This is a genomic window from Mobiluncus mulieris (assembly GCF_014204735.1).
In the GTDB taxonomy this organism is placed as follows: domain Bacteria; phylum Actinomycetota; class Actinomycetes; order Actinomycetales; family Actinomycetaceae; genus Mobiluncus; species Mobiluncus mulieris.
The window spans coordinates 692,058-749,728 of record NZ_JACHMA010000001.1 but is presented as its reverse complement, the minus strand read 5'-3'; the positions used below and the strand labels follow the sequence as shown (position 1 = coordinate 749,728).

General features: G+C 52.6%; 45 protein-coding genes, 3 rRNA genes and 5 pseudogenes (1 of these 53 only partly in view). 21 read left to right on the top strand and 32 right to left on the bottom strand.

Annotated elements, in window-relative coordinates:
- From F4555_RS03400 to F4555_RS03390, 3 genes are all read left to right on the top strand, one after another.
- Nucleotides 1-733, top strand: the 3' portion of a protein-coding gene (locus tag F4555_RS03400) for a DEAD/DEAH box helicase (RefSeq protein WP_115326076.1). 4,385 nt of this gene lie to the left of the window's left edge; the window shows 733 of its 5,118 coding nt (coding positions 4,386-5,118); the start codon falls outside the window, past its left edge; it ends in the stop codon at nucleotides 731-733.
- 271 nt (nucleotides 734-1,004) lie between these two features.
- Nucleotides 1,005-1,289 (top strand): type II toxin-antitoxin system RelB/DinJ family antitoxin, encoded by a 285-nt coding sequence (locus F4555_RS03395; protein ID WP_004016940.1) that lies wholly within the window; start codon nucleotides 1,005-1,007, stop codon nucleotides 1,287-1,289.
- A 5-nt stretch (nucleotides 1,290-1,294) separates the two neighbouring features.
- The gene (locus tag F4555_RS03390) at nucleotides 1,295-1,567 is read left to right on the top strand and encodes a type II toxin-antitoxin system YafQ family toxin (protein WP_004016941.1); all 273 of its coding nucleotides are present in this window, start codon (nucleotides 1,295-1,297) and stop codon (nucleotides 1,565-1,567) included.
- Nucleotides 1,568-1,594: 27 nt separating this feature from the next.
- Here F4555_RS03390 and F4555_RS03385 read toward each other — a convergent pair whose 3' ends face one another.
- The gene (locus F4555_RS03385; protein WP_004016942.1) at nucleotides 1,595-1,978 is read right to left on the bottom strand and encodes a hypothetical protein; all 384 of its coding nucleotides are present in this window, start codon (nucleotides 1,976-1,978) and stop codon (nucleotides 1,595-1,597) included.
- A gap of 76 nt (nucleotides 1,979-2,054) precedes the next feature.
- Here F4555_RS03385 and F4555_RS03380 point away from each other — a divergent pair, with 76 nt between their 5' ends.
- Complete coding sequence (locus tag F4555_RS03380) at nucleotides 2,055-2,207, top strand: hypothetical protein (RefSeq protein WP_004016943.1); 153 nt, start codon at nucleotides 2,055-2,057, stop codon at nucleotides 2,205-2,207.
- Between the two features lie 149 nt (nucleotides 2,208-2,356).
- Here F4555_RS03380 and F4555_RS03375 read toward each other — a convergent pair whose 3' ends face one another.
- The 4 genes and pseudogenes from F4555_RS03375 to F4555_RS11090 all read right to left on the bottom strand — a co-directional run bounded on the left by F4555_RS03375 (nucleotide 2,357) and on the right by F4555_RS11090 (nucleotide 5,658).
- On the bottom strand, nucleotides 2,357-2,680 hold the full coding sequence (locus F4555_RS03375) for a ribbon-helix-helix domain-containing protein (protein WP_004016944.1): 324 nt from the start codon (nucleotides 2,678-2,680) through the stop codon (nucleotides 2,357-2,359).
- Nucleotides 2,602-3,132, bottom strand: a complete 531-nt coding sequence (locus F4555_RS11530; RefSeq protein ID WP_376698551.1) for a helix-turn-helix domain-containing transcriptional regulator — start codon at nucleotides 3,130-3,132, stop codon at nucleotides 2,602-2,604. The genes F4555_RS03375 and F4555_RS11530 overlap by 79 nt, the downstream gene beginning before the upstream one ends.
- A gap of 139 nt (nucleotides 3,133-3,271) precedes the next feature.
- Nucleotides 3,272-4,306: a virulence RhuM family protein gene (locus tag F4555_RS03370; RefSeq protein ID WP_004018018.1), complete on the bottom strand. Its 1,035-nt coding sequence runs from the start codon at nucleotides 4,304-4,306 to the stop codon at nucleotides 3,272-3,274.
- A 45-nt stretch (nucleotides 4,307-4,351) separates the two neighbouring features.
- A pseudogene (locus tag F4555_RS11090) lies at nucleotides 4,352-5,658 on the bottom strand (IS3 family transposase).
- A 447-nt stretch (nucleotides 5,659-6,105) separates the two neighbouring features.
- On the opposite strand from F4555_RS11090, the pseudogene F4555_RS11080 reads away from it, so the two are divergent.
- Nucleotides 6,106-7,533 (top strand): annotated as a pseudogene (locus F4555_RS11080) (ISL3 family transposase).
- Nucleotides 7,534-7,587: 54 nt separating this feature from the next.
- On the opposite strand, the gene F4555_RS03340 reads toward F4555_RS11080, so the two are convergent.
- Nucleotides 7,588-8,751, bottom strand: a complete 1,164-nt coding sequence (locus F4555_RS03340) for a hypothetical protein (protein WP_244854373.1) — start codon at nucleotides 8,749-8,751, stop codon at nucleotides 7,588-7,590.
- On the bottom strand, nucleotides 8,744-9,481 hold the full coding sequence (locus F4555_RS03335) for a hypothetical protein (protein WP_004012619.1): 738 nt from the start codon (nucleotides 9,479-9,481) through the stop codon (nucleotides 8,744-8,746). Before F4555_RS03335 ends, F4555_RS03340 begins: the two co-directional genes overlap by 8 nt.
- Nucleotides 9,482-9,851: 370 nt before the next feature.
- Here F4555_RS03335 and F4555_RS11635 point away from each other — a divergent pair.
- From F4555_RS11635 to F4555_RS03310, 4 genes and pseudogenes are all read left to right on the top strand, one after another.
- A pseudogene (locus F4555_RS11635) lies at nucleotides 9,852-10,031 on the top strand (transposase); the annotation flags it as partial.
- 6 nt (nucleotides 10,032-10,037) lie between these two features.
- Nucleotides 10,038-10,896, top strand: a pseudogene (locus F4555_RS11620) (IS3 family transposase); the annotation flags it as partial.
- A gap of 68 nt (nucleotides 10,897-10,964) precedes the next feature.
- Nucleotides 10,965-11,387: a transposase gene (locus F4555_RS03315; RefSeq protein WP_115326079.1), complete on the top strand. Its 423-nt coding sequence runs from the start codon at nucleotides 10,965-10,967 to the stop codon at nucleotides 11,385-11,387.
- A 110-nt stretch (nucleotides 11,388-11,497) separates the two neighbouring features.
- On the top strand, nucleotides 11,498-12,151 hold the full coding sequence (locus tag F4555_RS03310; RefSeq protein WP_160151217.1) for an IS3 family transposase: 654 nt from the start codon (nucleotides 11,498-11,500) through the stop codon (nucleotides 12,149-12,151).
- 22 nt (nucleotides 12,152-12,173) lie between these two features.
- Here the strand turns inward: F4555_RS03310 and F4555_RS11515 are convergent.
- Nucleotides 12,174-13,471 (bottom strand): annotated as a pseudogene (locus F4555_RS11515) (IS3 family transposase); the annotation flags it as partial.
- 246 nt (nucleotides 13,472-13,717) lie between these two features.
- Here F4555_RS11515 and F4555_RS03300 point away from each other — a divergent pair.
- The 4 genes from F4555_RS03300 to F4555_RS11070 are packed head-to-tail and all read left to right on the top strand — an operon-like array spanning nucleotide 13,718 to nucleotide 16,304.
- On the top strand, nucleotides 13,718-15,145 hold the full coding sequence (locus F4555_RS03300) for a purine-cytosine permease family protein (protein ID WP_115326082.1): 1,428 nt from the start codon (nucleotides 13,718-13,720) through the stop codon (nucleotides 15,143-15,145).
- Nucleotides 15,146-15,154: 9 nt separating this feature from the next.
- Nucleotides 15,155-15,994: a purine-nucleoside phosphorylase gene (locus tag F4555_RS03295; protein ID WP_004012622.1), complete on the top strand. Its 840-nt coding sequence runs from the start codon at nucleotides 15,155-15,157 to the stop codon at nucleotides 15,992-15,994.
- 11 nt (nucleotides 15,995-16,005) lie between these two features.
- Nucleotides 16,006-16,128 (top strand): hypothetical protein, encoded by a 123-nt coding sequence (locus tag F4555_RS03290; protein WP_004017517.1) that lies wholly within the window; start codon nucleotides 16,006-16,008, stop codon nucleotides 16,126-16,128.
- Between the two features lie 47 nt (nucleotides 16,129-16,175).
- On the top strand, nucleotides 16,176-16,304 hold the full coding sequence (locus tag F4555_RS11070; protein WP_004012624.1) for a hypothetical protein: 129 nt from the start codon (nucleotides 16,176-16,178) through the stop codon (nucleotides 16,302-16,304).
- A 272-nt stretch (nucleotides 16,305-16,576) separates the two neighbouring features.
- Here F4555_RS11070 and F4555_RS03285 read toward each other — a convergent pair whose 3' ends face one another.
- The 10 genes from F4555_RS03285 to F4555_RS03240 form a co-directional block, all read right to left on the bottom strand.
- Nucleotides 16,577-16,843, bottom strand: coding sequence for a hypothetical protein (locus F4555_RS03285; RefSeq protein ID WP_004014416.1), 267 nt, complete (start codon nucleotides 16,841-16,843; stop codon nucleotides 16,577-16,579).
- Nucleotides 16,840-17,076, bottom strand: a complete 237-nt coding sequence (locus F4555_RS03280) for a hypothetical protein (RefSeq protein WP_004012627.1) — start codon at nucleotides 17,074-17,076, stop codon at nucleotides 16,840-16,842. The genes F4555_RS03285 and F4555_RS03280 overlap by 4 nt, the downstream gene beginning before the upstream one ends.
- 162 nt (nucleotides 17,077-17,238) lie before the next feature.
- The gene (locus F4555_RS03275; protein ID WP_174222557.1) at nucleotides 17,239-17,487 is read right to left on the bottom strand and encodes a hypothetical protein; all 249 of its coding nucleotides are present in this window, start codon (nucleotides 17,485-17,487) and stop codon (nucleotides 17,239-17,241) included.
- Between the two features lie 40 nt (nucleotides 17,488-17,527).
- Nucleotides 17,528-18,229, bottom strand: coding sequence for an N-acetylmannosamine-6-phosphate 2-epimerase (locus tag F4555_RS03270; protein ID WP_004012629.1), 702 nt, complete (start codon nucleotides 18,227-18,229; stop codon nucleotides 17,528-17,530).
- An 88-nt stretch (nucleotides 18,230-18,317) separates the two neighbouring features.
- Nucleotides 18,318-19,265, bottom strand: coding sequence for an ROK family protein (locus F4555_RS03265; RefSeq protein WP_004014421.1), 948 nt, complete (start codon nucleotides 19,263-19,265; stop codon nucleotides 18,318-18,320).
- Nucleotides 19,266-19,383: 118 nt separating this feature from the next.
- Nucleotides 19,384-20,301: a dihydrodipicolinate synthase family protein gene (locus tag F4555_RS03260; protein ID WP_004012631.1), complete on the bottom strand. Its 918-nt coding sequence runs from the start codon at nucleotides 20,299-20,301 to the stop codon at nucleotides 19,384-19,386.
- A gap of 49 nt (nucleotides 20,302-20,350) precedes the next feature.
- Nucleotides 20,351-21,220: an ABC transporter ATP-binding protein gene (locus tag F4555_RS03255; RefSeq protein WP_115326083.1), complete on the bottom strand. Its 870-nt coding sequence runs from the start codon at nucleotides 21,218-21,220 to the stop codon at nucleotides 20,351-20,353.
- A 2-nt stretch (nucleotides 21,221-21,222) separates the two neighbouring features.
- Nucleotides 21,223-23,358 carry a dipeptide/oligopeptide/nickel ABC transporter permease/ATP-binding protein gene (locus tag F4555_RS03250; RefSeq protein WP_036383918.1) on the bottom strand — a complete coding sequence of 712 codons (2,136 nt, stop codon included), beginning with the start codon at nucleotides 23,356-23,358 and terminating at the stop codon, nucleotides 21,223-21,225.
- Between the two features lie 12 nt (nucleotides 23,359-23,370).
- Nucleotides 23,371-24,354 (bottom strand): ABC transporter permease, encoded by a 984-nt coding sequence (locus F4555_RS03245; RefSeq protein WP_004012634.1) that lies wholly within the window; start codon nucleotides 24,352-24,354, stop codon nucleotides 23,371-23,373.
- Nucleotides 24,355-24,501: 147 nt separating this feature from the next.
- On the bottom strand, nucleotides 24,502-26,106 hold the full coding sequence (locus F4555_RS03240; protein ID WP_004012635.1) for an ABC transporter substrate-binding protein: 1,605 nt from the start codon (nucleotides 26,104-26,106) through the stop codon (nucleotides 24,502-24,504).
- Nucleotides 26,107-26,336: 230 nt separating this feature from the next.
- Here F4555_RS03240 and F4555_RS03235 point away from each other — a divergent pair, with 230 nt between their 5' ends.
- Nucleotides 26,337-27,071: a FadR/GntR family transcriptional regulator gene (locus F4555_RS03235; protein ID WP_004012636.1), complete on the top strand. Its 735-nt coding sequence runs from the start codon at nucleotides 26,337-26,339 to the stop codon at nucleotides 27,069-27,071.
- Here F4555_RS03235 and F4555_RS03230 read toward each other — a convergent pair.
- From F4555_RS03230 to F4555_RS03195, 8 genes are all read right to left on the bottom strand, one after another.
- Complete coding sequence (locus F4555_RS03230; RefSeq protein ID WP_260399983.1) at nucleotides 27,058-28,731, bottom strand: family 20 glycosylhydrolase; 1,674 nt, start codon at nucleotides 28,729-28,731, stop codon at nucleotides 27,058-27,060. The genes F4555_RS03235 and F4555_RS03230 overlap by 14 nt on opposite strands.
- Nucleotides 28,676-29,641, bottom strand: coding sequence for a carbohydrate ABC transporter permease (locus F4555_RS03225; RefSeq protein ID WP_004014430.1), 966 nt, complete (start codon nucleotides 29,639-29,641; stop codon nucleotides 28,676-28,678). The genes F4555_RS03230 and F4555_RS03225 overlap by 56 nt, the downstream gene beginning before the upstream one ends.
- Entirely contained in the window at nucleotides 29,634-30,629 is a 996-nt protein-coding gene (locus F4555_RS03220; RefSeq protein ID WP_004012639.1) for a carbohydrate ABC transporter permease, read from the bottom strand. Before F4555_RS03220 ends, F4555_RS03225 begins: the two co-directional genes overlap by 8 nt.
- A 106-nt stretch (nucleotides 30,630-30,735) precedes the next feature.
- Entirely contained in the window at nucleotides 30,736-32,058 is a 1,323-nt protein-coding gene (locus tag F4555_RS03215; protein WP_004014431.1) for an ABC transporter substrate-binding protein, read from the bottom strand.
- A 91-nt stretch (nucleotides 32,059-32,149) separates the two neighbouring features.
- A complete protein-coding gene (gnpA, locus tag F4555_RS03210; RefSeq protein WP_004014433.1) occupies nucleotides 32,150-34,402 on the bottom strand; it encodes a 1,3-beta-galactosyl-N-acetylhexosamine phosphorylase in 2,253 nt (750 codons plus the stop codon).
- A 219-nt stretch (nucleotides 34,403-34,621) separates the two neighbouring features.
- Nucleotides 34,622-34,738, bottom strand: a 5S ribosomal RNA gene (rrf, locus tag F4555_RS03205).
- A 233-nt stretch (nucleotides 34,739-34,971) separates the two neighbouring features.
- Nucleotides 34,972-38,094, bottom strand: a 23S ribosomal RNA gene (locus tag F4555_RS03200).
- Between the two features lie 272 nt (nucleotides 38,095-38,366).
- Nucleotides 38,367-39,904: ribosomal RNA gene (locus F4555_RS03195) — 16S ribosomal RNA — on the bottom strand.
- The 16S, 23S and 5S rRNA genes sit together here, the layout of an rRNA operon.
- Nucleotides 39,905-40,387: 483 nt before the next feature.
- Between F4555_RS03195 and F4555_RS03190 the strand changes: the two genes are divergently transcribed.
- Nucleotides 40,388-41,950 (top strand): heparan-alpha-glucosaminide N-acetyltransferase domain-containing protein, encoded by a 1,563-nt coding sequence (locus tag F4555_RS03190; protein ID WP_115325420.1) that lies wholly within the window; start codon nucleotides 40,388-40,390, stop codon nucleotides 41,948-41,950.
- A 187-nt stretch (nucleotides 41,951-42,137) separates the two neighbouring features.
- Here F4555_RS03190 and F4555_RS03185 read toward each other — a convergent pair whose 3' ends face one another.
- Nucleotides 42,138-43,418, bottom strand: coding sequence for an AGE family epimerase/isomerase (locus F4555_RS03185; RefSeq protein ID WP_103758979.1), 1,281 nt, complete (start codon nucleotides 43,416-43,418; stop codon nucleotides 42,138-42,140).
- A gap of 286 nt (nucleotides 43,419-43,704) precedes the next feature.
- On the opposite strand from F4555_RS03185, the gene trpB reads away from it, so the two are divergent.
- Nucleotides 43,705-44,934 carry a tryptophan synthase subunit beta gene (trpB, locus tag F4555_RS03180; RefSeq protein WP_004012645.1) on the top strand — a complete coding sequence of 410 codons (1,230 nt, stop codon included), beginning with the start codon at nucleotides 43,705-43,707 and terminating at the stop codon, nucleotides 44,932-44,934.
- On the opposite strand, the gene F4555_RS03175 is transcribed toward trpB, so the two are convergent.
- From F4555_RS03175 to gatC, 4 genes are all read right to left on the bottom strand, one after another.
- A complete protein-coding gene (locus F4555_RS03175) occupies nucleotides 44,907-45,074 on the bottom strand; it encodes a hypothetical protein (protein WP_160151187.1) in 168 nt (55 codons plus the stop codon). The two genes, trpB and F4555_RS03175, sit on opposite strands and share 28 nt — an antisense overlap.
- A gap of 783 nt (nucleotides 45,075-45,857) precedes the next feature.
- Nucleotides 45,858-47,357: an Asp-tRNA(Asn)/Glu-tRNA(Gln) amidotransferase subunit GatB gene (gene gatB, locus F4555_RS03170; protein WP_115325422.1), complete on the bottom strand. Its 1,500-nt coding sequence runs from the start codon at nucleotides 47,355-47,357 to the stop codon at nucleotides 45,858-45,860.
- Nucleotides 47,354-48,895, bottom strand: coding sequence for an Asp-tRNA(Asn)/Glu-tRNA(Gln) amidotransferase subunit GatA (gene gatA / locus F4555_RS03165; protein WP_004014526.1), 1,542 nt, complete (start codon nucleotides 48,893-48,895; stop codon nucleotides 47,354-47,356). Before gatA ends, gatB begins: the two co-directional genes overlap by 4 nt.
- Before the next feature lie 4 nt (nucleotides 48,896-48,899).
- Nucleotides 48,900-49,196 carry an Asp-tRNA(Asn)/Glu-tRNA(Gln) amidotransferase subunit GatC gene (gatC, locus tag F4555_RS03160; protein ID WP_004014525.1) on the bottom strand — a complete coding sequence of 99 codons (297 nt, stop codon included), beginning with the start codon at nucleotides 49,194-49,196 and terminating at the stop codon, nucleotides 48,900-48,902.
- Nucleotides 49,197-49,433: 237 nt separating this feature from the next.
- Here gatC and F4555_RS03155 point away from each other — a divergent pair, with 237 nt between their 5' ends.
- Nucleotides 49,434-50,720: a phospholipase D-like domain-containing protein gene (locus F4555_RS03155; protein WP_115326085.1), complete on the top strand. Its 1,287-nt coding sequence runs from the start codon at nucleotides 49,434-49,436 to the stop codon at nucleotides 50,718-50,720.
- Nucleotides 50,721-50,800: 80 nt separating this feature from the next.
- Here the strand turns inward: F4555_RS03155 and F4555_RS03150 are convergent, their stop codons facing one another.
- Nucleotides 50,801-51,991, bottom strand: a complete 1,191-nt coding sequence (locus F4555_RS03150; protein WP_004016970.1) for an ROK family protein — start codon at nucleotides 51,989-51,991, stop codon at nucleotides 50,801-50,803.
- Nucleotides 51,992-52,058: 67 nt separating this feature from the next.
- Here F4555_RS03150 and xylA point away from each other — a divergent pair, with 67 nt between their 5' ends.
- From xylA to nhaC, 4 genes are all read left to right on the top strand, one after another.
- A complete protein-coding gene (gene xylA / locus F4555_RS03145; RefSeq protein ID WP_115325423.1) occupies nucleotides 52,059-53,237 on the top strand; it encodes a xylose isomerase in 1,179 nt (392 codons plus the stop codon).
- 128 nt (nucleotides 53,238-53,365) lie between these two features.
- Nucleotides 53,366-54,745 carry a xylulokinase gene (xylB, locus tag F4555_RS03140; protein ID WP_115325424.1) on the top strand — a complete coding sequence of 460 codons (1,380 nt, stop codon included), beginning with the start codon at nucleotides 53,366-53,368 and terminating at the stop codon, nucleotides 54,743-54,745.
- A 31-nt stretch (nucleotides 54,746-54,776) separates the two neighbouring features.
- Nucleotides 54,777-56,021 carry a MalY/PatB family protein gene (locus tag F4555_RS03135; RefSeq protein WP_231282732.1) on the top strand — a complete coding sequence of 415 codons (1,245 nt, stop codon included), beginning with the start codon at nucleotides 54,777-54,779 and terminating at the stop codon, nucleotides 56,019-56,021.
- 2 nt (nucleotides 56,022-56,023) lie between these two features.
- Nucleotides 56,024-57,541 carry a Na+/H+ antiporter NhaC gene (gene nhaC, locus F4555_RS03130; RefSeq protein WP_115325425.1) on the top strand — a complete coding sequence of 506 codons (1,518 nt, stop codon included), beginning with the start codon at nucleotides 56,024-56,026 and terminating at the stop codon, nucleotides 57,539-57,541.
- Nucleotides 57,542-57,671: the final 130 nt, after the last annotated feature.

The following is a 57,671-nucleotide window of genomic DNA, read 5'->3' as shown; positions in this document are numbered from 1 at the left end:
TGCGCCCGCCGAGTATGCTGGCGACCTGGATCTTAGTCGCCCGCTGGAACAGCAGATTCCCCTGGTGATTGACGGGTATTGCCGCCGCGAAAACATCACCGATGCGACCCTCAAGGCCTACCGCAAGCACTACCAAGATTTGGGGATTACCAAGGAGGATATTTTCTTTTATATCTACGCCCTGTTACATCATCCGGAATACCGCCAGCGTTTCCAGGCGGATTTAAAGAAAATGCTGCCACGTATCCCCCGCGTTCCCGGTTTTCATGATTTCGTTGGCATTGGTCGCCAGCTCGCTGACCTGCATATCCACTACGAGGCCGCCGAGCCTTATCCCGAGGTCAAGGAACAATGGAGCTTGGATGCCCCCACTGACCCCTGGCAGAAATACCACATCGTGAAACCCGATTGGGGCAAGCAACCCGGCAAACGCAGCAAGGACTTCACCACCTTGGTCTATAACGACTACTTGACTTTCACCGGAATACCGCGCGAGGCCGAGGACTATAAGGTAGGCGGGAGCTCGCCCCTGGGATGGGTTATCGACCGCTACCAAATCAAAACCAACAAGCCCAGCGGCATCACCAATGACCCCAATGACTACTGCCGCGAACTGAACGACCCGACCTATATCGCCCGCCTCATCCCCTCCCTGGTCACCGTCTCCATGCGCACCCAAACCCTCATCACCCAGCTCCCCAAACTCCAGCTAGACCAGGTCGCTATCGACTAGCCCTCATGTCACCGCCGCTTCCTGGTAAAACCCGAAACGAGCACCTTTCAGAATGCGGCGTTGCGTATCTATCGCTCACCCTTCATACCTGCGTAGCGCAGCCGTAATCCCGACTGGCACCTCATGAACCCGGGTGACAGAGGCAATGGCGACATTCGAGACAAAAGGTGAGTCGACAGCAAAGAACGTCGTACCCCCATTTTAAACACGGAAAATGTCGCGATTGTTTCACTTATGCGCTACAATAGCTTGGACGAGAAGGCGGTGTGTCGTGGCCAAAACAGCCAATATAAACCTGAGGGTCGATCCAGAACTCAAGGCTCAAGTCGAGGAACTATACAGCGGGTTCGGGATTTCAGTAACCGATGCCATCAACATGTTCCTCCATGTCTCACTGCTGCAAGGCGGACTGCCATTCGAACTACGCCAACCCCGGTACAACGCCGAAACCGAAGCCGCCATGGCCGAAGCCCGCGCCATCTCGGAAGGCAAGATTCCCGCCAAACGTTACCAGTCCGCCACCGAGATGATAGACGACATCCTGGCCGAGGACTAAACGCCATGCTCGAGCTGATTTACACCACCAAATTCAAGCGAGACCTGAAACTGATGCACAAGCGCGGTGCCGATGTTTCTCTTTTAGCAAGTGTGCTAGACCGGCTGCGTCGAGGAGAAACACTAGAAGAAAAGCACCGAGACCACGCGCTAACCGGGAACTACCTGGGGTTTCGAGAATGCCACATTCAGCCCGACTGGCTACTGATTTACCTGGTGAACAAAACCGAACTAATCCTGACCGCCTCGCGAACTGGCTCCCATTCCGACCTTTTCTAGCCCCGGCGATTTCCAACAGGAAAAGACTCACGGAAGTACGCCGCAAATCCCGACTGGCACCTCATGAACCCGGGTGACAGAGGCAATGGCGGCTGACCCATCCGAGCCAACACAACGGTTCAACCGGTGCAACCAGAACGCCAAAGCAGCGCCGACCACGCCCACCCCGGCCATGAACACGAAAATAATCGAAAACCCAACCCCGGGATTGGTTTTATACGCATCCAAAATCGCCCCGTTAATCGCCATCGCCCACAGAATCGACGCAAACCCCATAAACGAGTTCACCGACATCGCCGAACCCAATACCACGGCCGGCAGGTGCACCTCCCCCACCCCTACCTCCGCCGCCAGCTCCACCGACGCCCCGATAACCCGGCACCTAGGACTCCACATCCCGTCTATGTGCATTCAAATTAATAGGGAGGGCTACGAATTCTCCTCATTCCGTACTTACAGCCCAAGCAGCTGTGCCAAAGTTTAAAGTATGAAACACAAAACCAGCTTTTGGATAGGAATCATTCTGATAGTCTTGGGGCACATCGGGGCGCTTGCGACTCTTACCAACCCGGGGGAACGCACTATCGGGTCGGCTTTTGTGATTGTTGTATTTTTGGTGGCGGCGGGTTCCTCGCGGTAAAGAATATCGAACAGGAATAACGACGTTCTAATAGCTGGACTTAGGAGGATGTCAAGTGCAGCAGCGAAGCGGGCGGATTTCCGGATGGCACCTCATGCAGCCGGGCGAGAGGTGACGAGCGCAACCGCGCAATGGGATAAAATAATAATTTAGAGTGTGTTCGCTACCGCGCGGCGGATGTAATCGGAGCGGTTAGAGCCGGTTTTGTCAATAGCTTTGACCATCGATTCCGGGAATCTAACTGTCACGGAAACCAGCTTTTCACCAGCCATCACCGGGCGACCCACCCGAATCTTCTCCAGGTGACCCTCCCAAGTACCAGCTTCATACTGGGCGACCTCGCGCTCGATATCCTCATCAGTCAGGGTGCTTCCCCCGGCAAGTTTGTATTCCATCATTTCCTCCTTAATGCCCGCTCGATTTCCAGCCGAGTCTTTTTTGATGGCGGAATCATCGCGTGGTAAACCAGCCATCCATTTTCTGTCAACACCCCAACCATCTCCATTCCGCGCCCGCGCTGGTCAAATCCCGTACGGAGTTCCCGTTCCCCCGGTATCCGCACAGCGGCATATAGGAAGTGTTCCCAAGCCCATGTCACGTCCTGGGGCGTTAATTCTGGATGCCTTTGACAAACACGCGGATGCACGATGACTACGAAGCTATTGTAACGCAAACTGTAAGACAAAATCGTCATACAAGCCTTGCCACAAATCTTGGATGGCACCTCATACATCCGGGCGATAACGGCACAGGATAGTGCCACCCGGGAACAAAACTCTAGGAGGGTTGGACTGCCACAGCCATCTTCAGGCCGAGGTCTTTCACGATTTTTTATTATGGTCTCGAAAGACGGATTACCCTCCCGGGATAGTGACTTGTACAACGACTCACAGTTAAGGCCAGTTTCCCTAGCTAACCGGGTCATACCGTGGACGCGAGCGATATCACGCAGCATCAAAGGGTTTTGGCTGTTATCTGTGACTCAACAACCGTGTTAGCCACCCAATACTGTTGACACTTCGCCACCCGCTTAACCAATGCCCGCCTGCTCGACCGTAGATTCACTAAGCTTGGTCAGATTCTTCACTCAGCCGTCCTGCCTGGACAGCGAATCTGTCGAAATCCGATTCATAAGCCAGATCCTGCGTAACCCGGAACTTGGAGAACTCCTCCAGTGCACGCTTATCAGCAGTCTGCTTTGATATTTCGCCCGCGTTAGCCAGCAGCTCACGGCTGTCAAGGGCTAGCACTTGGTCAAGAAACTGCGCCCACTCTTCCATGGTCGTAGGGATGCGCCGTTTGGCTCGCGACTCAGCAAGATTCAAATACGCCTCAACCAGCCGACCCAAATCATCAAGCTCACTCTTGGTAAGGTAGTTTTTACCGACAGTCACGTCACCCGCAAGCACCTTCCCATCAGGAGAATTCTTCCACGAAGTCAAACCCATATGCGGCTTACCAGCATCCGCTCGCTCGGAGATGAGTTCAGCGGCGGTGTGCCCGTGGACGGCGTAATGCAGCTTGTTCTGGACAGTAGCAAAAAAAGCACGAGTGGTTGGCGCCTTCGCATCATAATCAACAGCCGTGGCATAGATGTCGGTTATCTTCTGATAGAAACGCCTCTCCGAGAGCCTAATCTCGCGGACTTCTTGCAGCAGCTGTTCAAAATAGTCTTCGCCCAGAATCTCGCCGGCCTCCATACGCTCGCGGTCTATCAAGTAGCCACGCAAAGTAAAATCGCGCAGGATACCGGTAGCCCACTGCCTAAACTGGGTGGCGCGAATCGAATTCACCCGGTAACCAACCGAAATAATCGCATCCAGATTGTAGTGCCGAATCGACCGCGTGACCTGGCGAGAGCCCTCCTGGCGAACTATCCGGAAATTCCGGACAGTTGCCTCCTCAGTTAGTTCGCCTGAGTTGTAGATGTTGGATAAGTGCTCATTGACCGTTCGCACATCGACATCGAACAGCTCTGCCATCAACGCCTGCGTCAACCAAATAGTGCCATCCTCATAGCGCACCTCGAGACTGTTTGTCACATCCGCCGTAAAAACCAGAAACTGACACGATGAATATTTGACCAACTTTTTAGACACCACCCGCCTCCGAAATCTCAAGTGTCCCAGGTTTTGTTCCGTTTCTTATACGGGTGCTAGTTGTTTAGCACGGGTTTGATTATATTGGGTTATCACTTCCTCGGGAGTGGAATAATCTAGCGATTCGTGGAGACGCTGGTGATTCCACCAGTACACCCAGTTCAGGGTCGCCCATTCGACTTCGGTACATGAGCCAGGTCTGGGAGTAAATCAACTCGGTTTTGTATAGCCCGTTGACGGTCTCGGCTAGCGCGTTATCGTAAGAATCCCCAATAGTTCCGATCGATGATCTAATCCCTACATCTGTTAGTCGTTGACTGTATTTAATGCTTACGTATTGACAACCATGGTCAGCGTGATGGATTAGTCCTGCCAGATTGTCTTTAGTGCAGCCTATCGCCTGTTCTAGAGCCTTTAACGGCAACGCCTCAGGGGCATAGTTGACCTGGTAGCCCAGCCCACAATCTTGCGTGAATACACGTCTGTAACAAAAGCTGTGTACACGAAACCCGACAAAGTTCTAACATAAGTGATATCCGCGACCCACAGCCGGTTCGGCGCGTTGGAGCTGAACCGGCGTTGAACCAAGTCCGGGCGTGTATCCGGGCGGTGAAGGCCGGGTAGTCACCGGTTTACGGCCTCGGTGTGCCCCATGAATCCCGGCCAGGCGCATCAACCTGCCAGTCTGTTCCCGTCCGATAGCAAACCCCGCCCGGCGCATAGCACGCCAGATTTTACGAATCCCATAAACACGGTAATTCTGGTCGAAAATCTTTACGATTTCCTCGATTAACAAGGCATCTCTCAATCGCCTAGCACACACAGTTCTTGACTTTGCAGCCCGGTAACCACGTGGCGTGAGGAAGCCCCCAACCATGTGTTCTCTCATAACCCGGCAAATACACTCGACCGAGAAACAATCACGATACTGGTCAATAAACGCAATCATTTCATACCGGGGTACTTGCACCTCCGGTGCGTACCCAGCCTCGCTCGGAATGCAAACTCGAAAACTGCGTTTTCAGTTTGCATCCTCACTCGGCCGGGTGGTCGAATTCTTTGGCGAAAAAAGCTGATGCCAGTTTCAGAATCTCGTTCGTACGTCTGAGTTCTGCGTTTTCTTTACCCAGACGTCGTATCTCGGCAGACTCCTCTCGAGTGACCCCGGATCTCTCGCCCTGATCTATTTCAGCTTGATTCACCCAGCGGCGCAGTGATTCCCGACTGACACCGAGTTTCAATCCGATATCGCTGATAACCGCCCATCTCAAAACCCCAGAATCGTCTCGAAGCCGGTCAAACACCAGCCCGACAGCACAATCCCTAAACCCCTGCGAATAATTCCTAGGCATAAAACAACCCTCTCAAAAAAACCTAGAAACAAAACACGGGACACTTCAGGAGAATGTCTTCTTTCGTAGGGTGTCTTACTGTCCTCTCGTCTTGCATCTGGTGCCCTCGAGGTGCAACAAGGCTCGAGGAGTCGAGTCTTTTCGACATTACAATCAGAGAGGTACCTGTTGGGAGGCGCAATGTTGTAAAGCCTGACGGGACGTTAGGCCTTGCTAAGGCTCGCTAGGTCATGGTTGGTCGAAAAAATCGATTCAATTATCTATCGCTCACCGCTTCCGTAACTCGATATGGGGGTTCTTCGCATTTGAGGGTGTTTTAGGGGTTGGGGGTGGCCGGGGTTTTGGGTGTTTTGGGGTGTTGGCGTGGTGGTGGTGGGGGTTGGGTGTCGGAGCCTTTGTGATGATTGGTTTGTAAACATCGAAAAATCGCGCAGAAAGGCTCCGGCGATGTTTGATTCTACCGTATGTACCCGTCCCTGCGCACCTGCCAGTGTGGAAAGAATCTTCAGAATCGCTGAGTCGGGTTTGAGCGTGGTTTCGGATGAAACCAGTGAGCAGCGCACGGTACTGTATTGCAAGATAGCAAGGAAAAACGAGTTCTGTCAGTGGTGTGGCGCACAGGGCGAGGCTCGAGGCACGGCGAGTAGAGATATTAACCATTTTCCTTGCGGCTCATACCCCACGGTGTTGCGTATCAGGATTCCACGCTGGGGCTGTAAGACCTGTGGGAGGGTGTGGCGGCAAAACACCGAGCATATCGCCAAGCCACGCGGGAAAATGACGTTGAAAGCCGCGTGGTATGTCTTGAAACTCGTAGTAGTAGACCACCTGTCTATCTCCGCAGTAGCGCGTAACCTCGGGGTTTTCTGGGGTGCTGCTAACGATGCGGTGTTCGAGTTGGGCTTGGAAATGCTGATAAACAACCCCGCTCGTCTGGAAGGGGTGCGGGTTATTGGGGTGGATGAACACGTTTGGTCACACACCTCCAAAGGGTCGCGTTTCGTCACGGTGATAATCGACTTGACTCCCGTAGCGGACAAGACCGGCCCGGCACGTTTGTTGGACATGGTGGAAGGCCGGTCTAAGAAAGCTTTCAAATCCTGGCTGGCCAAGCAAACCCCAGAATTCTGCAAGAATGTCAAGGTCGCGTCAATGGACGGGTTCACCGGGTTTAAGACCGCTGTCGACGAGGAACTACCGCAAGCCACCACTGTTATGGATTCGTTTTACAGCGGCGCGCGGGCGAAGCCCGCACCTCGCCGCTGCCGCTGGCGGAGGCGAATAGCGACGGCACCGATGTGCCGTCGCCGCCATAGCACCTCATGAAAAGAAGCCCTGGCCGGGGACGCGCTAGACAAGTGCCGCCAGCGTATCCAACAAGAAATTCTAGGGCGGCGCGGTCGTAACGGTGACCCGCTCTACGGGGTGAGGAGAACCCTGAAAACCGGGGCAAACCTGCTTACCGACAAGCAAGCAGAGAAACTCGAGGCTATCTTCGCTGATGATTTCCATGCCTGTGTGGAAGCAGCCTGGATATCATACCAAGACATGATGCACGCCTACCGACAGAAAAACCGCCAATACGGCAAACACCTCATGCAACAAGTCATCGAGAAACTGGCTAATATCCCTAAAGACATCGCCGCTGGGCTACCCGAACTAAGACGGCTAGGCCGCACGTTGAAGCGCCGCACCGGGGACATCCTGGCCTACTTCGACCACCCCCATAGTTCTAACGGGCCAACCGAAGCCATCAACGGTCGTCTCGAACACCTTAGAGGCACCGCCCTCGGATTCCGCAACTTCATCAACTACCGCATCCGCGCCCTCCTCGAAACCGGAGAATTCAAAAACCAACTACACCCTCAAATATGAAGAGCCGGTTAACCCCAACACCCATTATCTGTTACTAAAGTATGTAACCCAGATTTAATTTTTGAACCAGGTGGTTGGAATATTTGCACCAGCACCGCGATAGGCTGATCGCGGTATATCGAAAGTTTCTTCAATAAAATTGCCAGTTTTGGGATTAAAATAAATTAAGGATTCAGCCTCCCTAACCACATATTTTTCTTTTTTCGGTAGCGGATTCCAGAAATGTAGATACAAATTACCACCGTAGCTCATAAAGTGTACAAAGGATGCAACTTTAAGTTTGGAATTTAATATGTAGTCAGTTTTACTATTTCCATCTAAATCAAACACCATTAATCTAGTTTCTTCACTCTTGTGTTCTCTAATCCCATAAAAACAATTGTCTAGAAATATGAACTTATGAATATTGTTTGACATGAAGACTGGAGAGCTTAGTTGCTTTCCTGTTTCAAGAGAAAATTTAACCAGATAGGATTCCCACTCACCCGTATCATTTGTATTGGTGTATTGCACAATACAGTGTACGGCTTTATTAACTATTGTACAATTCTCGAAGCTATTCCAGTGGTCGGGTATATCTATTGGAGTTTGAGATACAATAGAACCATTTTCGAGAGTTAGAATTTGATACTGCGCACTCTTTGTGGCATGGTTATTGTCGCCACTTAAAACAATAAGATTATCGGCAAGCTGAATCGAATCGACACGAAGAGGAACTATAGTAGACCAAATAACATTACCTGAAGCATCAATACGAAATATTTTATCAGGATAGCTCCCGTCAGGGAGTGTGTAATTTAGTTTATTTCTTGCTACGACTGCGCCGCCATCCTCTAGGGAAAGTACTGCATTATACCCACCAAAGTCACCGGTTTCTTCCGTAAAAATTTTACCCCACGTACCATCTTTGGAAATTTTCAATAGGCCGTCACTGCGTGCAGCAATTACGTATACATTGGGATTATCCAAACTAGACACTTCAAAATAATCAGCATCGGGAACGTTTGCTACCTTTTTTGCTATCTGATTGTTTTTTCCTGTAAGAATGTACGAGTATTTATCAAACATACCGGTTTGAATAATTAAGTTTTGGCCGGAAGGTAAATCGACTTTTCCCTTGGTTGTTGTTGGCGTACTAGCGCATGCGCTAAGACATAGTAAAAGTGCAAGCGCAATAATCAAATTGAGTCGTAAAGTTTTCCCTATAGTCTTAGCCAAGAGTGCCCCACAAGATTGTTGTTGCCGAGGATTTTGCAATTTCTGCTGGTGTAACAATAGTATCCCACTTAATATAGTCTATGTCGTTTCCTTGTGTCAACCAAGCATACCAAACTAGCTGAGAACAATACATCCTGCTTATGTCATATTTATTATGCACATTTATCCAGTAACTTGTGCCAATTTTAGATTCGGCCCACGCTGCAGCGCCCTGTCTTTTTTTAAGGCTCGAAACTTTATTTCCAAGCAATATCTTACCACCATCTCTGCTTCTCCACGTATTGGGATATTCTTGAACTCCGTCTTTTCCTATTGGTGAATTAAAGTCTGGATAAGCTTCGATTGTCACTTCCGGTTTGTTGGACACAATAGCTGCGTGGCCTACTATCGTAAGGCTTCCTGAGCTATTGCCGAAAGTTGATACCCATATTTCTCCAACCTCACCAAGGGTTGGAGCATTTTCTCTATCCTCTCCTAATGGGGAATATTTGTCTAACTCAGACTTATTTTCTTCTATTACTTCTTGCATAAGTTTCGTGTCCCTTTCAGCATAGTCGCGCATCTCTTCTGCTGTCAGACCGGAACTTTCCATGATTTTTCGGTCAAAATCGGTAGGAGAATCCGCAGAATACGCAATTGTAGGCGTAGTGAATAAAGCTACTCCAGCAATACTTGCAATTATGGTAGCACTCGACATACTGGCAAACAAGCGAATTTTCATTATTTTCATTTTTCTCCCCTTCGAGACGGTTTTAACAGTTCCCTTTTGAGAACCTAGCTTAATCGTATCACAGTGTTGTCACCTCGGTCTATGATTCAAACTGGTATTTCTGACTATACTTTTGGCTACCCACTGTACTTATCCCTTTGAAGTATTGACATGAGCTAGCACGCCAGATATCAGTGAGTAGGGTTCATGAGGGGCAAGCTGAGTTTCACGCGAGCTCCACAGATATTACCCTGGCTATCTTCCAGGTGCGCAGGGACGGGTACATACGGTAGAATCAAACATCGTCGGAGCCTTTCTGTGCGATTTTTCAATGTTTACAAACTGAAGTGTCCCGTGTTTTGTTTCTAGGTTTTTTTGAGAGGGTTGTTTTATGCCTAGGAATTATTCGCAGGGGTTTAGGGATTGTGCTGTCGGGCTGGTGTTTGACCGGCTTCGAGACGATTCTGGGGTTTCGAGATGGGCGGTTATCAGCGATATCGGATTGAAACTCGGTGTCAGTCGGGAATCACTGCGCCGCTGGGTGAATCAAGCTGAAATAGATCAGGGCGAGAGATCCGGGGTCACTCGAGAGGAGTCTGCCGAGATACGACGTCTGGGTAAAGAAAACGCAGAACTCAGACGTACGAACGAGATTCTGAAACTGGCATCAGCTTTTTTCGCCAAAGAACTCGACCACCCGGCCGAGTGAGGATGCAAACTGAAAACGCAGTTTTCGAGTTTGCATTCCGAGCGAGGCTGGGTACGCACCGGAGGTGCAAGTACCCCGGTATGAAATGATTGCGTTTATTGACCAGTATCGTGATTGTTTCTCGGTCGAGTGTATTTGCCGGGTTATGAGAGAACACATGGTTGGGGGCTTCCTCACGCCACGTGGTTACCGGGCTGCAAAGTCAAGAACTGTGTGTGCTAGGCGATTGAGAGATGCCTTGTTAATCGAGGAAATCGTAAAGATTTTCGACCAGAATTACCGTGTTTATGGGATTCGTAAAATCTGGCGTGCTATGCGCCGGGCGGGGTTTGCTATCGGACGGGAACAGACTGGCAGGTTGATGCGCCTGGCCGGGATTCATGGGGCACACCGAGGCCGTAAACCGGTGACTACCCGGCCTTCACCGCCCGGATACACGCCCGGACTTGGTTCAACGCCGGTTCAGCTCCAACGCGCCGAACCGGCTGTGGGTCGCGGATATCACTTATGTTAGAACTTTGTCGGGTTTCGTGTACACAGCTTTTGTTACAGACGTGTATTCACGCAAGATTGTGGGCTGGGCTACCAGGTCAACTATGCCCCTGAGGCGTTGCCGTTAAAGGCTCTAGAACAGGCGATAGGCTGCACTAAAGACAATCTGGCAGGACTAATCCATCACACTGACCATGGTTCTCAATACGTAAGCATTAAATACAGTCAACGACTAATGGGGTTACCCTTGTTTTGTTGACACTTAGTTTGTCGGGTTTTGCTCGGCTGGAGAGATTGTGAACTATGTCTGCAAGGAAAAGATATACGCCGGAGTTTCGGCGTGATGCTGCCTCGCTGGTGATTGAGCGTGGTGAGACGATTGCCCAGGTAGCGCGTGATTTGAACGTGGGAGAGAGCCTGTTTGGCCGCTGGGTGAAACTAGAGCGGGAACGCCGGGAGGCGGAAAGCAAAGGAGCGATGACTTCCACGCAGTGGGCTAAGGAAAACGCTGCGCTGCGTCGTGAAGTGGCTAGGCTGAGGATGGAGAATGAGTTCTTGGAAAAAGCCAGCGCCATCGATGCTTCCAAGCTCGATTCGAGAGTGTTTCGAGTTGATGGACGTGGAGAAGGCGAATTACCCGATTGCTTTGATGGCTCGCGTGTTGAAGGTTACTCGACCAGGCTATTATGTGTGGCGTTCCCGGCGTGGGGTTCGCCAAGAACGTAACGGTAGGCGGTTTTCTTTCGATATGAGTGTGGTTTGGTTTTTCAACCAGTACGACCAGACGCACGGCGCTCCGCGTTTGACGGCGGTTTTGGCTCGTAATGGTATCCCTTGTGGGTAAGAAGACTGTGGCGGCCTCACTGCGCCGTCAGGGGCTGCGTGCGGTGAGTTCGCGTATGTTCCGGCATCCGCGTTCTAAGGATGTGGGGGAATGCGTGTATGAGGATTCATGCAACAGGCAGTGGGATAAAGGCTCTCTCGACAAGGTGTGGATTACGGATTTCACGTATCTGCGAAGTGGTCAGGGCTGGGTGTATCTCGTGGCGGTGCGTGACGCTCACACTAAGCGTGTTATCGGCTATGCCATGGGGGTGAGCCAGGTGACTGACCTGGTGAGGCAGGCTTTAAATATGGCGTATGCGTGTCGGGAACGTAAACCCGCAGGGCTGGTGTTGCATGCTGATAGGGGATGCCAGTTCACGTCTAGGGAACTAGGTGAATATGCCAAGAAAGCCGGGTTGACTCTCTCGATGGGACGCACCGGGGTGTGCTGGGATAACGCGATGGCTGAATCGTTTTGGTCAACATTGAAAATCGAGTACTACTACCGGCATGCTTTCAGGACAAGAGAGGAGGTCTACGAAGGGGTTTCAAGCTGGATTGAAGGGTTTTACAACCGTAAACGACTGCATTCCAGTATCGGCATGATGCCACCCGTGGAATACGAACTCAAGATGAGTCAGACCGCCTGGAAACAGGCAGCCTAAACAACCAACCCGTTACCAACTTGCGGCCAACCCCATTTCTGGTGTTTTGCCAGTATTGGTTTTCGGTTTCTTGGGGTGTTTGGTAGTTGAGGTTTTCGTGTAGTCTGGTGGTGTTCCACCATGACATCCACTCGAATGTCGCGATTTCTACTTCCAAAACATCCTCCCATCTGCGGTTATGTATTAGTTCGTTCTTGTATGACCCGTTAACATTCTCGGCCAGAGCATTATCATAAGAATCCCCCACGGATCCGGTAGATGGGGTTATCCCGTATTCGGCGAGCCTCTGGTTGTAAACTAAGGAAACGTACTGTGAGCCGTGATCCGAGTGATGAACCAAACCCACGGTCTCCTTGGCGTTGTGAATCGCCTGGTTCAACGCTGCTAGGCAACAACTCAGTAGCCACCGTGGGGGATAAAACCCAACCCACAATTTTGCGTGAGAACACGTCGGTGACGAAGGCCGCATACACGACCCCCTTCCGGGTCGGCACATAAGTGATATCGGCAACCCAAAGCCGGTTAAGAGCCAAGGCAGGAAACTCGCGGTTCACTAAATCCGGGCGCGTATCAGGAGCTTTAGGCGGCCGGGTAGTTATGGGCATCCTGCCTTTAGACTTGCCCTGAACGCCAGTCAGGCGCATCAGCCTATGAGTCTGCTCATGCCCAATATCAACCCCGAGTCGTCCCATGTGTGTGCCATATTTTCCGGACCCCGTAAACCGCGTAATTCTCCGCATGAATACGGCGGATTAAGCCTACAAGTTCCGGGTTACGCTGAGTCCTGGCGGACTCGACGCGGGTCTTCATGTCCCGGTAACCGCGCGAGGTGATAAACCCGCCCTCAAGGTTCTCACTCAACGTCTCACATATGAACTCGACCGAGAAACGACTACGATGCTGGTCAATGCACGCAATCATTTCCGACGTGTGGGCTGAGTGGCAGCGGCTTTGCCGCGTGAGCCGCTCAGTAGCAGCGTGGAGCCGTTAAAAACCGGCCATGATTGGCCGGTTTAGGAGAAACACCCCCGAGAATCCGAGGCGAAAAAACCGAAGCAGCTTTAAGTAACTCATTCGTGTCACGAAGCTCTTGATTTTCCCGGCGGAGCTTTGCAAGCTCGCTGATAAGGTCTTCCTCGGTTTTACGGATTTCCCCGGCTCTATGTGCTTGTTTATGCCACATTTGCGCGGTGATGCGAAATTCCGAGCTTGGGAGCCACCCCAACAGGCAGCTCGAATCGAGACACCTTCCGACGTGACTCTGCTTTCCACCAGGCGAACCACACAGTCTTTAAACTCCTGATCAAATTTCCTTACCATAATACCTATCTTCCTATCTAATCAACCGAAAGAAAACCTGAACCAGTTCACTAGCTGCAGATTTATCTCAATTTTTGAAAATTAAAACTTTTTTTAAAAAATGCTTGTGCGCCATGATGCGCTGTGGTAATTTAGGTTCCACGCAAACGTTTGCTTAATTTTGCATTCTATCCGAGCAAAGGAGACAAGGAATGCCCAAAAGTGACTTTTACCTAGGGACAACAGCTCTCAACGAGGAGGAAAATCGTGGATAGCATTGAAATAACTGGCATCGAAATTGTTCAGGACAAGGAAAGAACCGCTAAGCCCCGCAATTTGTTCTTGCCGTGGTTCGCTTCCAACATATCTGTTTTCGGGATGAGCTATGGTGCATGGATTCTTGGCTTTGGGATTTCTTTTGTCCAGGCTGTAATCATTTCCATCATTGGAGTTATCTTGTCCTTCGCTATATGCGGTGTTATCGCACTGGGTGGGAAAAGAGGCTCCGTGCCCACAATGGTCATGTCCCGTGCGGCTTTTGGAGTCAACGGAGCCAAGATCCCGGGTGTGATTTCCTGGCTCACCTCAATCGGGTGGGAAACTTCCTTGGCGATTACCGCAGTGCTAGCAACAAACACCATCCTAGCGAGATTGGGATGGGCTGGAGATGATTCAACTGTCGTAAAAGCTATAGCTGCGGCCACAGTAGCTGTGCTGATAGTGTTAGGAGCGGTTGCCGGGTATCACATCATCATGAAGATGCAGGCTGTTTTGACCTGGGTGACAGGCATCACAACCATAATCTACATTTTACTGGTTTTTCCGCATATCGATTTTGCTGCCATTGTAACCCACCCGAATGGGTCACTCGCCTCCATGCTAGGCGCTTTTGTCATGGTGATGACAGGAATGGGACTAGGTTGGGTAAATATAGCGGCTGACTGGTCACGCTACCAAAGCCGCGAGACTCCAGGTAGCCAAATCGTGTTCTGGAACACATTCGGCGGATCATTGGGTCCCGTTTTCCTTATTAGTTTCGGTTTAATGCTGGCAGGGTCGGACGAGAAACTTGCAAATGCCATCGGTGGTGACCCAGTGGGAGCGCTGGCGACGTTGCTACCAACTTGGTTCCTGGTGCCTTTCCTCATTACCGCGATTCTGTCCCTCTTGTCGGGTGCTATCAACGGGATTTACTCCTCAGGTTTGACACTGTTGACCTTGGGAATCCGCATCCCACGTCCGCTGGCTTCACTAATTGATGGTGTGATACTGACCTGTGGCACCATTTATGTCACTTTCTTTTCCCCAACCTTTATTGGTCCGTTCCAGTCCTTCCTGGTCACGCTAGGCGTTCCTTTGGCGGCCTGGACTGGAATCATGATGGCGGATATCACCTTGCGGAAAAAAGATTACGACGAGGAAGCGCTCTTTACCACAAGCGGCAAATATGGAAGTTATAACACTATCTCCCTGGTGATTCTTGCGGTTTGCTGTTTCATTGGTTGGGGACTGGTAATCAACGGCTTTGCGGACGCGCCTTTCAATAACTGGCAAGGGTATTTGCTCCCGCTGGTTGGCGGCAAGGACGGAGCGTGGGGCTCTGGCAATATTGGTGTCATATTGTCTCTTATCATTGGGTACGCTGCTTACTACGGTACCCACGTTAAACGGGTACGCAGTCAGGAATTAGCCTAGGAGAACACGATGGCAGATTCCCGACAAGAAGCGTTAGAGTACTGTCTGAAACGTACTCCACAACGTATAGCTCAGGTGAAAGCTGCGGTGCAGTTAATTCAAGAACGTACCCAGCGGGAAAACCATGATGTGTTGGTAGTACTAGGTTCGGGACTACACGATACTGTGTGTAATTTAGGAAAAAACCCAGTAGAGCTTCCACTCAAGGAGCTGCTTGGAGCCAAAATACCAAGTGCACAGGGACATGGAACTCAAATTGTATCTGTGCAGATTGAAACCGAGGCTAAAACAGTTAACATTCTGGTTTGCACCGGCAGAATCCACCTGTATGAAGGACACACCCCTGCAGATCTATGTTTCGTGCCTCAGGTTGCAGCTATGACCGGCATCCAGGCCGCGTTTTTGACTAATGCCGGCGGCTGTCTACAGCCGTGGGAACTGGGTGATGTCATGGCAATCCGAGATCACATCAACTTCAGTGGAGCATCCCCCTTTACCGGGCCTGTGTTCGTAGACATATCCCAGGTTTGGGATAGTGACTTGACTGCAGCGATTAAGAAGCATGCTTCCCGTTCTGGAGTGTATGCAATTTCGCGAGGGCCAGAATATCAAACCCTCGCAGAATCGATAATGATGCGAAACAACGGTATCGACATGGTGGGTATGAGCACTGTGTTGGAAGCTATAGCCTTGCATCAACTGGGAGTTCGGGTGTGCGGGGTATCAGTTACATCTGATTTAACCTTTAGCTCAACGCCCACTACCCATTCTGAAGTTTTACACGCAGTGAGAAGTGCAATTCCCTGTGTACAGAATTGCCTATATGAAGTAATTAACGCCTTATATTAAGGAGGATTAGGATGAAAATAACCAAGAGAATTATTGCGGTCGCCGGGGCGTGTGCCCTTGCCAGTGTGGTTGGCGCGCCCGCCGCGATTGCGGATAAGGGCACGGCCAGTGATGACGTTGTGACTTTGGATTGAAGTGGTTCAGGTTTTCTTCCGATTGATTAGATAGGAAGATAGGTATTATGGCAAGGAAATTTGATCAAGAGTTTAAAGACCGTGTGGTTCGCCTGGTGGAAAGCAGAGTCACGTCGGAAGGTGTCTCGATTCGAGCTGCCTGTTGGGGTGGCTCCCAAGCTCTGTCCTGGAAGTAGAAATCGCGACATTCGAGTGGGTGTCATGGTGGAACACCACCAGGCTACACGAAAACCTCGACTACCAAACACCCCAAGAAACCGAAAACCAATACTGGCAAAACACCAGAAAACATGAAATAACAAAAAACAAGGTACACGCCCAGGAAGCAAACCCAGACCACTTCAAATCGTCATACAAATCTTGCCGCGCAGTTCCGACTGGCGCCTCATGAAGACGACGGAAAACGAACCACACGCGCACAATGCGCGGCGGCCACCAATTAGTGGTGTCACGAGTCCGCGATGAGTTCCTTTGAAACCGCGCGGCGCACATAATCCGAGACAGTCACGCCTTCATCCTGCGCCTTGCTGGCAACCAGATTCCACACCCCCACCGGCATCCGCACGCTTTTAGCCTGCATAGGGGCATCCCGTTCCCAGGCACGAGGCTCTACTGTCTCCACGACCGAGTTAGGAAACCCCACCTCAGCTTCCGCCGCCCATTTCTCGACATCAGAATCATCAAAGGGAACCCCATTCATATCGAAATACTTCATTGGTAAAACTCCTTCCGGAAAGATTCAGTCAGATAGTTAGCGTGAAAAATCAGCACCCCGAAATCAGTGCGCACCAGGCACAGCTCAAGTGGCAACCCGGTATCAGACCAACCAATCAACGCATAGCGTTGCGGCTCCGTATCCCGGTCACGCTCCCGAACCCGGATAGTTTGGCAAGCCAGATTAGTAAGCGGCAAGAATCTGGTCACTAGACAAACCGTGCTTATAGGCATGGGGATGAATCCGAATCAGCATAGTGAACCTGCCTCGAAACACGCAATGTCACACACTGACGTGTTTTACCACAGCACCTTTCAAACCCGCCCCTGCTCGGAAACCAAAAACTCAAGAAGATTCAAGGTGGTGGTGCAGCGGGTGGATTTTCGGCTGCCGCCTCATGAACCCGAGGCGGCAATGACCCCATCCGAGTCGACACAACGGCTCAACCGGCTCAACCGGCTCAACCGGCTCAATCGATGCAACCAGAATGCCAAGACCGCCCCGACCACGCCTACCCCGGCCATGAACACGAAAATAATCGAAAACCCGACCCCGGGGTTATTTTCATACGCATCCAAAATCGCCCCGTTAATCGCCTTCGTTTCAACAGGTTCATATGCTTCCCTCAGTGATTCCCGAGCCACAAGGGTGGTGCTTATATTCGGTTACAGCCTCACTACTCGCTCAAGGCAGCATTTTTGTGTACCATCCGGTAATCCGTTGCGGGTGAGTAATCGCAGTTCCCACGCAGGCAAAGTGAATCGGGAATTCAAAGACGCGCTGCAAATCTTCGGGACTGTGAATCCGCCCCTCGACCACCACCGGAGCATTCACCGCCAGGCACAAGGCTTCAATGAAACGCAAATCTGGGCCTTCGGTGGCCGGACGCGAATACGCATAACTATCGGGGGTGTATCCTGCCAAGGTTGTCCCAATCAAATCCGCTCCGGCGTCTTCAGCGGCTTTCGCGTCTTCCAGGGATGCGCAGTCAGCCATGACTGCCGCCTGGGGGAAACAGTCATGAATGGCCGCGACTGCGTCGGCGAAGGTCTCGCCCGCTCCGCGTTCACGCAAAGTGGCATCTACCGCCACAATATCTGCCCCGGCTTCGATACAAGCCTTGGCGTGGGCAACGGACGGGGTGATATACACGCCGTCATGTCCGGCTTTAATCAGCCCGATAATCGGGACTTCCACGGCTTGACGCACCGCGATAATATCGGCCAATCCCTGTACTCTGACTGCGGACGCACCCCCCGCCACTACCGACTGCGCCACTGCTGCGGTAATATCCGCCCGGCGCATCGGCTCGCCGGGATAGGCCTGGCAGCTGACCACCAGTTTGCTTTTAAGTCCTGCCACTAACTGTTTACGCGCTTCGTTCATTTTTGCGAATTCTCCTTAGTCTTGTGTCCCCTCTATCCCTTTCCCCTTTCATGAGGGGCAAGCCGGGGTTATTGATTTAACTCTAGAACTATCCTTGTTTCAGGTTTCCCAAATAATCCCAAATCTTTTTGGCCGCCCCCACCAAGGCCGCCTGGTTCCCTAACTGAGCCTTAACCACGGGAACCTCGCGCAGCGCGTCCACCAGTTGCTCCCGATAGGCCTCGCGTAGTGCGCCCCACCATAGTTCACCGCTGTTACCCAGTCCACCCCCTACAATCACCAGTTCTGGGTCGAAAATGTTTACGATTGTCCCCAGGGCACGTCCGGTTTCCCGCCCGGCTTCCCGGTAGGTTTCCAAGGCCAGGGGATCCCCACTTTCGGCCATTTTCTCCAGAGCTTTCGCGCCCGTCACCGCATTATCCCCGCCTTTTTCGTGATACCAGGCCACCAGTCCCGGTCCAGAGGCCACGGCCTCCAGGTGTGGAACCTGCCTCCGACAGGTACAGGCGCGTTTAGTGGCCAAAAAAGTCGGCAGATGCCCGAAGTCTCCGATGGTACCACGCGGGCCGACCATAATTTCGCCGTTCATCATCACGGCTCCCCCGATACCGGTTCCCAGCGCCATCATCGCCAGATTCATCTTGCCAACACCCGCGCCTTTCCAAGCCTCACCTCGCAGATGCGCGTTCACATCGTTTTCCAGAGTTACCGGCAGCCCAGTTGCGGCCTCTACCCGTTCTGCCAAGGGGGTGCCAGCCCAGTCTTTGATGGCATCGGTAGCAGCAATAATGTTTCGTCCTGCCGCATCTACCACCCCAGCTGAGCCAATGCCCACCCCAACGATGTTTGCCCCGCCGGCCGTTCCAGCGGCTTGCAAATCCTGCACCAGCCCCGCCACGGCAGCGACCACTGCCTCAGGACCTTCCTGTGAGGGCGTGTAAACTCGCTGCTGGTCATGCAGCCTGCCGTCAGGGTCAGCAAGCGCCCCCGCAATCTTGGTGCCGCCTAAGTCTATGACTGCCACTTTTTCTGTCACTACTTGACTCCTTTGTCTGTTTCACTCGCCTTGGCTCGGTTATGTTTCGGGTTGGGATTGGGGTGGGATTCATGAGGTGCCAGCAAAATCAGCTGGCACCTCATGAAAACGAACCTTTCTAAGGCAACAACCCGACCTCGCGCAACACGCCGCGCACGTGTTCCACGTTTTCCCCACTCAAAGCGGTGACTGGCTCGGGCATCGTGTTAGACGCAAAAATGCCCAACAGCCACAATGCGGTCTTGAACGATCCGATACCGGCACCAAAACCACCCACACCTTTAACGTTTACGATGCGCATCAGGCGCGCCAGGCGGTCTTGTTCCTCGCGAACTTTCGCCCAGTCTCCGGCCTGGAAAGCCTGCCATTGCCGCACGTAACCGGCCGGGTCAACGTTACCCAGTCCGGGGACAGAACCGTCCGCACCCGACAGGTAAGCCCCATCAACTACCACTTCATGTCCAGTCAACAGGGACAGCGGGTGTCCAGCATCCTTGTTATCTAAACAGAGCTGGCGGAAAGCCACGTCGTCACCCGAGGAATCTTTGACCCCCGCGAGCACCCCTTCTTTACCGAGACGCAGCAGCAAATCTCCCGGCAGTTTCGTGTGGACACACACCGGAATGTCATAGGCCCACACCGGCACCGGAGAGGCTTCGGCCAACAAACGGAAGTGGCGTTCCACCTCGGTCATGGTTTGCAGGGCGTAAAAAGGTGCGGTGGCCACCACAGCATCAACACCCAAGTCAGCGGCACGTTTGATGTGTTCCTTGACGCGATTGGTTTCCGTGTCGATAACTCCAGCCAGAACCGGCACGCGTCCCTTCGCGAATTCCACGGCAGCCTTGAGGATTTCATCGCGGCGCCGATCCGTGGAAAACACTACCTCGGAGGATGAACCCAAGACGAACAGGCCATCTACGCCACCGGATATCAGGTGTTCTATCAGTTTCGCGTAAGATTCCCTGTCGAAGTCGTGGTTTTCGGTCAGGGGGGTTACTACCGGGGGGACAACACCCCGAATTTCCTTTTTCATTGCTATCCTTACTTTACAGTCTTGCAGTTGTTTAGTTGTTGGCCTCGAATTAGCCGAGGTCTACTCCAGCTGGATGCAGCAAACTCGGAGCCGCCCCCAGCAAGGTCTTGGTGTAGTCGTCTTTAGGTTGGAAGAACAGCTGATCGGCCGGTCCTTCTTCGACAACTTTTCCATGGTTCATCACGGCAATACGATCCGAAACATAACGCACAGTTTGAATATCATGTGAGATGAACACCATCGCTAACCCGTCTTCTTTCAGTTCGGTCAACAGATTCAGAATCTGGGCTCGCACCGAAACGTCTAGGGCGGAGGTCGGTTCATCTGCGATAATCACATCCGGTTCTAGGCTGAGTGCTCGAGCGATGGCCACGCGCTGACGCTGGCCACCGGAAAGCTGGCCGGGCAGAGCATCCAAAGCGGAATTTGGCAAGCCCACTTTGGTTGTCAGCTCGTGTACCCGGGCTTCTTGTTGCTCCGGGGTGCCGCGGTGGTGTACCCGCAACGGGTCACTCAGCTGGTCTCGCACACTCATGCGTGGGTTCAGGGCAGTGGCCGGGTCTTGGAAGACGACCGAAACCACTTTACCTATCATGCGTCGATGTGTGGCAGAGCGTTTAGTGACTTCTTGGCCTTTGAAAAAGACCCGGCCTTTGGTGGGCAGTTGCAGCCCGCACATCACATTGGCAGTAGTGGATTTCCCACAGCCTGATTCACCCACGATTCCCAGGGTTTTACCCGGTCTTATTTGCAGGCTCACACCTTGTACAGCGTGCACCCGGTTGGGGTGGAAAATCGAACCGGTACGAGTTTTAAAGGTTACCTCGATGTTTTGCAGGTCGATGATGGGGGTTTCTCCGTTTGGCGACGTGCTTGTCGACGTGCTTGACGAGGTGGAACTAGCGGTATTTTCGCTCATGGCTAGGCCTCCTTTCCAGTGGTTTCATGGTATTCCGGGGCGGGCTCGTAAACGCCGGGTTTGGCTGGCAGTGCCGCATAAACGTGGTTCGGTCCCACCGGGCGTAACTCGGGTCGAATATCCATGCCATAGTCCGGGTGTGAAGAACGCGGCGCGAAACGGTCGCCTTTGGGGAAATCCCGGGGCGAAGGCACCGTGCCGGGCACTTGGTGCAACCGGCCTTTTCCGGATTCAATGGACAGAACCGCCCCCAGCAAACCACAGGTGTATTCGTGTACCGGATGGGTCAGTAGCTCCGAGGTTCCCGCTTGCTCGACCACCTGACCGGCGTACATCACGGTGATAGAGTGCGCCACTTCCGCCACCAAAGCCAGGTCGTGTGACACGAAAATCATGGCGAAACCGAGTTTTTCCCGCAAATCGTTTAGCAACGCCACCACTTGCTTTTGTACGGTTACGTCGAGTGCCGTAGTAGGTTCGTCGGCTATCACCAGTTTCGGGTCGCGGGTCAACGCCATGGCTATCAACACTCGCTGACGTTGTCCCCCAGATAATTCGTGGGGGTACGATTCCAAGGTACGTTTCGGGTCGAGTCCCACCAATTCCAACAGTTCTTCGGCGCTGCGAGTGCCGCCGCGGGAAGTAAGCTGTTTCATCTGGGATCTAATCAGCATGGCCGGGTTGAGGCTTGACAGCGCATCTTGATAAATCATGGCCATTTCGTGCCCTAGCAAGGCCTGACGTTCAGCGGGTTTCATCTCTAGGAGGTTCTTGCCTTGATAGAGAATTTCCCCGCTAAGCTCCGCGCGTGAATCAATCAACCCCATAATCGACAGGGCAGTAATGGATTTACCGCAACCGGATTCACCGACCAATCCCATGGTTTCCCCGGGTCGCACCGCGAAGGACACGTGGTCAACCACATTGGTGTCGCCGTGGCGGGGGAACTTGATGCACAAGTCCTTGACTTCCAGCAGGGGGGCGGCGGTGGAAGATGCTTTGAACCGGTCTTTACGTTTGGTTTCCACCGCGTTCAGCGCATCGAGCCGGTTTTGCAAGCTTTCGGCCTGGGTACGGTAGGCAACCCGGGGATCCATGAGTAGCCTGTCGGCTTCGCGTTCCGCCGAGGTTTGCGCCACTTTCACCTGTGCCGAGGCCGGGGCGGCCACCATCGCGTCGGTGATTCCTTCGGAAAGAATATTTAGGCACAACACGGTAATCATAATCAACAGACCGGGGAACAGTGCTGTCCACCAGGCGCCTCGCAGGATAGAGCCGGAACTTTGTGCCTCGGACAACACGTTGCCCCAGGTTGAAACCATGGCTGGTTGCAGACCGGAACCGATGAAGGTTAGCGAGGCTTCCAGAATAATCGCGTCCGCGACCAAAACCGTGGCGAAAACCAGCACGGGCGCGGCGGTGTTACGCATCACGTGTTTGACTAGAATCCACGGCGCGCGAGCCCCGCAGACAATCACGGCGCGCACATAGTCTTCTCCGTAGGCTGCCATCACATTGGCGCGTACGATACGCGCAATCTGGGGGATGTATACGAAGGCTACCGAGGCGATAATCACGCCGACCAGGCCAATCTTGTTGCCCGGGTCAAAGAGCCTCGAGAACACCAGCACGGTGACTGCCGCCATGGCGATACCCGGCACGGCCATAATAATGTCGAGGATACGCATAATCACTTCGGAAATCCAGCGACGTACCACCGCCGCGATTGATCCGATTATCGCCCCAACAATCAAGGCTAGCAGGGATGACAGCAGCCCAATTACCATCGAGTAACGTCCCCCATAGAGCAAGCGAGCGAAAATATCGCGGCCGGCGTAATCCGTTCCAAACAAGTGTTTCCCGTCGGGTGCTGCCAAAATCGCATCGGTGGAAACAAAGTCGGGAGTATATCCGACAAAGAACGGGCCGATTATCGACAGGAGCACCATAATAGCCAAGACGAAAACGGATATCCGTGCACCCCAAGACATGGCTCGGAAACGATAAAAGTACTCCTTGTGTGGGGTTGCCTCGGTGGTTTTCGCCCCACTCGCCTTGGTGTCGGCTTCATGAGGTGCCATTTCTGTGGTGTTCATCGGCTGGAAGTTAGAGCTATTTGAAATCGTAGAATCTGACATTTCTATTCCTCCCTATACCGAGCGAATCCGCGGGTTAATCAACAGGTAGAGCATGTCTACGATGATGTTTACAATAATGAAGGCCAGGGCAACCACCAGGGCAGCTCCTTGAACTACTTCGACTTGGTTTTGCTGAATACCTTGCACCAGAACCTTGCCCATGCCTTGAATACCGAAAATAATTTCGATAACGACTGCGCCACCCATCAGGTAGCCGACTCGCAACCCCAGCACGGTCACCGGGGTAATCAGGGCGTTTCTTAGCACGTTACGTCCGATGACAATGGCTTTGGGAATACCGGCGCCCTGTGCGGTACGCACATAGTCACGGTCGAGTTCCTCTACCACCGAAGTACGCACCACACGAGTCATTTGACCGATTACTGGCACCGCCAGGGTCAGGGATGGCAGGAACATTCGAGATAACCATCCCCCAAAGTCAGCACCGGGACCCAAGAGTGGCGGTAATGGACCGGCCACCATGCCCGGGAAAATACTCAGGCCAATTAACACCAGCATCGCGCCTAACCAAAAAGAGGGCGTACCAATGGACACCACCGAGATGATGCGAATCAGCTGATCTGGCCATTTGTCTCGGTAGAGCGCGGCCAAGACACCCAGTGGGAAGGAAAATAACACGGCGATTATCAATCCAAAAAAAGTCAGCTGCAAAGTTATCGGCAGCGCCGGGCCGATGAGTTCACCTACCGAGTTATTGGAAACCCCGTAAACCCCAAAATTTCCTTGCAATATTCCAGCCAGATAGTTGGCATAACGAATCAGCATCGGAACGGGGGTACCGTCAGCGTAAGTGTAGCCGTGGGCTACGCGAAAGGCTTTAACTTGCGCCGCGTTAGCGGCGTTATCCCCTAGTGCCGCATAGGCGGGATCCGTGGGGGAAAGCGACATGATAAAGAAGACCAGGAAGGTGACACCTATTACCATAATTGGCAGGGCTACCAGCCGGCGACCAATCAGCCTTAGAAGATTGTTCAAGGCTCCACTCCTTTGTGATAAGACTGTGGGATGCGTGTGACACGCAGAGTATAGGACTGGGAGGAAGGCGAGGGCATCGCCCCCCTCCCAGCAATTACTTATGTTATTGTGGTTCTCGATTCGAGAACCGTGTGGCTCGATACCAAGTTATTTCACGCTCACGCCCACGGCTTCCAAACCGGTGGTGCCGATGGCTTTGAAGTCAACCACCTTGTTGGGGTTGTAACCAGTCAGCATGGTGCGATGGAACAGTGGATAGAGCGGTACCTTTTCCGCAATTAGGTCTTGTACCTCGCCCCACTTGGCTTTGGCTTCGTCCCCACTCAACTGCTGAGCGGCCTGGATGCCTTCGGCTATCTTCTTGTAGCCTTCCGCGTCGGACTTTTGGAAACCGGTGCGCTTCTGAGTCCACACATTGTCTCCGTACCACCAGTTCACGATGATGCCGGGGTCAGTGCCGAATACGGAGGGGTCACCAGGTGCCATCACCACATCGAAGTCCGGGTTCTCGGAGTCGGTCGTGGCGTAAACATCAGCAGAAGCCTTAGAAGTTACGTTTACTTTCAGCCCCGCAGCCTCGAGGTTTTGTTTTACTAGCGGTGCCAACTGGGCAATCCAGGGGTGGTCGGTGGTCAGCAGGTTCACAGTTTTACCAGCTACCCCAGCCTTTTGCAGCATCTCCTTGGCCTTTTCGGGATTGTAGTCGAACTGGGTAGCAGCCTTCTTGTAGTCAGGGTTAGACTCTGGCAAGAAGGATGTCGAGACTTTAGCTTTTCCTTCCAAGGTGGTGTTAATCAAGGTTTGCTTGTCAATGGCGTAGTGAAAGGCCTGGCGTACTTCAGCTTTGTCGAATGGTGCCTTGGTAGTGTTGAACATAAGGAAGGGGTTGTTATAGCCCGGAACCTCGTCAACTTTCCATCCCGCTCCGGTCAGTTGCTTCACGAATGGTGCCGGTACACTCTCCATCACGTCAATGGTGTTGGCCATTGCTGCGGTCAGACGCGCGTTGTCGTCTTTCAACACATCCCAGTGCATCTTGGAAACCTTTGCTGGATAAGGCCCGTTGTAATTCGGGTTCGGCTCAGCCTCTACCGAGGTGGGGGTGATATTGGTGTACTTGAAAGGACCAGTACCGATAGGCTTTGAAGTCAAATCATCGAAGCTAGCTGCCTTGGGAACAATCTTGATGTCTACCAGACGCTGTTGCAGAGCACCGAAAGGGTACTTTAGTTTGATAGAAACAGTCGTGTCGTCCTTGGCAGTCATGGAATCGATAAAGTCGAAGAACTGCTTATAGATACTCTCCACGGGTTTACCGTCGGCTCCGGTTTCACCCTTTACAATGCGTTCGAAAGAGCTAATCACATCCTCGGCTTTCACTTCGGTGCCATCAGAGAACTTCGCTCCATCACGCAAGGACACTTCGTATTCGGTATCACTGACTTTATTCGGTTCGCCCTTCGCTAGTGCCGGGTACACCTTATAGTCAGCCATATCGAACTCGTACAAACCCTCGACAATGTGCCAGTTTGTCCCCATCGCCAAGGCAGATGAGGTGTTGGAGGGGTGATAGTTCGTGGTTTCGTACATCACACCCAGGTTGAGGGTTCCAGTAGCACCGCTGGCTGGGGCTTCACTAGCACCGGTGTCTGCGGGCTTGGCAGTGCCACCACCACAGCCCGCCAAGACCAAGGCACCTGCAGCGGCTATGCAGGCCAGCGATGCGAGTCTAGTTTTTTTGAATGAAATCATACAAAATCTCCTCGTTGAGTACAGTTTCCCCCCTAATCGGGATTAACACCAATGTACCACCCCACAACTTGTCTGACAAGCTTTTTCGGGATTTAAATTAAACTTTCAAGCAAAAATCCCGGGTTTCACCTGCCATATCAACAAAAACTAAAAAATTTTCCAGGTAAGAGAATGGTAAAGTTCCTATAAAAATACTCCACAAGTCCGACAATTATGGGTATATTTGTCATATGACCGAGCTAGCCGATGAGACTATTGTCACTCCCAAGATTCGCCGCCGCACCTCTGGGGATGCCGCCACTGCTGCGGAGCAGATTAAAGCCCTGATTTTGGGTCAACATCTCAAACCCGGTGATTCTCTGCCAACAGAATCGGAGCTAACGTCTACCCTGGGTATCTCCCGTTCTTCGGTACGTGAGGCGCTGCGTCATCTCGAGGCTCTAGACATTGTTAAGGTGCGCCGGGGCGTGGGGGCTTTCGTCGGTCCGCTGTCCATGTCAGCGCTGGTAGAAACTCTGGCCTTTAAGACGATTCTGACGGCGGGCAATGACTTGCAAGCCTTGCGAGAAGTCATAGCGGTGCGACGCTACCTGGATTTGGGGCTGGCTCCTACTGTTTGCCAAACTCTAAGGGGAAACCCCCAGCCAGGTTTAGAGACCTTGGTGCGCCTCATGCGCACCAAGGCCGAAGCGGGGCAGACCTTTCCCGATGAAGATTTCGCTTTTCACGATGGAATTTTGGCATTACTTAACAACGACTTGGCACGACAACTTGTAGCCTCGTTTTGGCAGGTTCATCTGGCGGCTTTGCGTTCGATGGAACCTCCCAATCACGAAAGTCTCTTGACCAGTGCCTCCGCACATGGGGAAATACTGCGCGCTGCTACTGCTGGTAATATCGCTGAATATCAGCAGGCTATTATCCGGCATTATTCCCCGGTTTATTCCGCCCTCAATCTAACCTAAATATCGGTTCCAGTTGAAATACCGCGCCGCTTGGAGCGGCATCGGGAGGATATTGCGCCACAATGTCGCCTTGGACACATAACTGTTGGTTGGTTAGCGCGGGACTGATGATGCAGGTCAGCTTGGTTGCTTTGGGTTTTTCGTCTTCATGAGGTGCCAGCTCCTTTATACCCATTTCCTCCGATTGACGTTCTTCCCCAGAACAACAGCCATCACCGGTTCGGCTCCCCAGTTCTCCTCGTAATTCGTGTCCTGTCTGAACCGGGGTCAGCACCCATTTTTGGGTGTTACGCACCTCGGCTGTATCCCACCCTGCCGGCCAACTCGCGTCCTCGACCGGCTCACAAAGCTCTACTGGGGCACCACTCTCGGTTACAACCCCTAAATGCTTGCCACCACTACGAAGAGCAAGATTTTGCCCGCTGGCTAAATCAGTCAAGGTCACGTACTGGTCTTGAGTCCAGTCCACTCGCCAAGGTCCAGGTGCAACCGAGTCAAGCTGAGCAATTCGATAGATGCCCTCCGGCACACCCGGTTCTGGCCACGCGGACACGGTGGCGCGTCTACGTGCTTCCTCCCAGGTCACGCTAGCTTTCTTTCCGTTACTGTCCAAGGCAGCAACCAGCAACAAAGAATCCTGTATCGCTGTCCAAACCTCGTGTTCGGTCTGATAGTAGGAAGTATCTGGCCAAATGGAAACCCGCAAGCCTAGCTGTGCCTCCGCTAAAGCGGGATTCAAGCGTTGCCCGCCGATGAACTCCCGTCCATCCCAGGTGGATTCCCACAGCGCCTTCGCATCCACCCGGTAAGGAGCGTGCGAGCGAGACCAATAGAGTTTCTCGGTGGCGTTAATTAACTTATGTCCACGTCGCGCCAGTTCAGCCACCCGCAGTCCCTCATCTTTCCAGTATTCCACCACAATATTGTTATCAACCGACACCACCGGGCTATTGTGTATCCCATCATTCCAAATCCGCAAGTTATATCCTTTCGCCCGAACATGCGCATTGACTTGGTTAATAAACCCGTTGAACACATCGTAGGGTGTGGCGTTTTCTCCGTAGGTTTGCCGGGCATAATCAAGTATTTGTGGGTAATTGTCGTAGGAGTCGTGAATCATATATTCATCGGCTCCCATATGCCAATACTTGGTGTATTTGGGAGTAAATACTTCTAGGTACTCGTCAACTAGATTCAAATAAAATTCGACAGCGCGCGGGTTAGTTAAGTCTAAGCGTTCGCAGTCCCCAGTGCTGCCATCTTTGCGCTGCAAAGCCAGGTGGGGATAGTTTTCCAACCATACCCCCATATGTCCCGGCGTGTTTATTTCCGGTATGACTTGTATTCCTAGTTCACTCGCCCACTGCAGCACCTGTTTGACTTCGCTCACAGTATAGTAATGCCAAGTATTAGCCGCCGGGTAGCGCGTGGATTGCATCTTCATTTCCCAGACCAGTTCGCTAAACCCAAGCTGTTGCATACGCTGCAGCAAGCGCCTCATGAAGCCCAAAGAAATCCCCACTTGACCGGCACATAAAGTTACGCCGCGAGAAGTTAGTGCGCCTTTTTTTACATTTTCATTTTCATGAGGTGCCATTTGCTTTTTACCCTTTAACTGAACCGGCAGCCAGTCCGGATTGCCAATATTTTTGCAATCCAAGGAACAAGATAATCAGCGGAATTACTCCAAACAACGCCCCCATCATAACCGCACCTTTTTCGGGGTTAAAGTAGCTCATCATCCCGTAAAGACCTAAAGTCACCGGCTTCAATGTCTCGTCAGAAAGCATCATCAGCGGCAGCAGGAAGTTATTCCAGCAAGCCACAAAGATAAATAGAAATATGGTGACCATTGCCGGAGCCAAAATACGGAGCACCATGGTAAAGAAAATTCGAGCTTCGCTAGCTCCGTCTATTCTGGCAGCCTCTATCAGTTCGGTGGGTACCGAGGTTTGGGAATATACCCTTCCTAGAAACACCCCGAAAGGCGAAACACAGCATGGCACTATAATTGAGGCCATAGTATTGGAAACCCCCAAGTGTAAGAACACGATATAGAGCGGCACGGTCAGTAGGGCAGCGGGCATCAACAGTCCGGCCATAATCACTCCGGTGGCGATATTCTTACCGGGAAATACGAATTTCGCCAGGGCATATCCGGCCATTACTGAAATCAGGGTGCCAATCGCGGCGGATACCGTGGAATAAATCAGTGAGTTTAATACCCAACGCCAGAAATTGCCACGTGTCCAGCTCATGAGTTTTTCATAATTTAAACCGATAGCATCAAGCAGGCTCTGACTTTCAGAATTTTTTCCGTGTTCAGCAAACCACAAGCCAAAGCTAGTGGCCAACTCCGAGTTGCTCTTGGTGGCGGAAATAATCACCCAGTAAATCGGGAACAGGAAGTATATCAAAACGAGTACCAGCACAAATGTGGTAATGCCGCGTGCCAGACGAGAAGGCGCGATGGCGCGCGGTGGCAAGCCTTCCTGTGAGGGACAATACACCAGACCTTCGGGGTGCCGCTTATTCACTAAAGTCTGGGTTTTTCCGGGCATCTTAGTCATTGCCGCCCACCTTTCTGTCTACCAGGAAATAGCCTACGGCCAAAACCCCAGCAATCAGTGCCATTACAATCGCCACGGCAGAGCCCGGGCCATCCCCGGAAGGAGTGAGGGTTCCCATGGTGGTGTTATACGCCATCATCATGGGGGTATAGGACTTGCCCATCCAGGGAAGGGCGGAGGACATAACCTGAGGCTCGTTGAAAAGTTGAATCGTCCCCACAATGGAAAGCAACACTGCCAGCAGCGCCGCTCCACGCAGCATAGGAACTTTAATCCGCGTCATGATTTGCAAGCCGCTGGCTCCGTCAATGCGTGCCGCCTCGGATAGCTCAGCGGGAATGGCCTGCAGTGCTGCCAGGAATATCAGCATGTTATAACCGGTGTATGTCCAGGTGGTCATGTTCGCCATTGAGGCCAGGATGACGTTTTTGTTAAAAAAATCCACCGGCAAACCTATGGCGTGGAGTCCTTGTACCAAGGGCGAAACCTCGGGGTTGTACAGATATAGCCAAATCATGGCGGCCACTACCCCGGGGATGGCGAATGGTAGGAAGTATCCTAGTCGGTAAATAGTGACATGGCGGGTCAGGAAAGAATCCAGCAACAAGGCTAGCACCAGCGCCATCAGGATCATCACCGGAACTTGGAAACAGGTATAGAGCACCACCCGCCCGATGCCTTTCCAGAACTCCGGGGAAGCCACCGTGTACTGGTAGTTTTCTAGTCCGACAAAGATATTTTGGATTTCTCCGCCGCCGTAGGGTCCTCCCCCTACAGTTCTGAGTCGAAAGAAGCTGGAATACAGGGAAACCAGGATTGGCACCAAAAAGACAACAGTGAACAGAATCACGAATGGAGCCATAAAAGCCCACCCGGTAATAGCCTGAGAGCGTTTTTGCCAAGACATCTTTTTGGCGTTGGTTGCGCCTTTTACCGCTCTAGTATCTGCCTCTTTGTAGTTGGCAGTCTTTTGCTTAGTGTCACTCACGTTCTGTGCCTCATTGTCTTATCTTGTATTGGATAGCAATCCCCACAGCTGGCGCCCACTGGGTTTGTAGAATTCCCAGCGGGCACCCTCCGTAGGTTCACCGGTTTTAGGAGACCTTCAAGTTAAGGTTCTTCAAGGCTTCTTTCGCCGTATCAGCATTCCATTTGAAGAGATCTGCGACTTTGCCACCGTCGACAGCCTTCTGGGCTTGTTCCGCATTCTGTTGTACCGACGACCAGCTAGGAATGTAAGTAAACGGATTCATGGTTTCGTTGGCCTTGGTCAGCTCCGCTGCCACATCTTGGCCGCCATAAAATTTCGAAACCTTTTCCGGGGTGGTCATTTTGCCCTTAGCCGCAACCACCAAGCCTTGGGATACCAAAGCCTCAATCTGGGTGTTGAACCAGGCGTTAAACTCCATAGCCTGAGCGGGAGCCTCGCAGCCCTTGATTACAGCCACTCCAGAACCCCCGTCAGGACCAGTAGCAGCTTTGCCTCCGAATGAAGGCAGCTGGGCTACTGCCCATTTGCCTTCATTCGGTGTCCCTGCCATATCACCAGCCAACAGGGGTGCCTCCCAGGCGGCACCGATGGTGCCAATGATATTGTCGTTTAACGCTGATTTCCAGGTTTCTTCGCTCCACCTTTGCACTGTGGCGGTAGCCTTCGCATCTAGCAGTTTTTGCCAGAAGTCAGCTACTTTAGCCGATCCAGTACCGGAAGTATCTACCTTCCAGGAATCGCCTTCCACCTTAAACCATTGATCCCCCGCAGCGGCAGAAAGAGCGGGCATCATATTGCCTGCCTCATCGGTCTGGTAGTCCACGATGTACTTGCCTTTGGCAGCAGCTTTCTTAGCCTCTTCTATTAGTTCATCCGAGGTGGTGGGTACCTTCAGGCCGAGTTCCTCGAAAGCGGCTTTGTTGTAGTAGTACACCAACGGACCGGTGTCTTGGGGCAGACCGAAATACTTACCATCAACACTCATGGAATTAAGCGGTGCTTCGGCAAATTTGTCTTTGTATTTGCCAATTTCGCCACTGACATCTTCGACCAGCTGCTTGACGTATACCTCTGCGAGGTCAGCGTATCCCACTTGCGCTAAACATGGAGCAGTACCAGCCTTGACATCGGTTTCCAGTTTCTTAATCAGCTCTTGAGGCTTACCGTCAAACTTAGTGGCCTCAACTTGGATATTGGGGTGTTCTTTGTTCCATTCGGCTACCACATCCGCGACCTTGGTCATGCCGTCCCCATCAGGCAAACGGTGCAGATATTTGATGGTAACGGGTTTCTCAGATGCTGGCGACTTTGCCTCCGGCGTCTTTGTTTCGCTGGCACCACCGCCACAGGCGCTGAGTCCAGCTAGAGCCAAGGCACTGATACCCGCCATAGCGGTAATTTTTAGCATTTTTCGAGAAGATTTCATGTTCTCTCTTCCTTCCTCGGAAAATTACAAGGTGACGCGTCCACGCCACTGGATACCACTCTATGACATTAGCTGCGTTTACAGGGTGTTTTTAAAGCAACTTAATCCATTTTGAATCGCGGGGTGACAGTTTTACCGCTAAATCTTGCGATCCAAGCAATGCTGTTTCAACCGTCTCGGCACTATTGTTATATACAAACAGGCGACGTGCTCCGGGATAGTGCGCGACTTCCACCCGGGAATCCGCTGCCAGATAGTGTTCCGTAACGTAATCTTCCTGGCTGGCCACCCAGTAAATCGCGCGATGCAGCACACGACTATTGACATGGTTATAGGGCAATCCGGCCAGATACACCGCCCGCCCCGAACCGTAATCATTGACGGCCACATCGACGCTGCCACTAATGAACTGTAAAACATCGCCGCCTGTCGGCACGACAAAACCCGCACCCGGCCCGATGTCTATCAAAGCATCCTCGCGTCCCGGCTGGGGTTGCGGGTCAATTTCCAGTGCGTTTATTTCTTTTAGGCCACGCCCTCGGCTGGGTTTGTCGTCTAAGTCTGACAGGATAAAGTGCTGGTCTAAAACCTGGACGTAACGGTCGGTGGAAAGCGACCAACTGCGTTCCAAATCAACCCCAAATACATCCGATAGCTGGAAGAATGCCCCACTACCAGGAACTTCAGCAGCGCTGGGATGCCCGATGCCAATAATCCCACCGCCATGAGCCACAAAATCTCGCACCATGGTGCAAATCTCGGAGTCAGCCCAGTAAGCTCCCCCAGAAAAAGCGGTGCCAGCCGCTCCGGCGTTAATCACCACGTCCACGTCCGCCAAGGCTCCAGCGCGTACATCCTCGAAGTTGATGAATCTCACTTCGAAGGGCAGACCTGCCAGGGCCTCCAATACGCCTTCATAGGCATAGGTCTGGAAATATGGCTTGGCATGTGCCACCATCGAGGCCATCCAAGAACGGCGCTTGCCCCAGGCATTGAGCACTGCGACTTTCACCGAGGCAACAGCAGGTTTCTCTCCTTCGGTTTCCTCGTGCAAGGAACGGAATTCTTGCGCAATCTCCCCTACACGCGACACGAATTCCGGGAATTTCAAGGCTAGAGACAAATACCCGCCGTACCCCATTCGGTCTAGGGGACTGCGCACAATAGCGCGGCGAGCTTGCAACCAACCAGCTTCTAGTTCTGCCAAGGGAGTGCCCCCCTCATGGAATACATCGGGGAAGAAGTACGGCAGGAAACGTCCTTCGGTGTATTTCACGCCGGGGATATCTGATATCATGCGGCAGGTAGTGGCCGATCCCACTGAGCCCACCACGGCATCGAGTCCGATAGTGGCAAATTTCTCGCCGTATGGTTCCACTCCTATCCAATGGTCTCCAAGAAACATCATGGCTGTTTTCCCGGCGGCGTGGGTTTTTTCCACCAAAACCCGGGCTTTTTCGGTCACAAAGTCGTTGATAAACGCAATCCAGTCTAGGAATTCTTTGCGCGGCACCCGAAATGCGCTGTTGTAGTATCCTTCGTCTACAAAATCTTCGGGTGTCAAGGCATAGCCGTATTGCCGTTCAAAGTCTTGCAACGCGGCTTCCGACACGGATCCGAGGTACCCGAACCATTCCACGAGTTTTTCTTTTTCTCGATTGTTGAACACCAGCATGAATTGATAGAAAAACGTCGTGAAGCGTACCACGTCAACTTGCGGGTTGTCAGCCAGCCATTGATCCATTCCAGCCTTGACATATTCCCAAGTCTCGGCGTGGCGAATGTCGTAGGGCTGTTCGCGCACTTTACCGGGCACATTCTCCCAGTGGTTGGTGATGTAGTTGTACATCTGTACCGGATCCCAGTTTTGCCAAGCTAGGAAGTCCACAGTATAGATGTGTCCGGCTTGGGGTCGGGTAACGGTTACGGTGGTTTGTGCTCCGGTTCCGTTTATTTCCCATTCATGAGGTGCCAGCGTCTTTCCAGTGCTCCGGTCGATTACTTGCCAGTACTTTTCCAAGTCACAGTCAGCCACAGGTTCTACTTGTAGCTCCAAGTAGCCTTTCATTACCTGGATTTCGAGCGGTTGAGTATCAAGCGCGGGGCACCGCTGCGACATAAGAAAGAATTGCGGGCGATCTTGGGGGTGGGCTTTAGCCCAGTCTTGATCCCCGCGTCCCACGAAGTATGTCTCGTAAATTTTGGCTCCGAGTTGGCTGGCTATAGGGGGTAAATCCGTTCCGTCGGAGTTTCTGACCGCATCAGCACCCCATAGGTCAGCTACTTCTTGGATTTGGGCATCAATGCCATTTTCTATGGGCAGCGTGAAGCGTCCTTTGCTCACTGGATTCCCCCTTCTTTGGATGATTTAAGATGATTAAGGTTTAGGATGATTTGAAATCCTGGTTCTAGAGTAGTGGAACTCGAACCAGTATATATCGCGTTTAAAATCGTTTCTTCCCTGGTCACAGCGAGGGACAAAATCAGTATAAAACCCAGCGTTGAATACCAGTTTAAATATGTTTGTACCTCGGCTATGCCGAGGTACAAACATTAAGTTTTAGTGCGGCGGTTTCCTACTCTCCCACAACCCCTCGGTTGCAGTACCATCGGCGCGGGTAGGCTTAGCTTCCGGGTTCGGGATGGGTCCGGGCGTTTCCCTACTGCTATGACCGCCGCCACACTGGCGGGCTGTATATCAACCTGTGATACTGTCTCTATCAACAAGTCAGACTCACACCATAGCCCCGACATGCCATTGTTTTCCCTTGTTCCCTACAAGAAAAACAACGGCACACGACACAGGCTGGTGGGCTGGTTTTCGTATAGCGGTAGCGAGTATAAGTAACACAATAAATCACTATCTTGTTTCAGCGTGTCCCAGAATAGGCTCTGTCCCCTGGACACTATGTTTTGTTGTTGTTATCGGCCGATTAGTACCGGTAGGCTCCACATGTCACCATGCTTCCACGTCCGGCCTATCTACCCCGTCATCTACAGGGGGCCTCACCACCACAAGGATGAGGGAGTTATCATCTTGGAGCAGGCTTCCCGCTTAGATGCTTTCAGCGGTTATCCCTCCCGAACGTAGCAAACCAGCCATGCTCTTGGCAGAACAACTGGCACACCAGAGGTTCGTCCGTCCCGGTCCTCTCGTACTAGGGACAGGCCTCCTCAAAACTCCAACGCACGCAGCGGATAGGGACCGAACTGTCTCACGACGTTCTGAACCCAGCTCGCGTACCGCTTTAATGGGCGAACAGCCCAACCCTTGGGACCAACTCCAGCCCCAGGATGCGACGAGCCGACATCGAGGTGCCAAACCATGCCGTCGATATGGACTCTTGGGCAAGATCAGCCTGTTATCCCCGGGGTACCTTTTATCCGTTGAGCGACCACGCTTCCTCAAGCCATGGCCGGATCACTAGTTCCTACTTTCGTACCTGCTCGACCTGTCAGTCTCACAGTCAAGCCCTCTTGTGCACTTACACTCAACACCTGATTGCCAACCAGGCTGAGAGAACCTTTGAGCGCCTCCGTTACCGTTTAGGAGGCAACCGCCCCAGTTAAACTACCCACCAGGCACTGTCCCTGACCCCGATCAGGGGTCTAAGTTAGGAACCCACTTACAACAGAGTGGTATTTCAACAATGACTCCACCAACACTAGCGTGCCAGCTTCACAGTCTCCCACCTATCCTACACAATCGCAAGCGAGCACCAATACCAAGCTATAGTAAAGGTCCCGGGGTCTTTCCGTCCTGCTGCGCGAAACGAGCATCTTTACTCGTAATGCAATTTCACCGGGCTCACGGTCGAGACAGCAGGGAAGTCGTTACGCCATTCGTGCAGGTCGGAACTTACCCGACAAGGAATTTCGCTACCTTAGGATGGTTATAGTTACCACCGCCGTTTACTGGGGCTTAAATTCACCGCTTCACCAAAAAAGGCTAACAGTTCCTCTTAACCTTCCAGCACCGGGCAGGCGTCAGTGCATATACAGCGCCTCACGGCTTAGCATGCACCTGTGTTTTTGATAAACAGTCGCTTCCCCCTATTCACTGCGACCACAACCAACTCAAAACCGTAAAAGCCATCACCAGTCATGGTCCCCCTTCTCCCGAAGTTACGGGGGCATTTTGCCGAGTTCCTTAACCATGATTAACCCGTCCGCTTTAGTATTCTCTACCTGACTACCAGTGTCGGTTTAGGGTACGGGCGGCTAAAACCTAACGCCGAGGCTTTTCTCGGCAGCACAGGCACACTGAACTTCAACCATAAACAGTCTCACCATCAAGCCTCACCTTCGCCATTCAAGACAGCCCCCCGGATTTCCCTAAGGGACAGGCCACACTCTTAGACGCGCCAAGCCATAAGACACGCGCCAGCTACCTCACTGCGTCACCCCTGTTAACACGCTTGACTACTAAACCACGGGACCCCAACAACACCAACCCAAACAAATCCGAAAACCTGTCTAGGAAAAACATCATTGGTTAGCACACGGCTCCTCGCCACTGACGGTTTTTCGCCGGTACCGGAATATCAACCGGTCACCCATCGACTACGCCTGTCGGCCTCGCCTTAGGACCCGACTCACCCAGAGCGGACAAACCTAGCCCTGGAACCCTTAGTCATCCAGCGGGAAAGATTCTCACTTTCCACTCGCTACTCATGCCTGCATTCTCACTCCCACCAAATCCACCAGACCTCACAGCCTGACTTCAACTCTGGCAGGACGCTCCCCTACCCAACAACACCACTAACAACACTCAATGCTGCCGTGTACACGTGTCGATGCCGCGACTTCGGCGGTACGCTTAAGCCCCGCTACATTATCGGCGCGGAACCACTTGACCAGTGAGCTATTACGCACTCTTTCAAGGATGGCTGCTTCTAAGCCAACCTCCTGGTTGTCTACGCGACTCCACATCCTTTCCCACTCAGCGCACGCTTAGGGGCCTTAGTCGACGATCTGGGCTGTTTCCCTCTCGACCACGGAGCTTATCCCCCGCAGTCTCACTGCCACGCTTAACTTAACCGGCATTCGGAGTTTGGCAGACCTCAGTAACCAACAAGGCCCATCAGTCAACCAGTAGCTCTACCACCAGCAAGAAACACGCAACGCTGCACCTAAATGCATTTCGGGGAGAACCAGCTATCACGGAGTTTGATTAGCCTTTCACCCCTACACTCAGCTCATCCCCCCGGTTTTCAACCCAGGTGGGTTCGGTCCTCCACACGCTTCTACACGTGCTTCAACCTGGCCAAGCGTAGATCACCCCGCTTCGGGTCTATATCATGCGACTCAACGCCCTATTCAGACTCGGACTTTCCCTACGGCTACCCCACCACGGGTTAACCTCGCCACACAACATAACTCGCAGGCTCATTCTTCAATAGGCACGCCATCACCCCACAAGGCTCTGACGGATCGTAAGCGCCCGGTTTCAGGTACTATTTCACTCCCCTCCCGGGGTACTTTTCACCATTCCCTCACGGTACTAATACACTATCGGTCACCAGGAAGTATTCAGGCTTACAAAGAGGTCTTTGCAGATTCAAGACAGATTACACGAGTCCGTCCCTACTCGGGGACACGCACCAACCCAAACGCATTCCAACCACCTACGGGGCTATCACCCTCTACGGCCTGCCATCCCAGACAGTTCAACTCAAAACACGCCAAAAGCCCTGCTCCCATGCGGAAAGCAGCATGCGACCCCACAACACCCCACCAGCAACGCCCGCACGCTTGACACCAGTAGAGTTTAGCCATAAATCCGCTTTCGCTCGCCACTACTCACGGAATATCTTCTCCTGCAGGTACTAAGATGTTTCACTTCCCCACGTTCCCCCCAACCCCCTATCAATTCAGAGATTGGTGACCAGCAACAAAACTGGCCGGGTTCCCCCATTCAGGCACCCTCGGATCAAAGCCCGCTCGACAACTCCCCGAGGAATATCGCAGTCCACCACGCCTTTCATCGGCCCCTGGTACCAAGGCATCCACCGAACGCCCCAAAAAACAACCAACAAACAGTTACACCAGAAGAACAAACACTAAAACAAGAACAAAAAAACTTGCATCACAGATACTCGCACCACTATACAAAAACCAACCAACCAACCAAACCAACCACAACAAGACAAAAACCCCACTGCAGCCAGCCGGCCAGGCATGTAAGCCCAAACCCCGATAGCGCCCCCACCCAAAACAGGCAGAACATGTAATCCATCCACACGCATATCCATAAACCAGACAACACCAAAACAAAACAAAACAGTCCAGTCAACGATGCTCCCTAGAAAGGAGGTGATCCAGCCGCACCTTCCGGTACGGCTACCTTGTTACGACTTCGTCCCAATCGCCAATCCCACCTTCGACCGCTCCCCCCAAAAAGGCTAGGCCACGGGCTTCGGGTGTTACCAACTTTCGTGACGTGACGGGCGGTGTGTACAAGGCCCGAGAACGTATTCACCGCAGCAATGCTGATCTGCGATTACTAGCGACTCCAACTTCATGGGGTCGAGTTGCAGACCCCAATCCGAACCGAGACCAGCTTTAAGAGATTAGCCCCACCTCACGGTATCGCAACCCTCTGTACTGGCCATTGTAGCATGCGTGAAGCCCAAGACATAAGGGGCATGATGATTTGACGTCATCCCCACCCTCCTCCGAGTTAACCCCGGCAGTCCCTCACGAGTCCCCACCATAACGTGCTGGCAACATGAGGCAAGGGTTGCGCTCGTTGCGGGACTTAACCCAACATCTCACGACACGAGCTGACGACAACCATGCACCACCTGTACACCACCCCGAAGGCCACACCATCTCTGGCATGTCGCAGTGTATGTCAAGCCTTGGTAAGGTTCTTCGCGTTGCATCGAATTAATCCGCATGCTCCGCCGCTTGTGCGGGCCCCCGTCAATTCCTTTGAGTTTTAGCCTTGCGGCCGTACTCCCCAGGCGGGGAACTTAATGCGTTAGCTACGGCGCAGAAACACAGGATAGCATCCCCACACCTAGTTCCCAACGTTTACAGCGTGGACTACCAGGGTATCTAATCCTGTTCGCTCCCCACGCTTTCGCTCCTCAGCGTCAGTAACGGCCCAGTGACCTGCCTTCGCCATCGGTGTTCCTCCTGATATCTGCGCATTCCACCGCTACACCAGGAATTCCAGTCACCCCTACCGCACTCAAGCCCGCCCGTACCCACCGCAGACCAACAGTTAAGCTGCTGGCTTTCACGACAGACGCGACGAACCACCTACGAGCTCTTTACGCCCAATAAATCCGGACAACGCTCGCGCCCTACGTATTACCGCGGCTGCTGGCACGTAGTTAGCCGGCGCTTCTTCCCCCGCTACCATCAACACACCCAAAAGCATGCCTTTTTCACGAGAAAAAGGAGTTCACAACCCGAAGGCCTACACCCTCCACGCGGCGTCGCTGCATCAAACTTCCGTCCATTGTGCAATATTCCCCACTGCTGCCTCCCGTAGGAGTCTGGGCCGTATCTCAGTCCCAGTGCGACCGACCACCCTCTCAGGCCGGCTACCCGTCAAAGCCTTGGTAAGCCATCACCCCACCAACAAGCTGATAGGCCGCGAGCCCACCCCATTCCAGAAAAAACCTTTCCAAACCACACCATGCGATGCAGCCTGAATATCCAGTATTAGCAGCCGTTTCCAGCCGTTATCCCAAAGAAAAGGACAGGTTACTCACGTGTTACTCGCCCGTTCGCCACTAATCCACCACAGCAAGCTGCGGCTTCATCGTTCGACTTGCATGTGTTAAGCACGCCGCCAGCGTTCGTCCTGAGCCAGGATCAAACTCTCCAACAAAAAACCAAAAACAACCCCAACCAAAAAAGCCAGAGCCACAAGATTTCAAGCCAGAAAAAAACCTGACAAAACCCCGTTATTCACAAACAGAAAACGAGACAAAAACACTAACAAACCCCACCCAAAACAGGGCAGGAAAAAAACAAAACGCGTAAACAAAAAACAAAACACTATCGAGACCAAAACCAACAAACCCACTCACCAATCCACCCCAGTATTTTACCGAGATTTCAACAATCGGGGCGTCACTCCCCTTCGGAATAACCCAAAAGAGCGCAACAGATAAAACAATACATGACCACCCCAAGGAACGCAAATTGAAGACCCCTTGTTTGCATCCCGGGCGTGTCGCGCCTTCTGTAAACCCCAAGTTTTCCTTGAGATTTCAAGACTTTCCACAGGTATGCTGAAAAATCAGGGTATTATCACCTTATTTTCCCAAAAAGACCACGTGGATGATTGGTTGCCCTCTAAACTAATCTCATGGTTGATGAACTTCCCGAGATTCCGCTGCGCAATTCCGAAGATGCTTCGATGCCCGGAAACACACCAATAGCTTCGTCTGAAGCCCCCCTCGCCACGATGTCAGCGAGCGCCCCCACTACAGTTCCAGTTGGTAGCGCAGCCACGAAAGCTGACCCATCAGTCAGGTCCACCGGCCTCCCCACGAAACCATCATTTTTCGAACGCTTACTGGGCGGTGCGCAACGCATCCCCGCTTTCGACTTGGCGCGCGGCCTAGCCATTGTCGGCATGTTCACGGCGCATATTCTGACCTTTGACTCTAACCTACCCCAGTCTGTTATTGGTATCAGCCACGGGCGCTCTGCCGCGCTCTTTGCCTTCCTCGCCGGGATATCCCTGGGCATCATTGCCGGTCGCGAACACCCACCGAGCGGGGTAAAACTGCTACAAACTCGAATGCGAGTTGTCACCCGCGCCTTGGTTTTGCTGCTAATCGTAGCGCTCCTAGCCATGTACAATCTGGGCATCATCCTGATTCTGGGATTTTATGCAGCGTGGTTCCTGGCATCTCTGCCTTTCCTGGGCTGGAATGGCCGCAAACTCCTGGTTCTTGGGGGCGGGCTCGTTCTTGTAGGTACTCCATTAGCCATAGTTATCAACCAAATTCTGATTGGCATCACCCTACAAACCACCTCGCAAGTGGACTCCGCCGCTTATATCTACTTGCTCTCTGGCACCTACGGGGGTGCCGGGTTTCTGGGCTATATTTTCATCGGCCTCGCCCTGACTCGCTTGGGCTTCGCTTCCGACCCGAAAAAAGCGCGGAAACTGGCAAAGAAAGTCCTCGCAGTGGGCTGCCTCCTGTTCCTGGTAGGAGCCGGGGGTGCCACCTTGGCGGATTCCATTCGCACCGGACATTTTTCTTTGGCGATATTGGGAACCAATAACATGGCTTCGGATAATCCTGGCCACAATTCCAAACCGCCAGTGGAACCCGAGCCGACACCCACCCCCACCGTGTTTCCCCCCGAAACCGGATCCTTGGCCGGGAAATCAATCCCCTCAAACTGCTACTGCGATTTCTCTAAACCCAAATCCGATACCAACGACAGTGCCAAGAAACCCAGCGAGGGAATCCTCGGCGGTACCAGACAAGGTGACATCACGGCTTGGATGAAGTTCTTCTCTGGCCTCTCTCTCAATGATTTCGACCTGGAGTTTTGGCGTCAAGCCTTCCTCGATGCCGCTCCACACTCCAATTCACTGTTAGAGACCCTAGGCAACCTTGGTTTTTCTATGATAGTCGTTAGTTTATTCCTCTTAGGAGGACGTCCCCTGGCGATACTACTGTTCCCACTAGCTGCGATGGGCTCGATGGCGCTAAGTATCTATACCTTGCATGTATTTTGGGTCTCGGTCACTACGCTAGGTCAGTTGCCGCTGGTGCCGTCGTTCCTGGTTATGTTGATGTGTTTCGCCGTGTTATCTTGCGTGTGGCGTTTCTGGTTGGGACGCGGGCCGCTGGAACGGCTGTTACATTGGGCCTCGCACCGGGCGGCGCGGGTGACCCCGGCTTCATGAGGTGCCAGGAAATATTCCCTGTTCCCCAAAATTCGCCCCGATAGAAATCGCTAAAGTCCCGGCGGGCACCTCATGAAGCCGGAAGAAAACAGACAAACAGCAACCAAAGCCCCAACCATGGCTAACACCTCATGAACAAGCAGACATAACGAGGCACGAAAACCAAGACACCAAACGGATTAACGCCTCATGAACGGGAACGGGAACGCAACGCGACGGCAAAACCCGGCGTGACCGGCAAATCCACCAGGAACATAGCCTGACCCGCGTGATAAATATCCGCCTTACCCGGCCAAGTCAAGGCTGCTGGATGGTTGTCTCGATCCAACTCGTGCCACCAACGCCCCGGAGCCTCTATCAAGTACTCCTGAGCATAGACACTGAGTTTCTCGCACCACTGCGCTGCCGTTTGCGCCAAGATGTCCCCCTCGGGGAACTGGGCGGCCAAGCGAGAAATCGCCAAGCTCACTCCCAAGGCCTCGCAGACCACCCAGTGCATTCGCTGTGTTGACACCGGTTTACCCTCGAAATCAGTGGTGTAGGGAAACCCCGAAGCACCGTCCACACCCCAAGCTTCCAAGGCTGTCAGGTACACCGCCCCCGCTGCTTCTGGCACCCACCCCAAGCCGAAATCCAAACCCGCCGCCTGTGCGGTCGCCCGCAACTGGAGAATCAGACGTGTCCACTCGAAACTGTGCCCCGGAGTCGCCCCCCACGGCCGGAACGGATCCGTGGGATTATCCCGATTATACCCAAAATCAACCCGCCAATCCGTGGTATAGTGCTCCGGGATACGCCAGGAGTTTTCCCGCGCGGACTGGTTGATAGTCTTGTCCGCAATCGACGCGGCACGGCGCAAATATTCACTGTCCCCCGTGGCATCGAAAGCCGCCAGAGCGGACTCGAAAGTATGCATATTCGCATTCGCACCCCGGTATGCCTCGCAATCCGACCAGTCCCGAGCGTAGGTATCGCGCACCCGACCGGCAGCCTCTTCCCACCAGTAACAATCCTGGATTCGGCGGGCTTCCGCCAGGAGTGCGCGTGCCCCAGGAATCCCCGCAACAGCGGCAGAACTGGCGGCGATAATCACGAAAGCGTGGGCGTAGGCTTCTTTGCGTGGGGCGCGCTCCAAGTTGGGACGCGCGCAGCCGGCATCATCCAACTCGGTTTCAATCCAAGAAAACCAACCGGAATATTCAGGGTCACGGAAATAATCGGTGATGGCGTGAATACCGTGAGCGGCCAAGTCGCGAGAGAGCTCCGGGCGAATTCCCGCCAAAGCAAAGAGAGAAAACATGTGGGTCATGCGGCAGTTAATCCACAACTGTGCTCCATATTCTGGAAGGATTTCCCCGTCGGAGCCAAGATAACCAAACCCAGCGGGGACTTTAGATAATGCGGCGAACTCGCACAACGCTGGGAGTTCGCGGGTGGCTAAGTCAGAAAGTTTCAAGAATTCGGTCATAGCTAAATTCTAGCTGTAAATAACGTCGCCTGCGGCGAGAAAACATGCGATTAGTTTGTGTCAGTATTCGAGACAATAGTCACAAACTTAGGGTTTCCCTACCGGAAGCGTGTAGGCTTAAGTCTCGGCGTGTTACGGCGCTGGTGCGTCGCAACGGCGGTGTTTATGCGGTGCTTTCGATGCTGCTCATGAGGTGCCATTCATGATGTAGCCAATCACACCTTGCACCTCATGAACCCGCAACGCCACAACCAAGCGGAGCCCCGGCTGACCCCAAGGAGGAAACATGAACAAGTACCGTGATTTCGATAACTATCTGAAGGAATACCCCGACGAACGCGGATACTTCGGAAAATACGGTGGGAACTACCTCCAAGACCCCGAGTTGGTCAAGGCTTTCGAGGAATACGCCGAGGCTTATAACACCATCGCCCAATCCGCCCAGTTCATTGCGGAACTGCGTCGGATTCGCAAGGATTTCCAAGGCCGTCCCACCCCGGTGTATCACTGCCAACGGCTGAGCCAACAGCTCGGTCGCACCCAGATTTACTTGAAACGCGAGGATTTGAACCACACCGGGGCGCATAAACTCAACCACTGCATGGGCGAGGGGCTGCTGGCCAAGTACATGGGGAAAAAGAAGCTGATTGCCGAAACTGGGGCGGGACAGCACGGCGTGGCTCTGGCCACGGCGGCAGCGTATTTCGGCTTGGAATGTGATATTTACATGGGCGAGGTAGACATCGCCAAGCAAGCCCCCAATGTGGCGCGGATGAAAGTACTGGGGGCGCGAGTAATTCCCGTCAGTTTCGGATTAAAGACCCTGAAGGAAGCGGTGGATGCAGCATTTATGGCTTTCTCAAAGGAATACCACGAGGCGATTTACTGCATCGGCACCGCCGCTGGCCCGCATCCCTTCCCCGTGATGGTGCGGGACTTCCAGGAGGTAGTCGGCACCGAGGCACGTGCCCAGTTCCTGGAGCAAACTGGGCACCTACCCGACAAGGTCGTGGCCTGCGTGGGTGGCGGATCAAACGCCATTGGCATGTTTGTGCCGTTCTTGGCCGACCCGGTAGAGATTTACGGGGTGGAGCCCCTGGGGCGTGGCAAGGCTTTGGGAGATCACGCGGCCACGATTACCTTTGGCGGCGAAGGCGTGATGCACGGGTTCAACTCGATTATGTTGAGCGATGCTTCGGGCCAGCCCGCGCCGGTGTATTCCAATGCTTCCGGGCTGGATTATCCCTCGGTCGGACCGGAGCATTCTTTGCTGCACGACTTGGGGCGCGTGAACTATGTCACCGTGGATGACGAACAGGCCATCGAGGCACTGTTCCTCCTATCTCGCCTGGAGGGAATTATTCCGGCCATCGAAAGTTCGCACGCCTTGGCCTATGCGATTCGCGAGGCGCGCACCGGGAAAACCGGATCAATCCTGGTGAATCTGTCGGGGCGCGGCGACAAGGACCTGGATTTCGTCATTGAACACTACGGGACAGGTGAGAAATACGTATAGGTTGCGGTTCGCTTTGGTCTGTGGGCTGCTTCGAGCTCGGCTTCATGAGGTGCCAGCCGCAATGGCGGACGGTATTCCCAGGCTCGGTTGGCCACCGCTTCATGCAACACTAACCACACTTCGTCCGAACAAATGTGCATATTTTAAAGTTCCTTTACCTGCGTATTTATACCCACCGGCAGGATTTGGTGCAAAATTTACTCCACGTACACGCTCACTATGGTAGGTTTACGGGAACTAAGAAAGAAGGTGATACTTGAGACAATATAACAAATCATTATTTCTCCTAGCTACCTTGTCCACAGCGATGTTGATTTCAGGGTGCACTGGTTCTACTAACGCGACTGACACCAGTCAGGATGAGCTAAGTAACAGTAGTAATAGAAAAACAGCCGACAATACAAGTGAGGTTTTGTCGGTGGAAGCGCTAGAGGAGTTTCTCGAAAAGAATCACGAATCGGGACTCCTTAAAGTTATAGCAAAGGGTTCATTTGCTGGTGACAAGCATCTTAACCTGCAAGCTACATCTGGTAAATCGGGAAGTTACTCGATTACTTATACCTGTAAACAAAATAAGCCATCGAATATGTCGATATGGCTAAAGGCCGATAAATCTGACCACACAAGTCAGATGCGTAGGCTTATGGAGACTGAGGGCTGTCGACCACAATCGATAGAAACAGTTTCACTTCCGATAAGCGAATTTCCGCAAGCCAATCAAGTTCTCTTCATAGCAGAACCTGACACCAAAATAACGACACTAATTCACGAGACCAAATTGGATTAGACATTCCTATAATTTGCACAAATATACAGTGGTGGTGGGCATTTTTCTAAACGAAAAATGCCCACCACCATGTAGCGTAGAAATATCGCGTGGCTTGCTCCCAAACATTGCGAAGCGCTCAAATAAGAGCAAACCCCTAAAGGCCGAGCTCCTTCATGATCAGCGCTTTGACGGCCTTGGCGTCCGCCGAGCCGCGCGTAGCCTTCATTACTGGGCCGATTAGCGCCCCGATGGCCGCCATCTTGCCGCCCTTGATTTTTTCAACTACATCGGGGTTATCCGCCAGCGCCTGTTTCACGGCAGATTCCAGCGCCCCCGTATCGGAGACCACCTCCAGGCCACGAGCCTTGACAACTTCGGCCGGGTCACCCTCGCCAGCCAAAACACCCGCGATAACCTGTTTGGCCAGCTTGTCGTTAATCTTGCCATCCGCGATAAGGGTTTCCAGTTCCGCGACCTGGGCAGAGGTGACAGGCATCTCTTCCAGATCCTTTTCCTGTTCCTTGGCCAGACGGGCAATCTCGCCCATCCACCACTTGCGCGCTCCGGCGGGTTCGGCACCGGCCGCGACCGTTTGGTCAATCAAATCCAGAGCGCCCGCATTGACAATGTCACGCATCTCGATATCGGTGAAACCCCACTCCCCCTGCAAACGCTTACGCCGCGCGGCCGGCATTTCCGGTAGGCTCGCCCGGATTTCCTCCACCCACTCGCGGGAGGGCTGCAATGGTACCAAATCGGGTTCGGGGAAGTAACGGTAGTCTTCTGCATCAGACTTTTCACGTCCCGGCGAAGTCGTGCCATCCTCGGCGTGATAGTGGCGAGTTTCCTGAACAATCTTGCCACCAGCCGCAAGAATCGCCGCCTGGCGGCGCATCTCGTAGTGCACGGTTTTTTCGATGCCACGGAAAGAGTTCACATTCTTGGTTTCGGTACGTGTCCCCAAAGGAGCATCCTTGCCAGGACGAATCGACACGTTCACATCCGCGCGCACATTACCGTGCTCCATCCGCGCCTCGGACACGCCGATAGCGCGGAAAATATCGCGCAGGGTACGCACATAGGCAGCCGCGACCTCCGGGGCACGCTTCCCGGTGCCATAAATCGGTTTCGTCACGATTTCTACCAGCGGCACGCCCGCACGGTTGTAGTCCACCAGGGAGTGATCCGCACCCTGGATGCGGCCTTCATCCCCACCGATATGGGTGTTCTTGCCGGCATCTTCCTCCATGTGAGCCCGCTCGATTTCCACGCGGAAAACCTCGCCGTCTTCTAGTTCCACATCCAGATAGCCGTCATAGCAAATCGGTTCATCGTACTGGGAAATCTGGTAGGCCTTGGCGAGATCAGGATAGAAATAGTTCTTGCGGGCAAACCGGCAGTATTCCGCGATATTACAGTTCAAAGCCAAGCCGATGCGAATAGCGTATTCCACCGCTTTATGGTTCACCACCGGCAGACTGCCAGGCAGTCCCAGAGACACCGGGGTGATATGGGTATTAGGTTCACCCCCGAAAGTATTGGGCGCATAGTCGAACATCTTGGTTTCGGTACCAAGTTCCACGTGGACTTCCATGCCCAGAACCGGGTCGAATTGTTCGCAAACCTTGTCGTAATTCATCAACTTGTCGCTCATTTAGCGGCCTCCTTTCCTGCGGTGGTGGTCCATCTTGCGGCCGGACACGGCGGCATCGGGGTGTCACTAGTCGCCAGTTGCGCTTCTACTAAGGCGGCCGCCGCATACATGGTTTTATCCCCCCGAGCGGGAGCCAGAATCTGGATTCCCACCGGCAGGCCATCCTCCGGAGCCACCCCGCCGGGTACGGAAATCGCGGGAATTCCCGCCATATTTGCCGGAATCGTGGCCACGTCATTGAGGTACATGGCCATCGGGTCGTCCAGTTTATCGCCGAACTTGAAAGCGGTGGTGGGGGCGGTGGGCGAAATCAGCACATCACACTGTTCAAAAGCCGCCGCCAAGTCTCGTTGCACCAGGGTGCGCACCTTTTGGGCGCTGCCATAGTAGGCATCGAAATATCCGGCCGAAAGCACGTGGGTGCCAAGGATAATGCGGCGTTTCACTTCCGGACCAAACCCGGCTTCCCGGGTGGCTGCCATCATGGTTTCCGCCGTTACCGGACCGGATTCGGGCAGCACTCGTAAGCCGTAGCGTACCCCGTCGAAACGCGCCAAGTTCGAAGACACCTCGGCCGGCATAATCAAGTAATACGCTGCCAAGGAATACTCGAAGGACGGGCAATCCACTTCCACGATGCTCGCCCCGGCAGCGCGCAGGCGTTCTACTGCTTCATCAAAACGCTGGCGCACCCCGGCCTGGAAGCCCTCACCGCTGATTTGTTTGACCACACCCACACGAAGTTTGGTGGTATTGGGATTGGCCACAACCTCGGTTACGGCCGCCGATAAATCCGGCACCGGTTCATCTAGCGAGGTCGCGTCCAGGGGATCATGACCAGCAATAATTGTGTGCAGCGCCGCCGCATCCGACACGCACCTCGTGACCGGGCCAATTTGATCCAAAGACGAAGCCATCGCGACCAAGCCATAACGGGAAACGGCACCATAAGTGGGTTTTGCCCCCACCGTACCGGTTACTGCACCCGGCTGGCGGATAGACCCGCCCGTGTCCGACCCCAAAGCCCAGGGTGCCAGGTATGCAGCCACCGCTGCCGCCGAGCCACCCCCGGAGCCACCGGGAATACGCTCTAAATCCCACGGGTTGCGGGTCAATCCGTAAGCCGAATGCTCGGTAGAGGAACCCATGGCAAATTCGTCCATATTGGTTTTACCCAACACCGGCAGGCCAGCCTCGCGCAGTTTCAACACCACCGTCGCGTCATAGGGCGGCAGCCAGCCTTCCAGAATCTTCGATCCACAGGTCGTGGGCTTACCCCGCGTCACCAAATTGTCTTTAATCGCAATCGGCACCCCGGCGTAGGGCGGCAGTTCCTTGCCCGCTGCCCGGTCGGCATCGACCTGGCGGGCGGTTTCCAGGGCACCGGCTTCGTCCACAAACAGGAACGCATGAATCGTTCCATCCAGATTCTTGATTCGCTCCAGGAAAATCTTTACGAGTTCCTCGCTGGTGGTTTCCCCCGCGCGCAGTTTTTCTGCCAACTCGGTGGCACTTTGTAGATACAACTCGCTGGTCATAGCTTCACTCCTCCCCCAAGATTTGCGGAACCCCAAACATGCCGGCCTCCGGGTGCGGGGCTTGCGCCAAGGTTTCGTCATGATCCAAAGTCGGCCCCACAACATCCTCGCGCCACACATTCGTCAGGGGAATCGGATGGGAGGTCGCCGGCACATCAGGGGTGGCGACCTCGGACACCTTTGCAACCGCATCGGAGATAACCCCCAAGTCGGCCGCGATTTTTGTTATTTCATCTTCGGTGAGCGCAATCCGAGCCAGGCTCGCAACGCGCCGCACTTCTTCTGCATCAATAGTGGACATGTTTCGAGTTTAGTTCAAAGCCGGCGATAAAGATAACACTCGGCAGGGTTTTGGCGAGTTTATGGCGCACTGCCGGGTTTCGCTTAGGTGTGGTGGAGGGTTACGTGTTCATGAGGTGCCACCCAAGAAACGATTTAAGCCGACACGGCGAACCACTGAGAAATTAATGTTGCGCCCAGTCAGAGAAAACTTTCTTGCCGAGACTGTTAGTCTTGTTCTATGAGCGTTCGTAGTGGCATGTTTCGTGGACTCGCGAAATTTTTCACGCGACTGTCCGACAAAGCGGTGCAAGCCCCGGAGAGGTTGCCGCGAATCCTGGGACGAGTGGCTGCAGCTTTCTTAATCTTCGAGTTCATCGCCGGGTTTATCACTTTCATGATTGATACTCTGCGCGCCTGGCGTCCCGCGCCGGTGGCGGCCTTCCCCATAACGGAACTGCCCCCGGTGGATGTCCACGGCAACGACATGAAGGTTTACACTTCCGGGGCGGAACTCTACCAGGCGATGCTGGATGAAATTCGCCAAGCCCGGCGCAACGTATTCTTCGAGACCTTCATCTGGAAAAATGACGAAATCGGACGTTTATTCAAGGATGCTCTGATTGCAGCGGCGCGCCGTGGAGTGCATGTGTTTGTGATTTGGGATGCTTTCGGGAATCTGAGTGTCCCCCCGGCATTCACGGATTTCCCCCGACTGACACATCTGCATGTGATGCGTTTCGGCTTATTCCGCTCGTTTTTTCTGTCTTTCCATTCCACCGGACGTGACCACCGTAAACTCCTGGTGGTGGACAACCGGGTGGGTTTCATCGGGGGATACAATATCGGTTCGCTCTATGCTAATCAGTGGCGCGATACGCATCTGCGGATAGAGGGTGCGGCGACTTTGGAATTGGCTAATGCGTTCACGGATTTCTGGAACACGCACCTGTCACGCCGCCTGCCGTCGCTGCCGAAATACCCCGGCCAACAGTGGTCGCGACACATCGCGGCAGCGCGTAACGAGCCGAATCGGTGGTTGTTCCCAGTGCGAGGGTTGTACATCAATGCTTTGGGGCGAGCCCAGCGCAACGTGTGGATTACCCAAGCGTATTTCATCCCGGACAAGGATATTCTGGACGAACTGACCTCGGCGGCGAACCGGGGAGTGGACGTGAAAGTCTTGATTCCCGAGATTTCCAACCACATCGCCGCCGACTGGGTAGCGCGGTCATTTTATTCACCACTGCTAGAGGCTGGGGTCGAAATTTGGTTGTATCAAAACGCGATGGTGCACGCGAAAACTGCGACTGCGGACGGGGTGTGGACCACGATTGGTACCGCGAATATTGATCGCTTGTCGATGACCGGAAACTACGAAATTAACCTAGAGGTTTACTCGCCCGATTTGGCTGCCCAAATGGAACAGGTTTTTCGCAACGACCTGGGTAATGCCCGCCAGCTTACCCTGGCGGAATGGGAAGAACGCCCTTGGTTGACACGCGTTATCGAAGGCGTGCTGCGCCCCCTCGGTTCGGTGCTGTAGTTGCTGTTTGCTGCCCGTTTCCTTTTGTCGGTTTCATGAGGTGTCATCCCCGAATCCTTGCTTTCATTCCGGATGGCGCCTCATGAAGCCGAAGCCGCAAAAGCGGCCGGATTCTTTAGCACCTGGTTCAACACCGCAAACGCGGCACCAGTCGCACGCTTTCCCGAATCTAAACGAATCGGAATAATATTGAAAGATGACAAATCCCCCCACAAAACCCGAGTCCGCAGCTCTTCCATGGTTGGTTTTACCAGGTAATCCGCCAGTCTCCCCAAATGCCCACCGAAAACAATCGTAGAAATATCCAGCAAGTTCATAGCCGCACTAATAGCAACCCCCAAAGAAACCACCGCTTTACGTACAGTCTGCTCGCAGCGTTTATCCCCCAATTTCAGCTTGGAAAGCAGTTCCTCAATACTGGCAACTTGAGCAGCGGCACACATGGCGCGCTGTCCGGCGTATACTTCCAAACACCCAGTAGATCCGCACGCGCACGGCGCCCCAACCGCATCAACACAGACATGCCCTAGCTCCCCGGCCCAACCGTGTTTACCAGTTCTGACCACGCCTTCGGTAACATAGGCTGAACCAATCCCAACTTCCCCGGAAACATACAAGAAATCCTGCAGTTCAGAGGGCTGACCGGGGGAATTCTGGGACACCGTCAACGCCGCGCAATCGGCCTCGTTGAATACAGAAATCTTGCCAGAAAGCCCCGCCTGGCGCGCCAAACCCACCAAATCCACCGCAGGCCACCCCAAGTTGGGCGCCACCAATATATGCTCCGTTTGGGAATCTACCATACCTGGAACTGCGAAAGACGTACCCACCAGATTGACTTCAGCGTCCGTTTCCCCCAGGCATTCTTCAATCAACCCCATAGCCATGTCGACCGCACGCGGAGGTTCTACCCCGCGAAAATCATCGTAGATAAAGCGCTTAGCCAGCACATTTCCGGCCACGTCTATGACTTTTACCGCCAGAATAGCCACGTTAATCTCCACCCCAATGGCGGCTACTTTCCCAGAACTAGGTACCAGGAGTTTGCCCGGTCGTCCCCGCTTCCGTTGTTCCGGGGCTTCGCGTTCTTCAATCAGCCCCCAGGAAATCAGTTCATCAACCAAAGTCCCCGCTGTAGAACGAGCCGCGCCGATAGAGGCCGCGACCTGAGCGCGGTTAGGCGGAGTTTTGGATAACAGTATGGACTGCAGTGCCAGACCGATATTTATGGAACGCAAAGATTCCTGGTGAACCGTGTTTTGACGTGTCATACCTTGACAATATCGCAAAAATATGTTTTTGTTGTATGGTCGAATTATTTCTAGTAAAGGAGCTCATATGGTTCGCAACCCCACCAAAGCAGACAGATTTTCCTTCGGTATATGGACAGTTGGTTGGACAGGAACCGACCCTTTCGGCACGGATTCTCGTAGTTCGCTAGACCCTTGGGAATACGCGGATAAACTGGCGGAACTCGGTGCCTGGGGTATCACATTCCATGACAATGACGTATTCCCCTTCAACGCCAGCGAAACAGAAAGAAACCAACGAGTAAAACGACTAAAGGATGCCGCCGACAAGGCCGGCTTGGTCATCGAAATGGTCACCACCAATACTTTCACTCACCCCGTGTTCAAAGATGGTGGATTGACCTCTAACGATCGAGCTGTGCGTCGTTTTGGACTGCGTAAAGTACTTAAAAACGTCGACTTGGCGGCCGAAATGGGCGCTACCACTTTCGTGATGTGGGGTGGCCGAGAAGGCGCGGAATACGATTCCTCGAAGGATCTCTACGCCGCCCACGCCCGATATGCGGAAGGCCTGGATACAGTGGCGGCCTATATCAAGCAGCAAGGCTACAATCTAAAGATTGGCTTGGAACCCAAGCCTAATGAACCCCGGGGAGATATTTTCCTGCCAACCATCGGCCATGCGCTCGCCCTGATTGCTACCCTGGACAACGGGGACGTTGTCGGATTGAACCCAGAGGTCGGCCACGAACAGATGGCGAACCTGAACTATACTCACGGCCTAGCTCTGGCGTTGCACTCCGGCAAACTAGTGCATATTGACCTCAATGGACAGAAAGGGTTGAAGTACGACCAGGACTTGGTGTTTGGTCACGGCGATTTACTCAGCGCTTTCTTCACTGTGGATTTGCTGGTAAACGGATTCCCGGCCTGCCCCGACGCGCCTCTATACACCGGACCGATACATTTCGATTACAAACCCAGCCGCACCGAAGGAATGCAAGGCGTGTGGGAATCCGCACAAGCCAATATGCGCAGCTATCTGGCCTTGGCAGAAAAAGCCAAAGCCTTCCGCGCCGACCCCGAGGTGCAGACACTCATGAAGGAAGCCTCGGTTTACGAACTGGGCGAACCAACTTTGGACAAAGACGAAAACATCGAGGACTTTCTGGCCAAGGATGAACCCTTCGATGTGGAAGCGAAAGCACATCGTGAATACCACTTTGTCAAGCTCTATCAGATGGCTATTGAACATCTAGTGAGCTGACGCGGTTTCGTGCGGGGGCAATAAGGTTGTCTTGCCCCCGCTCCCATTTCTTTTGAAAGATTCCTTTTATGTATTCCCGGCAACGCTCCTAAAATATTCCCCCGAATTCTCGCCCGAAAGGAATAAAAATGAGTCTGGTACTTGGCATTGATTCTTCCACGCAGTCAACGAAAGCGTTGCTGGTAGAGGCTGAAACAGGGAAGGTCGTCGCCCAGAAGCGTCATCCACACCCAGATGGCACCTCATGCAACCCGGCCGCGTGGCTGGAAGCCCTGCATAACACTTGTGACGAACTGCTGCCCCGCGCCGAGGCGGTGGCCGTGGCGGGACAGCAGCACGGCATGGTGGTGTTGGACGAAAACGACCGGGTAATCCGTGACGCATTGCTGTGGAATGACACCCGCTCGGCGGCGGCAGCTAAGGATTTAATCGCGGAACTGGGCGGTAAAACGGCTGCAGCACAGCGTACCGGCAGCGTGCATGTAGCTTCCATTACCTCTACCAAGTTGCGGTGGTTACGCGATGCGGAACCAGACAATGCGCGGCGGGTGCGTCGGGTGGTGCTGCCACATGATTATTTGTCTCACGAGCTGAATGCCGATAAGACTGTATGGTTCACGGATCGGGGGGATGCTTCCGGTACGGGGTATTTCTCGCCACGCAAAGATGCGTGGGATACGGATTTGTTGATACAAGCCTTGGGACATGAGGCGGCTGTTCCAGATTTACCCGTTTCTCCCAACCAGAACATGGGGAAAACAGAGACTGGAGCGGTGATAGCACCGGGAACCGGGGACAACATGGCAGCCGCTTTGGGCTTGGCTATGGGTGCCGGGGACGTTTCGTTGTCTGTGGGGACTTCCGGAGTGGCCGCGATGGTGTCCAGCCGCCCGACTTTTGACGCAACTGGTTCGGTGACTGGTTTTGCGGACGCGACTGGGAATTGGTTGCCCTTGGCTTGCACCATCAATGCCGCGAAAATCCTGGATTTAGGGGCACGACTGTTGGGAGTTAACCACGAGGAGTTTTCCCAGTTGGCATTGGCCGCTCCCCCGGGTGCGAATGGGGTTACGTTGCTGCCTTATCTGGATGGGGAGCGCACTCCTAACCGGCCAGGTGCTTCCGGGATGTTTCGCGGTTTACGTTCCACGAGCACCCGAGAGGATTTGGCACGTGCTTTTGTAGAGGGGCTAGCCTGTTCCTTGGTTGACGCGGCCGGTTTCTTACGTGAAGCCACGGGGGAAACCGTAACCCGCTATCTGTTGATTGGTGGGGGCGCTAAGTCAAAGGCACTGCAACAGATTTTGCCCGGAGTCCTGGAATGTCCCGTGATATTACCACCGCCGGGGGAATACGTGGCTTTAGGCGCGGCAGCTCAGGCCGCCTGGGTGCTCTCCGGTTCCGAACAGCCACCCCGGTGGGAGCTTACCGGTACCGCCGTGCTGGAAGGCAAACCGTGCCCGCAAGTCCTGGATAAGTACCATCAACTAGCGGCAGATACCCATTAGCCAACTGCAATTATAACAGTAACGATGCGAAATGGCGCAGCAACCTGTAAAAACAGATTATAATACAGCTTTTCATAACAAGGAGGATATGAAAATGAGGATGTTTGATTTTGATAGAAATATCGACCGACGGGGATTTAACAGCGTAAGTTACGATTTTATAGCCCCTAAATATGGGCAAGAGGCAATCTCTCTTTCAATAGCAGAAATGGATTTTCAAACTTGTCCCGAGGTCTTAGAGGCTGTAACAAATAGCGCTAAACATGGAATATATTCTTACACAGATGTCCCAAATACATACGGAGAAGCATGTGCTAATTGGTTTAGCAATACACACAATTGGTTTTTTAACCCAGATAATGTTGTCTTCAGTCCTAGAATAATCGAACTAGTCGCAGGTATATTCAATCATGTTTTTCATAATCCTCGTTTCGCAACATTTTCACCGTTTTATGCTCCAATTGTAAACACCGCAGTTTCTTGCGGCGGCCAGTTATATACAATTCCGTTAAAAATTAATAACGATGGGTTATGGACTTACGACACCAAAGCCTTGGAGGAAGCATTTGAAGGAATAGATATATTCATATTAACAAACCCACATAACCCAACTGGTAGAGTTTGGTCTGAAGACGAATTAGCCAAAATAGCTAATTTAGCAGCACTTAACGATGTTCTAATAATATCAGACGATATCCACTGCGATATCCTTCGTGAAGGAGTGAAATGGCATCCAATTGGTATGTTGTGCTTAAGAGAAAAGATTAATAGCGCGGTAGTAAGCTGTGTATCACCTGCAAAAAGTTTCAATTTAGCAGGACTCGAAGCAGCAGCAGCTATCACCTCCGATGCGGAGCTGCGAAGGAAAATGCGAAAATCGCTACAATTATCTGGAATACACAATCCAAATTATTTTTCCATTCCTGCCGCTATATCTGCGTGGAATTCAGATGGAACGTGGATGAGAGCATTAAATAAGTATATAGACAGGAATTTAAAATTTGTTACCAATTTCCTTCAATCTAAAGCGCCATACATAAAATTTTATTTTCCCGAAGGGACATATCTGTTATGGTGCGACGCATCAAAAGTAATTTCATCCTCAATATCATATGAATATTTAGCTCAAAAGTCGCATGTGGTTATAAGCCCAGGAGATAACTTTGGAGCAGCATGGAAGGGCTATTTCAGAATAGGAGTAGCGATACCTCGCTCAAAATTGGAAGTCGCAATGATACGACTTCTCAGCCAATTACAAAATACACGAAAGGTATAGACATGTTTAGCAAGAATACAAGAAAAAAAGATGAATCAGATAAGAATAGGCAAAAAAAATCCCCTACTCTGGTAGAGGCTTTATTGCCGATACTAGCTCTTATCATTTTTATTGGAGGCGGTTACTTAGCATTTAAGTTACCCGTAGAACCGATGATACTTCTATCTGCGGTTGTAGCTTCTTTTGTAGCTTTAAGGCTTGGCTACAGTTGGGAAGAAATGATGGTGATGGTGTCGCAAAAAATGGCAAAAGCCTGGCCAGCGCTACTCATCCTTCTAATGGTAGGTTTTCTGATTGGAGCATGGATGGCAGGTGGATCAATTCCATTGATGATTTACTGGGGTTTGAAAATAATTAATCCCCAATATCTCGCTTTCATCGCACTTATAGTTACGGCTATAGTATCAACGTGCACCGGAACTTCGTGGGGATCTGCGGGAACTATCGGAGTAGCATTTATGGGTGTCGCTATAGGGATGAATGCAAACCTCCCAATGGTAGCTGGTGCTGTAGTAGCAGGAGCCTATTTTGGCGATAAAATGTCTCCACTGTCCGACACAACTAATCTTGCATCTATGATTACCGGAGTGAACATTTTCACACATATTAAGAATATGCTATGGACTTCAGGCCCGGCCTTTGTACTTGCTATGGTTATTTACCTAGCGATTGGCTTAGCTACACCAACAGACGCTGAGGTTCCAGAAAAAGTGGGTACCATGTTGCAACAGCTTGAGGCCGCATTCAACCTTAATCTCATAGCAATAATTCCAATAATTGTAGTTATAGCTGGTGCTGCTATGCGCTTTCCTACTATACCTGTTATGTTCTTATCCTCAGTTCTAGCAATGGGTAATGCTTTATTTTTCCAAGGTCAGTCAATTCAAAATGTTGTTCAGTCAATAATCAACGGTTTCAAGCTTGACATGATTAGTCGACCGGCATGGTCTAAAATAGAGCCCATAGAAGATATTTCACGTCTTCTGGAACGGGGTGGCATGAACTCGATGTTAGGTACGTTACTGATTTGCTTTTGCGCTATATTATTTGCAGGTATTATGGCACTATCTGGTTCACTTGAATTTATAACTGAACGAATACTTGGAAACGTAAAGTCAAGATTTGGATTGATTGCATCAACAGTTTGCATTTGCTTAGGAACTACAGGAGTTACTTCCAATGGACAAATATCAATTATTATGCCAGGCGAAGTACTTCGCCCATCTTACATTCGACGCGGAATAGCACCAAAAGTACTCTCCAGAACTATCGAGGATTCTGTATCAGTCACAGAGTGCCTTATGCCATGGACAGCAGCAGGTGCCTACATGGCAGCGACACTTGGCGTTTCTACATTTGCTTACCTTCCTTGGGCTGTATTTAACTGGTCCGGTATGGTCATAGCACTTATACTAGCAGCCACTGGTTTAGGGATAACGTATCTTACAAAGTCAGAACAACTTAAGCTCCTCAGCGCTGAGGGTTTGAATAAATCGGATATAATCACTGAAGGGAAGTAAATTTAAGATAACTTATTCACCATTATTACCCAAGAATTGCGGGTATCTAGTTTTAAGCTAGATACCCGCAATTCTTGTGAGTAAAAATATTGAATCTTTACATTTCATGTAAATATTAACACGTATGGTG

Excerpts from the sequence above, each read along its gene's own strand:
- F4555_RS03390 (WP_004016941.1), top strand. The coding sequence starts at position 1,295 with ATGCTCGAGCTGATTTACACCACCAAATTCAAGCGAGACCTGAAACTG.
- F4555_RS03385 (WP_004016942.1), bottom strand. The coding sequence starts at position 1,978 with ATGCACATAGACGGGATGTGGAGTCCTAGGTGCCGGGTTATCGGGGCG.
- F4555_RS03380 (WP_004016943.1), top strand. The coding sequence starts at position 2,055 with ATGAAACACAAAACCAGCTTTTGGATAGGAATCATTCTGATAGTCTTG.
- F4555_RS03375 (WP_004016944.1), bottom strand. The coding sequence starts at position 2,680 with ATGGCTGGTTTACCACGCGATGATTCCGCCATCAAAAAAGACTCGGCT.
- F4555_RS11530 (WP_376698551.1), bottom strand. The coding sequence starts at position 3,132 with ATGACCCGGTTAGCTAGGGAAACTGGCCTTAACTGTGAGTCGTTGTAC.
- F4555_RS03335 (WP_004012619.1), bottom strand. The coding sequence starts at position 9,481 with ATGAAAATAATGAAAATTCGCTTGTTTGCCAGTATGTCGAGTGCTACC.
- F4555_RS03315 (WP_115326079.1), top strand. The coding sequence starts at position 10,965 with ATGTCTGCAAGGAAAAGATATACGCCGGAGTTTCGGCGTGATGCTGCC.
- F4555_RS03295 (WP_004012622.1), top strand. The coding sequence starts at position 15,155 with ATGGCAGATTCCCGACAAGAAGCGTTAGAGTACTGTCTGAAACGTACT.
- F4555_RS03290 (WP_004017517.1), top strand. The coding sequence starts at position 16,006 with ATGAAAATAACCAAGAGAATTATTGCGGTCGCCGGGGCGTGTGCCCTT.
- F4555_RS11070 (WP_004012624.1), top strand. The coding sequence starts at position 16,176 with ATGGCAAGGAAATTTGATCAAGAGTTTAAAGACCGTGTGGTTCGCCTG.
- F4555_RS03285 (WP_004014416.1), bottom strand. The coding sequence starts at position 16,843 with ATGAAGTATTTCGATATGAATGGGGTTCCCTTTGATGATTCTGATGTC.
- F4555_RS03280 (WP_004012627.1), bottom strand. The coding sequence starts at position 17,076 with ATGCCTATAAGCACGGTTTGTCTAGTGACCAGATTCTTGCCGCTTACT.
- F4555_RS03270 (WP_004012629.1), bottom strand. The coding sequence starts at position 18,229 with ATGAACGAAGCGCGTAAACAGTTAGTGGCAGGACTTAAAAGCAAACTG.
- F4555_RS03260 (WP_004012631.1), bottom strand. The coding sequence starts at position 20,301 with ATGAAAAAGGAAATTCGGGGTGTTGTCCCCCCGGTAGTAACCCCCCTG.
- F4555_RS03255 (WP_115326083.1), bottom strand. The coding sequence starts at position 21,220 with ATGAGCGAAAATACCGCTAGTTCCACCTCGTCAAGCACGTCGACAAGC.
- F4555_RS03250 (WP_036383918.1), bottom strand. The coding sequence starts at position 23,358 with ATGTCAGATTCTACGATTTCAAATAGCTCTAACTTCCAGCCGATGAAC.
- F4555_RS03240 (WP_004012635.1), bottom strand. The coding sequence starts at position 26,106 with ATGATTTCATTCAAAAAAACTAGACTCGCATCGCTGGCCTGCATAGCC.
- F4555_RS03235 (WP_004012636.1), top strand. The coding sequence starts at position 26,337 with ATGACCGAGCTAGCCGATGAGACTATTGTCACTCCCAAGATTCGCCGC.
- F4555_RS03225 (WP_004014430.1), bottom strand. The coding sequence starts at position 29,641 with ATGACTAAGATGCCCGGAAAAACCCAGACTTTAGTGAATAAGCGGCAC.
- F4555_RS03215 (WP_004014431.1), bottom strand. The coding sequence starts at position 32,058 with ATGAAATCTTCTCGAAAAATGCTAAAAATTACCGCTATGGCGGGTATC.
- F4555_RS03190 (WP_115325420.1), top strand. The coding sequence starts at position 40,388 with ATGGTTGATGAACTTCCCGAGATTCCGCTGCGCAATTCCGAAGATGCT.
- F4555_RS03185 (WP_103758979.1), bottom strand. The coding sequence starts at position 43,418 with ATGACCGAATTCTTGAAACTTTCTGACTTAGCCACCCGCGAACTCCCA.
- trpB (WP_004012645.1), top strand. The coding sequence starts at position 43,705 with ATGAACAAGTACCGTGATTTCGATAACTATCTGAAGGAATACCCCGAC.
- F4555_RS03175 (WP_160151187.1), bottom strand. The coding sequence starts at position 45,074 with ATGCACATTTGTTCGGACGAAGTGTGGTTAGTGTTGCATGAAGCGGTG.
- gatB (WP_115325422.1), bottom strand. The coding sequence starts at position 47,357 with ATGAGCGACAAGTTGATGAATTACGACAAGGTTTGCGAACAATTCGAC.
- gatA (WP_004014526.1), bottom strand. The coding sequence starts at position 48,895 with ATGACCAGCGAGTTGTATCTACAAAGTGCCACCGAGTTGGCAGAAAAA.
- gatC (WP_004014525.1), bottom strand. The coding sequence starts at position 49,196 with ATGTCCACTATTGATGCAGAAGAAGTGCGGCGCGTTGCGAGCCTGGCT.
- F4555_RS03155 (WP_115326085.1), top strand. The coding sequence starts at position 49,434 with ATGTTTCGTGGACTCGCGAAATTTTTCACGCGACTGTCCGACAAAGCG.
- F4555_RS03150 (WP_004016970.1), bottom strand. The coding sequence starts at position 51,991 with ATGACACGTCAAAACACGGTTCACCAGGAATCTTTGCGTTCCATAAAT.
- xylA (WP_115325423.1), top strand. The coding sequence starts at position 52,059 with ATGGTTCGCAACCCCACCAAAGCAGACAGATTTTCCTTCGGTATATGG.
- xylB (WP_115325424.1), top strand. The coding sequence starts at position 53,366 with ATGAGTCTGGTACTTGGCATTGATTCTTCCACGCAGTCAACGAAAGCG.
- F4555_RS03135 (WP_231282732.1), top strand. The coding sequence starts at position 54,777 with ATGGCGCAGCAACCTGTAAAAACAGATTATAATACAGCTTTTCATAAC.
- nhaC (WP_115325425.1), top strand. The coding sequence starts at position 56,024 with ATGTTTAGCAAGAATACAAGAAAAAAAGATGAATCAGATAAGAATAGG.